The sequence below is a fragment of the Pseudomonas sp. MWU16-30322 genome (genome assembly GCF_020515535.1).
GTDB classification, from domain to species: Bacteria; Pseudomonadota; Gammaproteobacteria; order Pseudomonadales; family Pseudomonadaceae; genus Aquipseudomonas; species Aquipseudomonas fluorescens_H.
In genome coordinates, this window is the sequence record NZ_JAIWYL010000019.1 from 1 (window position 1) to 46,245 (window position 46,245).

The 46,245-nt window shown below is 60.7% G+C and carries 45 protein-coding genes; 25 read left to right on the forward strand and 20 right to left on the reverse strand.

The features are described from left to right. Positions 1-209: 209 nt before the first annotated feature. The 3 genes from ccoM to LCH64_RS27780 all read right to left on the reverse strand — a co-directional run bounded on the left by ccoM (position 210) and on the right by LCH64_RS27780 (position 1,086). Positions 210-323 carry a cytochrome c oxidase subunit CcoM gene (ccoM, locus tag LCH64_RS28315; protein ID WP_003222396.1) on the reverse strand — a complete coding sequence of 38 codons (114 nt, stop codon included), beginning with the start codon at positions 321-323 and terminating at the stop codon, positions 210-212. A gap of 150 nt (positions 324-473) precedes the next feature. Next, complete coding sequence (locus LCH64_RS27775; RefSeq protein ID WP_007969497.1) at positions 474-635, reverse strand: hypothetical protein; 162 nt, start codon at positions 633-635, stop codon at positions 474-476. 109 nt (positions 636-744) lie between these two features. Then, entirely contained in the window at positions 745-1,086 is a 342-nt protein-coding gene (locus LCH64_RS27780; RefSeq protein WP_003222394.1) for a hypothetical protein, read from the reverse strand. A 253-nt stretch (positions 1,087-1,339) separates the two neighbouring features. Here LCH64_RS27780 and rapA point away from each other — a divergent pair, with 253 nt between their 5' ends. After that, entirely contained in the window at positions 1,340-4,186 is a 2,847-nt protein-coding gene (gene rapA, locus LCH64_RS27785) for an RNA polymerase-associated protein RapA (protein WP_226501925.1), read from the forward strand. A gap of 172 nt (positions 4,187-4,358) precedes the next feature. Here rapA and LCH64_RS27790 read toward each other — a convergent pair whose 3' ends face one another. Next, positions 4,359-5,708, reverse strand: a complete 1,350-nt coding sequence (locus LCH64_RS27790; protein WP_103485742.1) for an MFS transporter — start codon at positions 5,706-5,708, stop codon at positions 4,359-4,361. 299 nt (positions 5,709-6,007) lie between these two features. Between LCH64_RS27790 and LCH64_RS27795 the strand changes: the two genes are divergently transcribed. Both LCH64_RS27795 and LCH64_RS27800 read left to right on the forward strand, forming a co-directional pair. Further along, a complete protein-coding gene (locus tag LCH64_RS27795; RefSeq protein WP_003222391.1) occupies positions 6,008-6,376 on the forward strand; it encodes a YkgJ family cysteine cluster protein in 369 nt (122 codons plus the stop codon). Positions 6,377-6,524: 148 nt separating this feature from the next. Further along, positions 6,525-8,807, forward strand: a complete 2,283-nt coding sequence (locus tag LCH64_RS27800) for a bifunctional diguanylate cyclase/phosphodiesterase (RefSeq protein WP_226501926.1) — start codon at positions 6,525-6,527, stop codon at positions 8,805-8,807. On the opposite strand, the gene LCH64_RS27805 is transcribed toward LCH64_RS27800, so the two are convergent. Further along, positions 8,698-9,594 carry an NAD(P)-dependent oxidoreductase gene (locus tag LCH64_RS27805; RefSeq protein WP_226501927.1) on the reverse strand — a complete coding sequence of 299 codons (897 nt, stop codon included), beginning with the start codon at positions 9,592-9,594 and terminating at the stop codon, positions 8,698-8,700. The two genes, LCH64_RS27800 and LCH64_RS27805, sit on opposite strands and share 110 nt — an antisense overlap. A gap of 197 nt (positions 9,595-9,791) precedes the next feature. On the opposite strand from LCH64_RS27805, the gene LCH64_RS27810 reads away from it, so the two are divergent. Next, positions 9,792-11,990 (forward strand): hypothetical protein, encoded by a 2,199-nt coding sequence (locus tag LCH64_RS27810; protein ID WP_103485739.1) that lies wholly within the window; start codon positions 9,792-9,794, stop codon positions 11,988-11,990. Positions 11,991-12,285: 295 nt separating this feature from the next. On the opposite strand, the gene LCH64_RS27815 is transcribed toward LCH64_RS27810, so the two are convergent. Next, complete coding sequence (locus LCH64_RS27815; RefSeq protein WP_201135615.1) at positions 12,286-12,591, reverse strand: DUF2288 domain-containing protein; 306 nt, start codon at positions 12,589-12,591, stop codon at positions 12,286-12,288. A gap of 352 nt (positions 12,592-12,943) precedes the next feature. Between LCH64_RS27815 and LCH64_RS27820 the strand changes: the two genes are divergently transcribed. The 5 genes from LCH64_RS27820 (at position 12,944) to LCH64_RS27840 (ending at position 17,944) form a co-directional block, all read left to right on the forward strand. Further along, complete coding sequence (locus LCH64_RS27820) at positions 12,944-14,071, forward strand: branched-chain amino acid ABC transporter substrate-binding protein (protein WP_226501928.1); 1,128 nt, start codon at positions 12,944-12,946, stop codon at positions 14,069-14,071. 230 nt (positions 14,072-14,301) lie between these two features. Continuing rightward, positions 14,302-15,225: a high-affinity branched-chain amino acid ABC transporter permease LivH gene (livH, locus tag LCH64_RS27825; protein ID WP_003222384.1), complete on the forward strand. Its 924-nt coding sequence runs from the start codon at positions 14,302-14,304 to the stop codon at positions 15,223-15,225. Continuing rightward, entirely contained in the window at positions 15,222-16,478 is a 1,257-nt protein-coding gene (locus LCH64_RS27830; RefSeq protein WP_003222382.1) for a high-affinity branched-chain amino acid ABC transporter permease LivM, read from the forward strand. The genes livH and LCH64_RS27830 overlap by 4 nt, the downstream gene beginning before the upstream one ends. Next, a complete protein-coding gene (gene livG, locus LCH64_RS27835; protein ID WP_003222381.1) occupies positions 16,475-17,242 on the forward strand; it encodes a high-affinity branched-chain amino acid ABC transporter ATP-binding protein LivG in 768 nt (255 codons plus the stop codon). Before LCH64_RS27830 ends, livG begins: the two co-directional genes overlap by 4 nt. Next, positions 17,243-17,944 (forward strand): ABC transporter ATP-binding protein, encoded by a 702-nt coding sequence (locus LCH64_RS27840; RefSeq protein ID WP_003222380.1) that lies wholly within the window; start codon positions 17,243-17,245, stop codon positions 17,942-17,944. It begins immediately after the preceding gene. Between the two features lie 183 nt (positions 17,945-18,127). Here the strand turns inward: LCH64_RS27840 and LCH64_RS27845 are convergent, their stop codons facing one another. Together LCH64_RS27845 and LCH64_RS27850 are read right to left on the reverse strand one after the other, a co-directional pair. Further along, a complete protein-coding gene (locus LCH64_RS27845; protein WP_226501929.1) occupies positions 18,128-19,366 on the reverse strand; it encodes a DUF2599 domain-containing protein in 1,239 nt (412 codons plus the stop codon). Positions 19,367-19,396: 30 nt separating this feature from the next. Continuing rightward, positions 19,397-20,770: a DUF2599 domain-containing protein gene (locus tag LCH64_RS27850; RefSeq protein WP_226501930.1), complete on the reverse strand. Its 1,374-nt coding sequence runs from the start codon at positions 20,768-20,770 to the stop codon at positions 19,397-19,399. A gap of 304 nt (positions 20,771-21,074) precedes the next feature. Here LCH64_RS27850 and LCH64_RS27855 point away from each other — a divergent pair, with 304 nt between their 5' ends. The 4 genes from LCH64_RS27855 to LCH64_RS27870 are packed head-to-tail and all read left to right on the forward strand — an operon-like array spanning position 21,075 to position 23,524. Continuing rightward, positions 21,075-21,383: a DUF2282 domain-containing protein gene (locus LCH64_RS27855; RefSeq protein ID WP_103485735.1), complete on the forward strand. Its 309-nt coding sequence runs from the start codon at positions 21,075-21,077 to the stop codon at positions 21,381-21,383. Between the two features lie 25 nt (positions 21,384-21,408). Then, positions 21,409-22,296: a DUF692 domain-containing protein gene (locus LCH64_RS27860; RefSeq protein WP_226501931.1), complete on the forward strand. Its 888-nt coding sequence runs from the start codon at positions 21,409-21,411 to the stop codon at positions 22,294-22,296. Beyond that, positions 22,293-23,051, forward strand: a complete 759-nt coding sequence (locus tag LCH64_RS27865) for a DNA-binding domain-containing protein (protein WP_226501932.1) — start codon at positions 22,293-22,295, stop codon at positions 23,049-23,051. Before LCH64_RS27860 ends, LCH64_RS27865 begins: the two co-directional genes overlap by 4 nt. Then, positions 23,048-23,524, forward strand: coding sequence for a DoxX family protein (locus LCH64_RS27870; RefSeq protein ID WP_226501933.1), 477 nt, complete (start codon positions 23,048-23,050; stop codon positions 23,522-23,524). Before LCH64_RS27865 ends, LCH64_RS27870 begins: the two co-directional genes overlap by 4 nt. Positions 23,525-23,634: 110 nt before the next feature. Here LCH64_RS27870 and LCH64_RS27875 read toward each other — a convergent pair whose 3' ends face one another. Further along, the gene (locus LCH64_RS27875) at positions 23,635-24,549 is read right to left on the reverse strand and encodes a LysR family transcriptional regulator (protein ID WP_103520434.1); all 915 of its coding nucleotides are present in this window, start codon (positions 24,547-24,549) and stop codon (positions 23,635-23,637) included. Between the two features lie 103 nt (positions 24,550-24,652). Between LCH64_RS27875 and LCH64_RS27880 the strand changes: the two genes are divergently transcribed. The 3 genes from LCH64_RS27880 (at position 24,653) to LCH64_RS27890 (ending at position 27,676) form a co-directional block, all read left to right on the forward strand. Next, positions 24,653-25,252, forward strand: a complete 600-nt coding sequence (locus LCH64_RS27880) for a short chain dehydrogenase (protein WP_003222362.1) — start codon at positions 24,653-24,655, stop codon at positions 25,250-25,252. A gap of 59 nt (positions 25,253-25,311) precedes the next feature. After that, the gene (locus LCH64_RS27885; protein ID WP_103485731.1) at positions 25,312-25,965 is read left to right on the forward strand and encodes a hypothetical protein; all 654 of its coding nucleotides are present in this window, start codon (positions 25,312-25,314) and stop codon (positions 25,963-25,965) included. A 97-nt stretch (positions 25,966-26,062) separates the two neighbouring features. Beyond that, positions 26,063-27,676 carry an NAD(P)/FAD-dependent oxidoreductase gene (locus LCH64_RS27890; RefSeq protein WP_135295099.1) on the forward strand — a complete coding sequence of 538 codons (1,614 nt, stop codon included), beginning with the start codon at positions 26,063-26,065 and terminating at the stop codon, positions 27,674-27,676. Positions 27,677-27,815: 139 nt separating this feature from the next. Here LCH64_RS27890 and LCH64_RS27895 read toward each other — a convergent pair whose 3' ends face one another. After that, positions 27,816-28,913 (reverse strand): PLP-dependent cysteine synthase family protein, encoded by a 1,098-nt coding sequence (locus LCH64_RS27895; protein ID WP_177434737.1) that lies wholly within the window; start codon positions 28,911-28,913, stop codon positions 27,816-27,818. Between the two features lie 169 nt (positions 28,914-29,082). Here LCH64_RS27895 and nhaA point away from each other — a divergent pair, with 169 nt between their 5' ends. The 3 genes from nhaA to LCH64_RS27910 all read left to right on the forward strand — a co-directional run bounded on the left by nhaA (position 29,083) and on the right by LCH64_RS27910 (position 32,013). Next, the gene (gene nhaA / locus LCH64_RS27900) at positions 29,083-30,270 is read left to right on the forward strand and encodes a Na+/H+ antiporter NhaA (protein WP_226501934.1); all 1,188 of its coding nucleotides are present in this window, start codon (positions 29,083-29,085) and stop codon (positions 30,268-30,270) included. 305 nt (positions 30,271-30,575) lie between these two features. Then, positions 30,576-31,760 (forward strand): colicin E3/pyocin S6 family cytotoxin, encoded by a 1,185-nt coding sequence (locus tag LCH64_RS27905; RefSeq protein ID WP_226501935.1) that lies wholly within the window; start codon positions 30,576-30,578, stop codon positions 31,758-31,760. A 13-nt stretch (positions 31,761-31,773) separates the two neighbouring features. Beyond that, positions 31,774-32,013 (forward strand): pyocin S6 family toxin immunity protein, encoded by a 240-nt coding sequence (locus tag LCH64_RS27910; protein ID WP_226501936.1) that lies wholly within the window; start codon positions 31,774-31,776, stop codon positions 32,011-32,013. 79 nt (positions 32,014-32,092) lie between these two features. Here LCH64_RS27910 and LCH64_RS27915 read toward each other — a convergent pair whose 3' ends face one another. Then, positions 32,093-32,557 carry a glycine zipper 2TM domain-containing protein gene (locus LCH64_RS27915; protein ID WP_003222347.1) on the reverse strand — a complete coding sequence of 155 codons (465 nt, stop codon included), beginning with the start codon at positions 32,555-32,557 and terminating at the stop codon, positions 32,093-32,095. A gap of 167 nt (positions 32,558-32,724) precedes the next feature. Here LCH64_RS27915 and LCH64_RS27920 point away from each other — a divergent pair, with 167 nt between their 5' ends. Further along, positions 32,725-32,961 (forward strand): hypothetical protein, encoded by a 237-nt coding sequence (locus LCH64_RS27920; RefSeq protein WP_103485726.1) that lies wholly within the window; start codon positions 32,725-32,727, stop codon positions 32,959-32,961. Positions 32,962-32,966: 5 nt separating this feature from the next. Here LCH64_RS27920 and pdxH read toward each other — a convergent pair whose 3' ends face one another. The 5 genes from pdxH to dinG form a co-directional block, all read right to left on the reverse strand. Continuing rightward, the gene (gene pdxH / locus LCH64_RS27925) at positions 32,967-33,614 is read right to left on the reverse strand and encodes a pyridoxamine 5'-phosphate oxidase (protein WP_003222345.1); all 648 of its coding nucleotides are present in this window, start codon (positions 33,612-33,614) and stop codon (positions 32,967-32,969) included. Between the two features lie 24 nt (positions 33,615-33,638). Next, positions 33,639-34,859 (reverse strand): OmpA family protein, encoded by a 1,221-nt coding sequence (locus LCH64_RS27930; protein ID WP_226501937.1) that lies wholly within the window; start codon positions 34,857-34,859, stop codon positions 33,639-33,641. A gap of 111 nt (positions 34,860-34,970) precedes the next feature. Next, complete coding sequence (locus tag LCH64_RS27935) at positions 34,971-36,116, reverse strand: EstA family serine hydrolase (protein ID WP_003222343.1); 1,146 nt, start codon at positions 36,114-36,116, stop codon at positions 34,971-34,973. Positions 36,117-36,327: 211 nt separating this feature from the next. After that, positions 36,328-38,679 carry a beta-galactosidase gene (locus tag LCH64_RS27940; RefSeq protein WP_226501938.1) on the reverse strand — a complete coding sequence of 784 codons (2,352 nt, stop codon included), beginning with the start codon at positions 38,677-38,679 and terminating at the stop codon, positions 36,328-36,330. Positions 38,680-38,772: 93 nt separating this feature from the next. Next, on the reverse strand, positions 38,773-40,917 hold the full coding sequence (gene dinG / locus LCH64_RS27945) for an ATP-dependent DNA helicase DinG (protein ID WP_003222341.1): 2,145 nt from the start codon (positions 40,915-40,917) through the stop codon (positions 38,773-38,775). A 98-nt stretch (positions 40,918-41,015) separates the two neighbouring features. Between dinG and LCH64_RS27950 the strand changes: the two genes are divergently transcribed. Next, a complete protein-coding gene (locus tag LCH64_RS27950) occupies positions 41,016-41,480 on the forward strand; it encodes a DUF2269 family protein (RefSeq protein ID WP_003222340.1) in 465 nt (154 codons plus the stop codon). 93 nt (positions 41,481-41,573) lie between these two features. Here LCH64_RS27950 and LCH64_RS27955 read toward each other — a convergent pair whose 3' ends face one another. The 4 genes from LCH64_RS27955 to LCH64_RS27970 form a co-directional block, all read right to left on the reverse strand. Continuing rightward, positions 41,574-42,332 carry a collagen-like protein gene (locus LCH64_RS27955; RefSeq protein WP_103522356.1) on the reverse strand — a complete coding sequence of 253 codons (759 nt, stop codon included), beginning with the start codon at positions 42,330-42,332 and terminating at the stop codon, positions 41,574-41,576. Continuing rightward, entirely contained in the window at positions 42,325-42,600 is a 276-nt protein-coding gene (locus tag LCH64_RS27960; protein ID WP_003222338.1) for a DUF1145 domain-containing protein, read from the reverse strand. Before LCH64_RS27960 ends, LCH64_RS27955 begins: the two co-directional genes overlap by 8 nt. A 162-nt stretch (positions 42,601-42,762) precedes the next feature. Then, a complete protein-coding gene (locus LCH64_RS27965; protein WP_201135629.1) occupies positions 42,763-43,488 on the reverse strand; it encodes an OmpA family protein in 726 nt (241 codons plus the stop codon). A gap of 90 nt (positions 43,489-43,578) precedes the next feature. Continuing rightward, positions 43,579-44,274 carry an OmpA family protein gene (locus LCH64_RS27970; protein WP_103522358.1) on the reverse strand — a complete coding sequence of 232 codons (696 nt, stop codon included), beginning with the start codon at positions 44,272-44,274 and terminating at the stop codon, positions 43,579-43,581. A 197-nt stretch (positions 44,275-44,471) separates the two neighbouring features. Here LCH64_RS27970 and LCH64_RS27975 point away from each other — a divergent pair, with 197 nt between their 5' ends. The 4 genes from LCH64_RS27975 to LCH64_RS27990 are packed head-to-tail and all read left to right on the forward strand — an operon-like array spanning position 44,472 to position 46,192. Next, positions 44,472-44,969 carry a DUF6231 family protein gene (locus LCH64_RS27975; protein ID WP_095138440.1) on the forward strand — a complete coding sequence of 166 codons (498 nt, stop codon included), beginning with the start codon at positions 44,472-44,474 and terminating at the stop codon, positions 44,967-44,969. Between the two features lie 4 nt (positions 44,970-44,973). Then, entirely contained in the window at positions 44,974-45,450 is a 477-nt protein-coding gene (locus tag LCH64_RS27980) for a YchJ family protein (RefSeq protein WP_003222334.1), read from the forward strand. Between the two features lie 47 nt (positions 45,451-45,497). Continuing rightward, positions 45,498-45,992, forward strand: coding sequence for an LEA type 2 family protein (locus tag LCH64_RS27985; protein ID WP_003222333.1), 495 nt, complete (start codon positions 45,498-45,500; stop codon positions 45,990-45,992). Beyond that, positions 45,989-46,192: an SEC-C metal-binding domain-containing protein gene (locus LCH64_RS27990; RefSeq protein ID WP_003198420.1), complete on the forward strand. Its 204-nt coding sequence runs from the start codon at positions 45,989-45,991 to the stop codon at positions 46,190-46,192. The genes LCH64_RS27985 and LCH64_RS27990 overlap by 4 nt, the downstream gene beginning before the upstream one ends. The last annotated feature ends 53 nt before the right edge of the window (positions 46,193-46,245 follow it).

Here is a 46,245-nt window from a genome sequence, read left to right on the forward strand (position 1 = left end):
CGTCAGGGTAAAGCCTTTTTGGTTACTTTTTCGGCGTCTGGAAAAAGTGACCCGCCGTAAGGGCGGAACCCTAATCAGCAACACCCGCAGCAACGGATATACACCCAAAACCCCAAGAACATGGTCGGCCCAAAGGCCGCCAAGAACACAAAAAAAAGGGCAACCGAAGTCGCCCAAAATGCCTTGCGTGCTCATCAAACCCAGAAAGACTACTTCTTGCGCTTATTCGCATCCTTCCAGATAAAAAATCCAAACCCTGCAAAAAACAGAACCATGAGACCTACGGTCAGAACCCCGGCAAACACCACGTTATCGAAAAACATGACTGTGGCCTCCTGGCCCCTGCTTTGCTGCGATGGAGCTAAGTTAACCAATCGCGCAGGCGCAGAAATTGACCAGGATCAAGTCCGGTCAACACAGAGGATAAAGGCGGGAAAATAACTGACCTGCATCAAAGGATGCAGGGGGGGAGATCAACGCTTTTTCGGCTTGTTTTTCGACTTTTTCTTTACTTTTCCCAACGGCATCGCCTGTTCGAAGGCCTTGCGCACTTCGTTCAGGCGTTTCTCGTTGAGGTCATGCACACGCTTGGCGCGCTCGGTGCTGAGGTCGATCAGTTTGTCGTCTTGGCTCATGGCGGGTGCATCACTTGAAAGAATCACAACTGCCGCATCAAAGGCAGGACTGCGCCAATAATGCCGCCTGGCGCCAGCGCTCTACAACAATTCGTGTAAACCTTCGTACTCAGATCTCGATATCGACCCACAAGCCCTGACGCGGCTGATCTTCCATCAGCGGCACCACCGGCACGGTGTTGTCAGCATTCAGCTCGGTGCCCGGCACGGCCAGATGCTCCTCCGGGTCTTCGTCGGCTTCGCGACGGCGACGATCACGCTCCTGCTGGCGACGCTGTTCTTCGCGCGCCAGCAGTCGATCCTCTTCCGGATCGCGCTTTTGCAGATCGATCGTGCTTTCGTTGGAGCTTTCCTGCACCGGCACCACCGGAGGAATGTCCGGCCGCTGGCGAATCGGATCCTGCTGGGAAGTGATCGGCACAGCGCTCAGGGGGAGCATCGGTGGCAGCATATATAGGGTCTCCTGTCAGCAAGCTATCGGCTGCGGCAAAGGCGCCTTGAGCCATCCGTCGCAAATCTGTGACGCACTTGGCACCTGCAGAAGCTGCCGCAGGCTGCGATCTTTTAATCGGACACCACAAATCTCAAGTGTTTCCAAAGATCAAAGGATCGCCGCCTGCGGCAGCGCCTACCCAGTAATCTTTGGCCCTGAAGCCTGCATTCCGTTAAGATAGCCCGCTTTTTCAAGGTGGGAGTCAGGCAGCATGGCGCAGCAGTATCAACCGGGGCAACGCTGGATCAGTGACAGCGAAGCAGAGCTTGGTTTAGGCACCGTTCTGGCACAGGACGGCCGCTTGTTGACCGTGCTTTACCCGGCCACTGGCGAAACCCGCCAGTACGCGCTACGGAATGCGCCCCTCACCCGCGTGCGATTCTCGCCGGGTGACACCATTACTCACTTCGAAGGCTGGAAGATGACCGTGCGCGAAGTCGACGACGTCGACGGGCTGATGGTCTATCACGGTCTCAACGGGCAGAACGAAGCCGTTACCCTGCCGGAAACCCAGCTGTCGAACTTCATTCAGTTCCGTCTGGCCAGCGACCGTCTGTTCGCCGGGCAGATCGACCCGCTGTCGTGGTTCTCCCTGCGCTACAACACCCTGGAACACACCAGCCGCCAGTTGCAGTCCTCGCTCTGGGGCCTGGGCGGCGTGCGTGCGCAACCAATCGCGCACCAGTTGCACATCGCCCGTGAAGTCGCCGACCGTATTGCGCCGCGGGTTCTGCTGGCGGACGAAGTGGGTCTGGGGAAAACCATCGAAGCCGGTCTGGTGATCCATCGCCAGTTGCTCTCGGGCCGCGCCAATCGCGTGCTGATCCTGGTTCCGGAAAACCTGCAGCACCAGTGGCTGGTGGAAATGCGCCGCCGTTTCAACCTGCAGGTCGCGCTGTTCGACGAAGAACGCTTCATCGAAAGCGATGCCACCAACCCGTTCGAAGACACCCAGCTGGCATTGGTTGCCCTGGAGTGGCTGGTCGAAGACGAGAAGGCGCAGGACGCCTTGTTCGCCGCCGGCTGGGACCTGATGGTGGTCGACGAAGCCCATCACCTGGTGTGGCACGAAGACAAGGCCAGCCCTGAGTATTCGCTGGTCGAACAACTGGCTGAAGTGATTCCCGGCGTGCTGCTGCTCACCGCAACCCCGGAACAGCTCGGTCAGGACAGCCACTTCGCCCGTCTGCGCCTGCTCGACCCGAACCGTTTCCATGACCTGGCCGCGTTCCGCGCCGAGAGCGAGAACTATCGCCCGGTGGCCGAAGCCGTTCAGGAACTGCTCGACAAAGGGCGCCTGTCGCCTGCAGCACACAAGACCATCCACGGTTTCCTCGGCAACGAAGGCGAAGCCCTGCTGACTGCGGTCAACGATGGCGACACCGAAGCCAGCGCGCGTCTGGTGCGTGAACTGCTCGACCGCCACGGCACCGGCCGCGTGCTGTTCCGTAACACCCGCGCCGCCGTGCAGGGTTTCCCGGAGCGCAAACTGCACCCGTACCCGCTGCCATGCCCGGACGAATACCTCGAACTGCCGCTGGGCGATCACGCCGAGCTGTACCCGGAAGTCAGCTTCCAGGCCCAGCCGGACGCCAGCGAAGAAGAGCGCTGGTGGAAATTCGACCCGCGCGTCGAGTGGCTGATCGATCAGCTGAAAATGCTCAAGCGCACCAAAGTGCTGGTGATCTGCGCCCACGCCGAAACCGCGATGGACCTGGAAGACGCCCTGCGCGTGCGTTCCGGCATCCCGGCCACGGTGTTCCATGAAGGCATGAACATCCTCGAGCGTGACCGCGCCGCCGCCTACTTCGCCGACGAAGAATTTGGCGCACAGGTGCTGATCTGCTCGGAAATCGGCAGTGAAGGTCGCAACTTCCAGTTCGCGCACCACCTGGTGCTGTTCGATCTGCCGTCGCACCCGGACCTGCTCGAGCAGCGTATCGGGCGTCTCGACCGGATCGGTCAGAAGCACATCATCGAGCTGCACGTGCCGTACCTGGAAACCAGCCCGCAAGAGCGCCTGTTCCAGTGGTACCACGAAGCGCTGAACGCGTTCCTCAACACCTGCCCGACCGGCAACGCCTTGCAGCATCAGTTCGGCCCGCGCCTGCTGCCGCTGCTTGAAGAAGCCGATGACGGCGAGTGGCAAGCGCTGATCGACGAAGCCCGCGCCGAGCGCGAGCGTCTGGAACAAGAGCTGCACACCGGTCGCGACCGTCTGCTGGAACTCAACTCCGGCGGTGCTGGCGAAGGTGACGCGCTGGTCGAGGCGATCCTTGAGCAGGACGACCAGTTCGCCCTGCCGATCTACATGGAAACCCTGTTCGACGCGTTCGGTATCGACAGCGAAGACCACTCGGAAAACGCCCTGATCCTCAAGCCGAGCGAGAAGATGCTCGACGCCAGCTTCCCGCTGGGCGACGACGAAGGCGTGACCATCACCTACGACCGCAATCAGGCGCTGTCGCGCGAAGACATGCAGTTCATCACCTGGGAACACCCGATGGTGCAGGGCGGCATGGATCTGGTGCTGTCCGGTTCGATGGGCAACACCGCCGTCGCGCTGATCAAGAACAAGGCGCTGAAACCGGGCACCGTGCTGCTGGAACTGCTCTACGTCAGCGAAGTGGTTGCACCGCGCTCGCTGCAACTGGGCCGCTACCTGCCGCCGGCTGCCCTGCGCTGCCTGCTCGACGCCAACGGCAACGATCTGTCGCCGCGGGTCTCGTTCGAAACCCTCAACGATCAACTGGAAAGCGTGCCACGTGCCAGCGCCAACAAGTTCATCCAGGCCCAACGCGATCAGCTGACGCCACGGATCAACGCCGGTGAAGACAAGATTGCCCCGCGTCACGCCGAGCGCGTGGCCGAGGCCCGTCGTCGTCTGGCGGCCGATACCGAAGAAGAACTGGCGCGCCTGACCGCGTTGCAAGCGGTCAACCCGACCGTGCGCGACAGCGAACTGGATGCGTTGCGCAAGCAGCGTGAACTGGGTCTGGCGATGCTGGATAAAGCGGCGCTGCGTCTGGAAGCGATCCGGGTGTTGGTAGCGGGTTAAACCGCCCTGCTTCAGTGCTGAAAACAAGAAGGCCCGCAGTGATGCGGGCCTTTTTGTTTGTCTGATATTCATGCTGCGCTGTTGATTGCCTCTTCGCGAGCAAGCCCGCTCCCACAGGGATCGACTTCACACCGCAGATCCAATGTGGGAGCGGGCTTGCTCGCGAAGGCGATCATGCAGTCGCCACCGCACCATCAGGTTCACTCACCGCCACCAACCCCTCCTTCATCCGCTGCGCATCCCGCACAAAACACCGCGCCGCCAGAAACAGAAACACCATGGTGAAAAACAGCGCCACCGGAATCAGATACATCGCGTCATGCAGCCCGACAGCCTTGAATGCCTCGGTCATCTGCTCAGCCCCCGCCGAAATCATTGCCGACTGGGCAAAATGATCCGACAAACCACCGACCACCACCGGCCCCAGGCCACCGCCCAGCAAATACAACCCGGCGAAGAACAACGCCATGGCCGTGGCCCGCAGGCGCGGCTCGACCACGTCCTGAATCGCCGTGTACACGCAGGTATAGAAGTTGTAGGCAAACAGCCAGCCGACGCTGAACAGCGCGACGAACACTCCGATCTCGACACGCCCGACATACAGTGCCCACACCGTGCACACCGTTGAGACGATCAGGCTGAAGCCGGCAAACAGTAGGCGTCCGTTGGCAACACGCTGATGAATCTTGTCGGCGATCCAGCCACCCAGAGTCAGGCCGATCAACCCGGTGATGCCGACAATCACCCCGGTCGCCACCGCCGCATCGTGCAGAGGCATCAGGAAATAGCGCTGCAGCATCGGCACCATGAACGAGTTGCAGGCATAGGTGGCGAAGTTGAAACACAACCCGGCCAGCACCAGCCAGAGGAACGTCGGCACCGCGAGCACCCGGCGAATCGGTTTGTCGACTCTCTCCTGCGAGACCTGCACGGTTTCTGCCGCACCGCGTTTGGGTTCCTTGATGAAGAACATGAACACCGCGAGGATCAGCCCCGGCACCGCCGCGATAAAGAACGGCGCGCGCCAGCTGTCGAACGCCTTGACCATCGCGCCGATGGTGAAGAACGCCAGCAGCAGGCCCAGCGGCAGGCCCAGCATGAAAATGCCCATGGCCCGCGCCCGACGGTGCGCCGGGAACAGGTCGCCGATCAACGAATTGGCGGCCGGCGCATAACTGGCCTCGCCGATACCGATGCCCATGCGCACCAGCAGAAAACTCCAGAAGCTGCCAACCAGACCATTGACTGCGGTCAGCGCGCTCCAGGTCGCCAGGCCCCAGCCCATCAGTTTGCTGCGCGAACCGGTATCGGCCATGCGCCCCAACGGCAGGCCGGCGATCGCATAAACCAGGGTGAACGCGGTGCCGACGATCCCCAGTTGAAAGTCGCTGAGGTGCCATTCCATGCGGATCGGCTCGATGATGATCGCCGGAATGGTGCGGTCGAAGAAATTGAACAGATTGGCAAGGAACAACAGGAACAGAATGCGCCAGGCATTCGCCGCTTGGGTCGAGTTCTGCATGGGTCCGTCTCTTTATTGTTATAGGGCTTCACTGCCGACGCATCCGAGCCCGGAACCTGCAATCTAGACAGGCGGGCCGGGGCTGTCTGTGATCATTCGTCAAGCTGATAACGAGGCATGGCACTGTAAAGAAACGTAAGCCCTTGATAAGTCAGCAATCCCCCATAAACCGGGGGTTTTGCGGCAAAATCCGGCTACAAAAAAATACTTTCGCGCCCCCTTCCCAAGTCCATGGCGAAGCCTAGAATAGCCGCCGGATCCGTCCGGATTCGCCGATCAACCCCTTTGATGCCCTCCCCATGTCCGAAGTCAGTCCGTGTCTGAATTGCGGTGCCTGCTGTTCCCATTTTCGCGTGTCTTTTTTCTGGGGTGAATGCGCCTCCTCCGGCGGCACAGTACCCGATGAACTGGTCACGCAGATCAGCCCCAGTCGGGTGGCGATGAACGGCACCGACTGCAAATCGCCGCGCTGTACGGCGCTGGTCGGTGAGGTGGGCAGTAACGTGCAGTGCTCGATTTATGAGCAACGCTCCAGTCCCTGCCGCGAATTCGATGCTTCCTGGGAAAACGGCGAACAGAATGTCGATTGCGACAAGGCGCGCGCCCGCTTCGGCTTGCCGCCTCTCGAACCGGAATGGAATCAGCTACCTTACGACCAGAGCGCCTGACCCTTAGCGCCAATCGTTATGAGGCTCATGCCGAAATCGTTGGCGCCAATGTGCCACTATCGCTTGCATAGCAAAAACCGCCTCTATACTCCAGTCATTCGCCTGCGTTGAAGACGCAGTAGGGACGACTTCAGAGACGGGGCATGCTATGGAGTGGCTTGGTTTGCAGTTTGTTACCGAGCTGCCGGAGAGCGGGCAGGTCATTCTCGATTGCACACACAACCCCTTGCTGGTGCTGGTGGCCTATCTGGTCGCCTGCGCCGCGAGTTTCGCCACCCTCGACATGGCCGAACGCGTCGGTCACGCCGAAGACCCGGGCTCGCAACGGGTGTGGCGCTGGATCGGCGCCTCGTGCCTGGCCGGCGGCATCTGGGCCATGCACTTCATCGCCATGCTGGCGTTCCAGGCGCCGATCGAAGTGCACTACGATCTGGCGATTACCCTGTTCTCCCTGCTGATCGCCCTGCTCGCCTCGTGGCTGGCGATGCACACCTTGAGTGAGCCGCAGCCCAGCCTGGTGCACTACCTGAAAACCGCCATCGTCATCGGTCTGGGCATCGCCGGCATGCATTACGTCGGCATGGCGGCGATGCATTCGGTGGCCACCGCCTACTACCAGCCCCTGTTGTTCTGCCTGTCGATCGTGATTGCCATCGGCGCCAGCTTCGCCGCACTGTGGGTCGCCGGTTATCTGCGTGAAGGCACTGGGCGTTTTCATCAATTACTCAAATACACCGCTGCGGTGATTCTCGGCGCAGGCATCATCAGCATGCACTTCACTGGCATGGCCGCGCTGCACCTGGTGTTGCCCGAAGGTACAGCACCGACGATGGCCGCCGACCCCAGCCATCTGCAACTGGGCCTGACGGTCGCGCTGATCATCCTGCTGATTCTCGGCAGCGCGATCAGTGCGGCCCTGGCCGACAAGAAACTGCAGAACAAGGAGCACGACCTGCGCCGGGTCAACGCCCTGCTCGGGCAGCTCGATCAGGCGCGAATGTCACTGCAGCAAGTGGCCAACTACGACGCCCTCACCAACCTGATCAATCGCCGTGGATTCAACCAGATCTTCGCCGAGAAACTCAGCCAGAAAACCAGCGAAGGCGGCATGCTCGCGGTGATGTTTCTCGACATCGACCACTTCAAGCGGATCAACGACAGCCTCGGCCATGACGCCGGTGACGCCTTGCTCAAAGTCATCGCCAATCACATCAAAGGTTCGGTGCGCAGTCATGAGGATGTGGTCGCGCGCTTCGGCGGCGACGAGTTCTGCATCCTGATCGGCCTGCACGACCGCGAAGAAGCGCGCGGCATGGCGCAGCGGATCATGCAGAAAATGAAGGAGCCGATCGAACTGGCGGGACGGCGCATGGTGATGACCACCAGCATCGGTATCAGCCTGTTCCCCGACGACGGCACCACCTGCGAAGAACTGCTCAAGCATGCGGATCTGGCGCTGTATCAATCCAAGGGTGCCGGGCGAAACGGCCTGCATTTTTTCAGTTCCAACATGAAGACCCGCGCCAGCCTTGAACTGCAACTGGAAGAAGAGCTGCGCCACGCCCTGCGCGAAGAAAACGGGCTGATGCTCTACTACCAGCCGATCTTCGAACTGAAAACCGGGCGGGTGACCAAGCTCGAAGCGCTGATTCGCTGGCAGCACCCGGTGCATGGCCTGCTGGCCCCGGATCGTTTCATCGCGATTGCCGAAACCAACGGTCTGATCGCCGAGCTGGATAACTGGGTGCTGCGCCGGGCCTGCACCGACCTTGGCGAACTGACGCGCCACGGCTGCGACGAACTGAAAATCGCCTGGAACTGCTCGCCACTCAACCTTGCCCGGGAAGAGCTCGCCGATGAAATCGAAAGTGCGCTGCGCACCGCAGGCGTCGCGCCGGAGCGGCTGGAACTGGAGGTCACCGAAAACGCCTTGATGGGCAACATCGCCAACACCCTGGTGCTGTTGCGGCAGATCCGCGCCCTCGGGGTGTCGCTGTCGATCGACGACTTCGGCACCGGCTATTCATCATTGGCCTACCTCAAGCGCCTGCCGCTGAACACGCTGAAGATCGACCGTTCCTTTATCCTCGACATCCCCAAGGCGACCGCCGACATGGAGATCGTCCAGGCGATCATCGTCATGGCTCACACCCTGCATTTGCAGGTGGTGACCGAAGGCGTGGAAAGCCTGGAGCAGTACGAGTTTCTTGAGCGCTCAGGCTGCGATTTCATTCAGGGCTACCTGCTCAGTCGCCCGGTGCCGCTGAACGAATTACGCCCGGTACTTGAGGAAATCAATCAGCGCAAACACTCGCACGCGGTCAATCCGCTGAGTCTGGCGCGCGGTACATTTGTACCAGTGTCGCTGGATCCTTCTGCAAAAAACCCTGCGCCCCATGCAGGCGCATCAGTTGTGCGGCCAATCCGCTGATCGGCGTGGCCGAGCCTTGTTCGCGGGAGAATTTCACCGCGGTGTCGAGATCCTTGAGCAACGTGCGCACGTGCCACTTCACCGGTTCGAAACGGCTCTCGGCCATTTGCGGGGCAAGGATTTGCAACGGTTTCGAATCGGCAAAACCACCGGCCAGCGCTTCGGCGATCAGGCTCGCATCGACCCCGGCCTGTTCGGCCAGCGCCACCACTTCGGCAATCACCAGCGCGTTGCAGGCGACGATCATCTGATTGCAGGCCTTGGTCACTTGCCCGGCGCCGATGCCGCCCATGTGCGTGACGCGCTGACCGAGGCTGAGCAGTACCGGGCGCACCCGCTCCAGATCCGCCGCCGCACCGCCGACCATGATCGCCAGACTACCGGCCTCGGCGCCGACCACGCCGCCGGACACCGGTGAGTCGAGCCAGGCCATCCCGGTTTGGTCTGCCAACTCGGCGGCCATTTCGCGGGTAGCGGTCGGTTCGAGGCTGGAAAAGTCCACCAGCAACTGGCCGTTTTTCGCGCCTTCAGCGACACCGGCGGGGCCAAACACCACCTCGCGCACCACCGCCGTATCAGCCAGACAGAGCATCACCACGTCGGCGTGTTCGCACAGTTCTGCGGGGCTCGCCACCTGCCGGGCGCCGGCCTCGACCAGTGGCGCGCACTTGGCCGGGTTGCGGTTCCACACGGTCAGCGGATAACCCGCGGCCAGCAGACGACGGCACATCGGCAAGCCCATCAGGCCGATTCCGGCAAAACCCAACGAAGGTAGCGTTGACATCATTTCGCCTCTTTTCGATTAAAGATCACTGAATAATGGCCGATTCATGAACGATCAGGAAAGGATTCCCCCGCGCGACGATCAGGCCAAGCCCCTGACGCCCGGGCCAAATACGCGCAGTCAAAGACGCGAGATCCTCTTTCCGTGAGGCTCGATGACAACGGTCGCCGAGCCAACCCTGTCCAGGTATATGGCGCACAATGACTTCTAAAAACAATCCGGCCACTGCGGTATCCGATCTGACCCTGAGCCCTGCGGCGAACAGCCCGGCTCCGATGAAGCCATTGCCTCCTTCGCGCCCGCTGGGCACTCACCAATACCTGTACTACACCGAAACCAACACCGACCGCATCCTCGACAACCTCGACGGTCTGCGTGACCTGGTGTTCCCGCGCCCGCCGCACCTGGAAGGCGACAACGAACAGCACAACGACCAGGAATTTCCCTCGGTGTGCCTGATCGGCCTCGGTCGCTGCGGCTCGAACATCGCCCTCGACGTCGCGGAGCTGGTGTACAACGCGCGCAAGTTCTACCTCAACGAATTCAACAACGAAGACCGTGCGGCGGATCGGCGTCTGGCCGACAAGGGCTACAGCCCGGCGCAGTGGATCAAGCACAACCTGCGGATCGGCCCGAACAAATCGAGCAAACCGGTGTTCCTCGTCGAACCGCTGGTGATGCTCGGTGACCTCGACAAGGACATCGCCGGGCGCATCCGTTTCTCGCGCAAGGGCGAGAAAAGCGGCTTCCTGCGCGACTACAGCAAAATGAAGATCATGGACTTGTCCGAAGTCCACGCCGGTGGCGCCGGTAACGCGCCGATCCTCGGCCAGTATCTGGCGAAGATCATCCTCAACAAGGACACCCAGCGTTTCTCCAGCCCTGACTGGAAAATGATCCACTCGTACCTGATCGACAGCTGCGGCATCAAGGCCAACCAGTCGCGCCTGTACTTCTCGATCTTCAGTGCTGGCGGCGGTACCGGTTCGGGCATGGCCTCAGAGTTCGGCCTGGCCCAGCAGCACTCGTACATGAACAAGACGTTCGACACCAAGCCGATGGACGAGCACGACGGCAAGAGCGGGCATTCGTTCGTGTTCGAGCCGATCTTCACCAGCGGCATCTGCGTGCTGCCGAACATTTCCGACCACCGCAGTGAAATGTCCGAGGCGCTGCACATCAACGCCGGCCGCCTGCTGTGCAAATACCTGTCGGAAGAATGGGATTTCTCCTATAACTTCGCCAATGAAGACAGCAGCGAAGCCAGCGTCATGGGCCGTATCCGCCCATGGAACGCGATGATGCTGATCTCCAACGACATCATGCGTTACGCCGAAGAGAGCGATGACGGCAACATCCAGAACATTGATGTCAATGCGATGGAGAAGCACGCCAACCAGTACATCTCGCAGCAGATCTTCAACATTCTGACGGCGCAGGCGGTGACCACCGACTACGACCAGAACTACTTCCGTCGCGCCGGCATCGACATCGGCGAAACCATTCGCCTGGACGCCAACGACCTGTTCATGAGTCTGGCCGGCCCGGTGGCGATTGCCTACGCCGAATCGGTGGTGCCGGAAACCCCGCCGCCGAGCAGCGACAAGTTCAAGGTGTTCGACAAAGAGCCGCAGCGTCTGAACATCGATGACCTGTTCTTCCGTTCGATCGACCTGCCGCACTTCAACAAAGTCACCCAGGCCATCGAAGGCATCAGCCTGCTGCCGATCGAATCCAAGCGCTATCGCGCCTCGCTGGAGCAGTACAAGAATTCCGGCTACGACGCCGCCGCGCTGCACGACCTGCACTTCTTCAAGAACTGCTCGTCGGTGGTCTCGATCGTCTCGCTGCCGAAGGACTACAAACTGTCGTACATGGACTTGAACCGGTTGAAGACCCACCTCAACAGCCTGTTCCCCAACACCACGCTCAAGCGCTATGCACTGGTGATCGGCGCCTCGGCCAACCTGTCGCTGACCACGCTGATCGCCAAGAGCCCGTGCCTGTCGGACGACTTCCTGACCCTGATCGTGGCGTTCATCAAGCGCTGCTTCGCCAAGACCCCGTACCGTTTCGACGAAACCCTGGACAACTCGATCCTCGACTTCATCATCAATGAAGACTTCGACGAAGACCGCATCGACGATCTGCTTAACGAGTTCGAAAACCCGGCGAAGATCCTCGACACCAACTGGTACGCGATCAAGCCGATGTACGAGAAGAAGTACCGCGAGCTGATCAACGACAAGGACAAGTTCGTCTCGATCAACGACATTCGCCTGTCGCGCGATTGCGTGAAGAAAGCGATCAAGTACCTGCGCGAGATCTACCGTCACCGGATCGGCAAGACCAAGGTTATTTCCCTGAATAACCATACGGGCAAGACTTACTCGGTCTGATCCAGATCCGAGTTGCCCCTATCGCGAGCAGGCTCACTCCTACAGTTGAAATGCGTTCCCCTGTAGGAGTGAGCCTGCTCGCGATGGGGCCCTCAAATTCCCTGAAAATCTCAGCCCTTCCAACATCCAGAAACAATTAAGCAGCCCTCAGGCTGCTCAATAAACTGTGCCCGTTACGTTTACGTCACCGTGAGGCCACCCACGCTTGTGGCATTTCTCTACGGCAACGTGCCATCACGCTACTCGGCTACACACTTTTCGCGGATGACGGCACGCACTACAAAGGTGCACCCCTTCAGACCTGCGCCCTTTCCTGGATCAGAATCCACGGACTCACCACCACCGCCCACAGCGCTGGATCACGCTCGAAAATATCCAGCGCCCGCGTTTCAGACAGCTTGGCGAGTTTGTCTTCGGCCAGCCAGGTGGCGACTTTCTCGCCATCGTCCGATGCCACGGCCTCGGCGGCGGCGATCAAATCCAGGGCCGGGTCGACCCACAATAGGGCACCCTTGGCGAAGAACGGCTCCAGCTCTTTCCAGGTAATAGATGCGGTTTCACCAAGCAGCTTGGCATAGAGGGTGCTAGGTTCTTGATTCATGGGACTGTCCGGAAAAGAAATCGACGCGAATGATAACGTCGGTGGTCCGGCAGAAAAACCCGGTTGCAAATGGCTTCACCGAACGAAAAGAGCAGGAACGCCAAGGAATGCTGCTGTTTGGGGCATAAGCCCCAGGAAAGCCCCGCCGCAATTCTGTCTTTTTCATTCAAAAATGCGACACCCACAAGTTTTGCCCCCCGGCGCCAGCTTCCCAGGCCAACAACCGGCGCTCTACACTGTACCGGTACAGTTGCCGGGGGCATTTCCGGAGGGTATCGCAAAGATATCTGACCCGGTTCTGCTGCTACGGCGCCAGAACTCAAAAAAATTACAACAGTAAGAGTGGAGCACTATGACTAAGGCTACTAAGCAGATTTCCAAACTGTTTGCCGCTATGGTTCTGGCCGGGGTTGCCAGCCATTCGTTCGCCGCTGACACCATCAAGATCGGTATCGCCGGCCCTAAGACCGGTCCTGTAGCCCAATACGGCGACATGCAGTTCAGTGGCGCGAAAATGGCCATCGAGCAGATCAACGCCAAGGGCGGCGTCGACGGCAAGAAACTCGAAGCCGTTGAATACGACGATGCCTGCGATCCGAAACAAGCCGTAGCGATCGCGAACAAAGTCGTCAACGACGGCGTCAAGTTCGTGGTCGGTCACCTGTGCTCCAGCTCCACTCAGCCTGCTTCGGACATCTACGAAGACGAAGGCATCGTGATGATCACCCCGGCTGCCACCAGCCCGGACATCACTGCCCGTGGTTACAAAATGATCTTCCGCACCATCGGTCTGGACAGCGCCCAGGGCCCTGCCGCCGGTAACTACATTGCCAAGTACGTCAAACCGAAAGTCGTCGCCGTACTGCACGACAAGCAGCAATACGGTGAAGGCATCGCCACCGCCGTTAAACAGACGCTGGAAAAAGACGGCGTGAAAGTCGCGGTATTCGAAGGCATCAACGCCGGCGACAAGGACTTCTCCTCGATCATCGCCAAACTCAAGCAAGCCAACGTCGACTTCGTCTACTACGGCGGCTACCACCCGGAACTGGGTCTGATCCTGCGTCAGTCCGAGGAAAAAGGCCTGAAAGCCAAGTTCATGGGTCCGGAAGGCGTGGGTAACGACTCCATTTCGCAGATCGCCAAAGAGTCCTCCGAAGGCCTGCTGGTGACCCTGCCGAAATCCTTCGACCAGGATCCGGCCAACGTTGCCCTGGCTGATGCCTTCAAGGCGAAGAAAGAAGATCCGAGCGGCCCGTTCGTGTTCCCTTCCTACTCGGCGGTTGAAGTGATTGCCGGCGGTATCACCGCAGCCAAATCCGAAGACCCGGCCAAAGTGGCCGCAGCCATTCACGCAGGCTCCTTCAAGACCCCTACCGGCGACCTGAGCTTCGACGCCAAGGGCGACCTGAAGGACTTCAAATTTGTGGTTTACGAGTGGCACTTCGGCAAACCGAAAACTGAAGTTTCGCCTCAGTAAGGCGCGCCCTGACTGACTGCCAATAAAGCCCACGGCGTGCCGTGGGCTTTGTTTTACGAATGTATGGGCCGCGCTGGCGTGATCCGCCAGTCTCCCCACCTGAAAATCTCAAAACCGTCATCAGCGGTTCGCTGGCAAAACCCGGATTCGAAGTGGATAAAGATCCACGGGGCCGGGCGGGAAAATGACTCCACCAGTGAAATGCGTATCAGGTTTTTAGGAGCGCTGTAATGCCTGACATCTATCACTTCTTCCAACAGCTGGTTAATGGCCTGACCATTGGCAGCACGTATGCCCTGATTGCCATCGGCTATACGATGGTTTACGGCATCATTGGAATGATCAACTTCGCCCACGGCGAGGTGTACATGATCGGCTCCTACGTGGCGTTCATCGCCATCGCCGGGCTGGCCATGATGGGAATCGACAACGTCCCGCTGTTGATGACCGCCGCGTTCATCGCGAGCATCGTCGTCACCAGTTCCTACGGTTACAGCATCGAACGGATCGCCTACCGCCCCCTGCGCGGCAGCAACCGTCTGATCCCGCTGATTTCCGCGATCGGTATGTCGATCTTCCTGCAGAACACGGTTCTGCTCGCGCAAGACTCCAAGGACAAATCCATCCCCAACCTGATTCCCGGCAACATCTCCATCGGGCCAGGTGGCGCACATGAAGTGCTGATTTCCTACATGCAAATCGTGGTGTTCGTGGTGACCCTGGTCGCCATGCTCGGCCTCACGCTGTTCATCTCCCGCTCTCGCCTGGGTCGCGCCTGCCGCGCCTGTGCCGAAGACATCAAGATGGCCAACCTGCTGGGCATCAACACCAACAACATCATCGCCCTGACCTTCGTCATCGGTGCTGCGCTGGCAGCCGTCGCTGCCGTGCTGCTGAGCATGCAGTACGGCGTGATCAACCCCAACGCCGGTTTCCTCGTCGGCCTCAAGGCCTTCACCGCTGCGGTACTGGGCGGGATCGGCAGCATCCCCGGCGCGATGCTCGGCGGGCTGGTGCTCGGGGTGGCGGAAGCCTTTGGCGCCGATATCTTCGGCGACCAGTACAAGGACGTCGTGGCTTTCGGCTTGTTGGTTCTGGTGCTGTTGTTCCGTCCGACCGGCATTCTGGGCCGTCCGGAGGTTGAGAAAGTATGACTAGGAATCTTAAACAGGCATTGTTCAGTGCCTTGCTGGTGTGGGCCGTGGCCTACCCGGTACTCGGTCTGAAATTGACCATCGTCGGCATCAACCTCGAAGTGCATGGCACCAGCCCGGCCATTCTGGCGACCATCGCCGTGTGCTCGGTGCTGATGTTCCTGCGCGTGCTGTTCAACCAGCAGATCAGCAAGGCGTGGAAATCCTCGCCGGGCCTGCCGTTGATCCCGGCCAAGGCCAGCAACTTCCTGACCCTGCCGACCACGCAACGCTACATCATCATTGCGCTGATCCTCGGTGCACTGGTGTGGCCGTTCTTCGGCTCCCGTGGCGCGGTGGACATTGCGACGCTGATCCTGATCTACGTGATGCTCGGCCTCGGTCTGAACATCGTCGTCGGTCTGGCCGGTCTGCTCGACCTCGGTTACGTCGGTTTCTACGCCGTCGGCGCCTACAGCTACGCGCTGCTGTCGCACTACTACGGCCTGAGCTTCTGGATCTGTCTGCCGATTGCCGGTCTGATGGCGGCGACGTTCGGCTTCCTGCTGGGCTTCCCGGTGCTGCGTCTGCGCGGTGACTATCTGGCGATCGTGACCCTCGGTTTCGGCGAAATCATCCGGCTGTTCCTGCGTAACCTGACCGATATCACTGGCGGTCCGAACGGCATCAGCAACATCGAGAAACCGACGTTCTTCGGTCTGACCTTCGAACGTAAAGCGGCGGAAGGCATGCAAACCTTCCACGAATATTTCGGCCTCGAATACAACTCGATCAACAAGGTGATCTTCCTCTACCTGGTGGCCCTGGTGCTGGCACTGGCGGCGCTGTTCATCATCAACCGTTTGCTGCGCATGCCGATCGGCCGTGCGTGGGAAGCGCTGCGTGAAGATGAAATCGCCTGCCGTGCCTTGGGCCTGAATCCGACGATCATCAAGCTGTCGGCGTTCACCCTGGGGGCAAGCTTTGCCGGTTTCGCCGGTAGCTTCTTCGCTGCCCGTCAGGGTCTGGTGACGCCGGAATCGTTCACCTTCATCGAGTCGGCGATCATCCTCGCCATCGTCGTGCTAGGCGGTATGGGCTCGCAACTGGGCGTGATTCTCGCGGCCGTGGTGATGATCCTGTTGCCGGAAATGATGCGTGAGTTCAGCGAATACCGGATGTTGATGTTCGGTGCGCTGATGGTGTTGATGATGATCTGGCGTCCACAAGGTCTGCTGCCGATGCAACGCCCACACATGGAGTTGCGAAAATGAGCCGCGAGATTCTTAAAGTCGAAAACCTGAGCATGCGCTTCGGCGGCTTGCTGGCGGTCAATGGCGTGGCCCTGACCGTCAAGGAAAAACAAGTGGTGGCGCTGATCGGGCCGAACGGCGCGGGCAAGACCACCGTGTTCAACTGCCTGACCGGTTTCTACCAGCCATCGGGCGGCAGCATCCTGCTGGACGGCGAGCCGATCCAGGGCCTGCCGGGGCACAAGATCGCCCTCAAGGGCGTGGTTCGCACCTTCCAGAACGTGCGTTTGTTCAAGGACATGACGGCGGTCGAGAACCTGTTGATCGCCCAGCACCGTCACCTGAACACCAACTTCCTGGCCGGCCTGTTCAAGACCCCGGCGTTCCGCAAGAGCGAGCGCGAGGCCATGGAATATGCCGAGTACTGGCTGGAAAAGGTCAACTTGAAAGAGTTCGCCAACCGTACCGCCGGCACCCTGGCCTATGGTCAGCAACGACGTCTGGAAATCGCCCGCTGCATGATGACCCGCCCACGGATCCTCATGCTCGACGAACCGGCCGCCGGCCTGAACCCGAAGGAAACCGAAGACCTCAAGGCGCTGATCAGCGTGCTGCGTGAAGAGCACAACGTGACCGTGCTGTTGATCGAACACGACATGAAACTGGTCATGAGCATTTCCGACCACATCGTCGTGATCAACCAGGGCACGCCTCTGGCCGACGGCACGCCGGATCAGATCCGCGACAATCCTGAAGTGATCAAAGCCTACCTGGGGGAAGCGTAAATGCTGCAGTTCGAAAACGTTTCCACCTTCTACGGCAAGATCCAGGCCCTGCACAGCGTCAACGTCGAAGTCCGTCAGGGCGAGATCGTGACCCTGATCGGCGCCAACGGTGCCGGCAAGTCCACGCTGCTGATGACGCTTTGCGGTTCGCCGCAGGCGCACAGTGGCAGCATCCGCTACATGGGTGAGGAACTGGTCGGCCAGGACTCGTCGCAGATCATGCGCAAGAGCATCGCCGTAGTGCCGGAAGGTCGTCGGGTGTTCGCCCGTCTGACCGTCGAAGAGAACCTGTCGATGGGCGGTTTCTTCACCGACAAGGGCGACTATCAGGAGCAGATGGACAAGGTCCTCGGCCTGTTCCCGCGCCTGAAAGAACGCTTCAACCAGCGCGGCGGCACCATGTCCGGTGGCGAACAGCAGATGCTTGCCATCGGCCGCGCGCTGATGAGCAAGCCGAAACTGCTGCTGCTCGACGAGCCGTCGCTGGGCCTGGCACCGATCATCATCCAGCAGATCTTCGACATCATCGAACAGCTGCGCAAAGACGGTGTAACGGTGTTCCTGGTCGAACAGAACGCCAACCAGGCGCTGAAAATCGCCGACCGTGCGTACGTTCTGGAGAACGGCCGCGTGGTGATGCAAGGCACCGGTGAAGCCCTGTTGACCGACCCGAAAGTGCGCGAGGCGTACCTCGGCGGTTGAGGCTTTTCACTGAACAGAAAAACGGCCTTCGGGCCGTTTTTTTGTGCCTGGCAGATAGATTGAATCCAACACAGATCCCCTGTGGGAGCGGGCTTGCTCGCGAAAGCGATTTTACATTCAACATTTGTGCTGACTGATCCATCGCATTCGCGAGCAAGCCCGCTCCCACACAATCAAAAGCCGTCAGTACGGATTGCAGTGTTGTGCCACCGCCGTCGCCTGATCGACATAAGGCCGTGCCGGCTCAAGGTTCCACTCAGGCTTGTTCCTCACAGGCTTGCCCTCGTAGGTAGCTGCCAGATGGCAAACCATCTGCCGCCGCAATGACCCGCCATTGACGCTGTATTCGCGCCACTGCGGATCGTCCTTGTGCTTGTTGTACAGCTCGGCAAACATCCGGTCGGTCTGGTCGTCCTTGATCGCCCGACCACACGCGGTCGGTACTACCGCGAGCGACCAGGTCTTCGGCCCCAGTTTCGGGTCGGGACGTTGTACCCAGGTGCTGGACTCGATGTACTTGTCGCAGAATTTTGGCGCGGTCGGCGTAGAGGTCTGGATGCACGAGAATGTGGCCTTGGCGACCGGGGTTTTCGGGAAGTCGATCTTGATGATGTTGCGATCCTTGCCGGTCTTGGCCTTGTAATCCTTTTGGTTGGCCAAGGCATCATTCAAGCCGCGCTGATCGCTGTAGAAAAACGCCAGAATCGGCAGTTCATCGGTTTTCGGGTTGCCCAGGCGCAGCTCGGTCTGGGTCTGAAACTCGCGGCTGTTGATGACCTTGCGCGCGCCCATGAAATTTCGAAAGGCGTCGACCCGCTCCTTGCTGCTCATCGGATTGCGCATGTTGAAGCCGCACTGCAACTGGTCCTGCTGGCGATTGTTGTTGTACTGGGTGAAGTGCGCCACCCAGGCACTCGGACTCGTGATAGGTGGCTTCATGGCCTGGCAGACTGCCTCGGTCGGGGCGGTATTCTTGTTGTCGCCACAGCCACGGTCGTTGCGAAAGTCGGTCCAGGCATCGTTGGGAAACGCGCAGTAGACGTGCACTGGCGTCTCGGGGTCTTTCACCAGATCCCGGGGCGTAATCAGGTAGCCGTTCTGCGTGCTCATGCCAGGGTCTTCATAACTGATGCCATCGGCGCGCATGAACGAGGCAGCAAACGTGCCCAGCTCCACGGCTTTCGGGCTGGGATTCCACACGTCCCACTTTTGCCCCTTGGCCGGATCGGCGCGGTGCGTGCCGCGCACCAGCAGCCCCGAACAGTCCGACGCGGGATCCTGCCCGCAACTGTCGACGGTGTTGTTGTAGAGCTTTTCAACCTTCCTCAGCGTCTCGTCACATGACTCGGCGCTGGCCCATGCCGCATGCACCAACAGCGGCAACACGAGCAACGGGGCGATCCTGTTCAGACGTTTCTTCATGGCTTGCATCTCCTTGATTAGCCAACACACTCAACGCGGGACCGGGTTGCAACCCGCGGCGCGAGTCTCGCTGTCCGACAACGCCGGCCTGAACGGTTCCAGATTCCATGGCGTCTTGTTGCGGTAATTGACCAGCACGCAGCGCAGTTGCTGACGCATGCTGCCAGCGGACTTTTCGTTGTCGCGCCAGTTGCTGTCCGGCCCCTTGAGGGCGAACAACTGATCGTACAGAGCGCCGACTTGCTCACCGGGCAAGGCGCGCCCCGCCGCAGTGGGCACGATACTCAGGCTCCATTCATCCTTGCGGGTGCCGGGGTCGTAACGTTTGATCCAGTCGGCGGAGGCGATGTATTGCGGCACCGGGGCGCCACCCACCACCATTTCGTCGATCGCCTGATCGGCGGCGACATAGCTGAAGCGCTGCTCTGCAGGCTTGGTGAAATCCAGGCGCAGAATCGGCACGCTGTAGCCCTGAGCCTGAAGTTTTTTCTGGAAATTGCGCGCGCTGTTCAGGCCGTTCTCCGGTTTCGGCGGCGCCTGATCACCGCGGGTGGCGAAGTTCTGCGTGCTGTTGACGTTGTAGATGAAGGCATCGATGTACTTCATGTTTTCGCTGCCATCGTTGGTCGCGGTAGCGTTCTTCAACATGAACTCGTTGACCTGGGCACTGAAGGCAAAAGGATCCTTGTTGGTGGTGTTCGGCCGCGACTCGTGCACGCGGATCATCGCGTGCCAGTCGCTGGGTTTTTCCGCGTTCCACGAACATTGGCCGTACTGGATCGGCCCCTTCATCAGCCCGGTGTATTTCTGCGTCCACTGCTCGGCGGTGGTTACACCGGCCTCCGCGCAAGTGCCATAAGCCAGTGCGGCATTGCGATTGTTCATCGTGCCTTGCGCCGCGCGCGGCGGTTCGCGGCTGTCGAAGAAACCGCAGCCATACCACTTGCGCTCCGGCCCGGTGCCGCCATCGAACGCATAGATGCAGGTAAAGCCCTGCTCTTTGACCGGCAGCTTCAATGCCGCGGCATCGGTGGGCGTGCGCAGGATGAAACCGGCTGGGTGAATCAGAATGCGCGTGCTCAGATCCTTGCGGATCCACGAGTAGGACGTCGCGCCGATCTTGATCGCATAGGGGCTGTAATCCCACGGATTGAACGGCCCGTCATTGACCATGCGCAAGGTCACGCCGCTGCAGTAATACAGCCCGCGCGCAGCACCGGTATCGGGTTCCTGGCAAGCGTCCTTGAGAGTGTTGTAGTTGCTGTTGATGCGCTTGAGCGTGTCCAGCGGATCAACCTGCGTCTGGGCGCAAACCGTGCCGAACAGCAAGGGCAGCGTGCAGGCAAGCGCAAAAGATGAAGTCCTGCGCCATAACACAGCGTGGGCTGAGCGATCCTTCGTCATGAGATACCGTCCTGGTAAATAGGCCTGTGACAGAGGCCGTTGAGATGACTATAGAACAGGCGGGAATGAACACAATCACTGTGGGAGCGGGCTTGCTCGCGAAGGCGTAGTGTCAGACGCCATTGATATTTGATGACACACCGCCTTCGCGAGCAAGCCCGCTCCCACAGTGGATTGCCGTGTTCGAAAATCTTTTCGAAAAAAACTTTGCACTGCGCTGTAACGCATCGCCATGAGCGTTCTCTAGTGGGGTAAGCAAGCGCACTTCGCTTGTAAAACCCAAGCTCAAATCTGGAGAAACATCATGACTGCTACCACTCGCTCCCTGTCCGCCGCTGCCCTGGTTCTGGCTCTTGGTTCCGCCCTGAGCATGACTGCCGTTTCCAGCGCCAATGCCGCCGATAACAGCAACATGGAAAAATGCTTCGGCGTGGCCATGAAAGGTCACAACGATTGCGCCGCGGGCGCAGGCACCACATGTGCCGGCACAGCGAAGATGGACTACCAGGCCAACTCGTGGAAGTTCGTGCCAAAAGGCACCTGCACCACCACCGAGAGCAAGACCTCGCCGACCGGTTTCGGTCAGATGGAAGCCTTCAAAGCCAAGTCCTGAACCATTGCCTGCCCGAGTGACGCTCATGTTGACCACCCGCGAAACTGTCCCACCGCGCACTCGGGCAGCCCTCTGCGGGCTCCCGCCCCGCGCGGGGCTGGGGCTCAAGACCGGGCACTTTGTTGAAGTGCTCGGCACCCAACCGGACATCGGTTTCTTTGAAGTCCACGCCGAAAACTACATGGTCGACGGCGGTCCGTTTCATCATTTTCTCGGGTTGATCCGCGAGCAGTATCCACTGTCGCTGCACGGTGTCGGGCTGTCCATCGGGGCCGAAGGGTCGCTGGATGCTCAACACCTGCAACGCCTGAAAACGCTGATCGAGCGCTATCAACCGCAATCCTTTTCCGAACACCTGGCCTGGTCGAGCCACGGCCCGGTGTTCCTCAATGACCTGCTGCCGCTGGCGTATGACACGCCGACCCTGAACCGCGTCTGCGCGCATATCGACCAGGTGCAGAACAGCCTCAAGCGCCCGATGCTGCTGGAAAATCCAGCGACCTATCTCGGGTTCGAACGCTCGACCATCGATGAGCCGGAGTTCATTACCGAGGTGATCCGCCGCAGCGGCTGTGGTCTGCTGCTCGACGTCAACAACGTCTACGTCTCGTGCATCAATCATCAACGCGATCCACTGACCTACCTCGACGCGCTGCCTTTGCACGCGGTCGGCGAGATTCATCTGGCCGGGTTCGCCGAAGATGCCGACAGCCTCGGCGACCGTTTGCTGATCGACGATCACGGCGCGCCGATTGATGACGCGGTCTGGGCGTTGTACCGACAGGCGCTCGAACGAATCGGCCCGGTGGCAACCTTGATCGAACGGGACAATCAGGTTCCGGCGTTCAATGTGCTGCTGGCCGAGGCGCAGCAGGCCGAAGCGTTATTGCTGCGCGCCGGGAGTCAGCCATGAGCACTCAAGCCGACTTCAGCGCCGCCCTGCTCGACACTCGCCGGCCCTGCCCCGCTGGCCTGTGCAGCGTTAACGGTGCTGATCCCGCCAGCCGATTCTCGGTGTATCGCAATAACGTGCAAGGTTCGTTGATCAACGCGCTGGCCGACAGTTATCCGGTGGTGCAGCAGTTGGTCGGCGAGGAATTTTTCCGTGGCATGGCCAGCATTTTCATCCAGCAGCAGCCCCCGCGCAGTCCGTTGATGAGCCGTTACGGCGATGGTCTGGCGGATTTCATTGGCGCCTTCGAACCGGCGGCCGGCGTCCCTTATCTGGCCGACGTCGCACGGCTCGAACGCCTGCGCACCCGCGCCTATCACGCCGCCGATGCGCTGGCGGTCAATGCACAACAGATCAGCGCTGCACTGGCCGATCCGCACACAGTGGCCGAACTGACCATCGCCCTGCATCCCTCGCTGCACCTGCTCGATTCGGCCTACGCGGTGGTTTCGATCTGGGCGGCGCATCAAGGAGACGCGACGCTGGCGGGCATCGACGTCCATCAAGGCCAACACGCACTGGTGCTGCGCAACGCACTCGAGGTCGAAGTCTTCGCCCTCGATCACGGCGCCAGCGTGTTTATCCGCCACCTGCTCAACCACCAACCGCTGCTGCAAGCTGCGCAAGACAGCCCGCCCTTCGATCTGCCGCAGACCCTCGCCCTGCTGATCGGCCACAACGCCATCACCGACCTGAACAACAAGGTATCGCCATGAACAACCTCATCACTCGTGCCATCGGACTCATGGAAAAAATCCCGCACAGCCTGATCGCCTTCATCGCGCGGTTTTCGATTGCCGCGGTGTTCTGGAAGTCCGGGCAGACCAAGGTCGAGGGGCTGGCCATCGATTTGATCGACGGCACCTTGCAACTCGGCTGGCCACATTTGACGGACTCGACGATTCCGTTGTTTCAGAGCGAATACCACGTGCCGCTGCTGTCACCGGAAATCGCCGCGCACATGTCGGCGTTCGCCGAGCACTTCTTTCCGGTGCTGATATTGATCGGCTTCGCCACGAGATTTTCAGCGCTGGCGCTGCTGGGCATGACGCTGGTGATCGAGGTGTTCGTCTATCCCGATGCCTACCCGACCCACGGCACCTGGGCGGCGGTGTTGCTGTACCTGATGACGACCGGGCCGGGGAAATTGTCGATCGATCACCTGATCGCACGACGTTTTGCCAGCTGACCACAAACTGTAGGAGTGAGCCTGCTCGCGATAGCGGTAATCCAGCCAACATTTCTGTTGAATTTGCTTACGCATTCGCGAGCAGGCTCGCTCCCACAGAGGAATTGGAGTTAGTGCTGAAGGCGATCCAGCGCCTCGCCGCTGCGCTTGAACCAGCCAATCAGATAATCCGCCAGCACTTGCGTGCGTTTGGGCAAACCGCCCTGATAGGGATGCACCAGATACATCGGCATCCGGCGCGTCTGAAAGTCGCGCAGCAGCCAGCGCAACCGACCGTCAGCCAATTCCGTTTGCAGCAGATACGATGGCAAACGGGCGATACCAGCGCCGGCCAGTGCGGCTTTCTTCAGCAGGTTGTAATGGTTGCTGGCGAACGGCCCCGACACCCGCACCCGCAGCAATTCGTGCTGTTGGTGATACAGCCATTCTTCGCGACCACTGTAGTGACTGTTGAGCAGGCAACGGTGCTCGACCAGCTCCTGCGGGCTCAGAGGTTCGCCGAACTGCTCAAGATACGCCGGGCTGGCACAGGTCATTTCCTGCCACGCCAGCAGTGGCCTGGCCACCAGCCGTTCGTCATTGGCCACTTCGCTGCGGATAGCCAGATCAAAGCCATCCCGGGACAGGTCGCGATAACTGTTGTTCAGCTCCAGCTCGATCTGCACCTCGGGGTATTTCTGCGAGAACTCCAGCAGCAGGCCATCGAAAAACGTTTCCCCCAGCGACACCGGTACCGTCATCCGCACCGGCCCGGCCATGTCGTCCTTCAAGCGCGCCAATGCCTGACGCGCGCGCTCCACCTGAACGACCAGCGCTTGCGCCTGCGGCAGCAAAGCGGCGCCGGCGGCAGTCAGGCTCAGACGGCGCGTCGTGCGTTGCAGCAGCACCACCGAAAACTGTGCTTCCAGCTGACTGATGCGTTTGGACAACTGGCCCTTGCTGCAACCCAGTTGCTGCGCCGCCAAGGTAAAACTGCCGGCCTCGATCAACACTGCAAACGCCGCCAGATCATCCATCTCGCTCATGGATTGTTTCCATTTGAAAACCAAAGGTTGCCTATTAGTGCGCTTATCCGCAGAAAAAACCACTCTAGACTGAAACCTCATTCAACCCATTGAGGAACAGCCCATGAAGATTCTGTTGATCGGTGCCGCCGGCACCATCGGTTCGGCCGTGGATAAAGAGCTGAGCCAGCGTCACGAAGTCATCCGTATCGGTCGCAACAGCGGCGATTTCCAGGTAGACATCAGCGACAGCGCGTCGATTCGCAAGCTGTTCGAGCAAACCGGCAAGTTCGACGCGCTGGTCTGCGCCGCCGGCAACGTGACCTTCGCCCCACTGGGCGAGATGAACGCCGACAGCTTCGCCCTGGGCCTGAAAGACAAGCTGATGGGCCAGGTCAACCTGCTGCTGATCGGCCGCGAATATGCCAACGACGGCGCCTCGTTCACCTTCACCACCGGCGTGCTCAGCCACGACCCGATCCGCTCCGGCGCCTCGGCAGCACTGGTCAACGGCGCCCTAGACAGTTTCGTCAAAGCCGCCGCCATCGAATTGCCGCGTGGCTTGCGCGTCAACTCGATCAGCCCGACCGTACTGCTGGAAGCCATGGGCAGCTACGCCCCGTACTTCCGTGGCTACAAGCCGGTTCCGGCAGCCGATGTGGCATTGGCCTACGCCAAAAGTGTCGAAGGCCTGCAAACCGGTCAGACCTTTCACGTGGGCTAAACCCTTGTGATCAACGGTCAGCCTGCGTAACGTGGCGGCACTTGTCTGGAGAGCCGAAGATGCGTGTTGCCCGTTCGTTGATCGTTGTTGCCCTGCTGCCGTTGTTCGCCGCCTGCCAATTGCTCGATGGCCCGCGTGAAAGTGCTTCCCACGTCGGGCAGTCCCGGATGCAGGGGCAACTGACGGCGGCCGACGGCAAACTGGTGTTCCAGCCCTGTGGCGAACAGCGTCAGTACGTGGTCAACGACATCGGCGGCACCAGCGTGCTGCAAGAGGCCGCGACCCTCGCCGATCAGCAGGGCAAGCTGTTTGCCGATGTGCGCGGGAAGATCGCCGGCGACCGCCTCGACCTTGGCCAGTTGTATCGCGTCGAGCGCTCCGGCACCGCGTGCGATGACCCGAATTTCAAACTGTTGATCCTGCGTGCCGCCGGCCACGGTCCCGAGTGGAACGTCAAAGTCAGCGGCAAGGGCATGGTCATCGATCGTGAAGGCCAGCCGGCACTGGCCGTGCCTTATGTTGAAGAGCAACTGGGCGACGGTCGCTTCAACCTCAGCAGCGAAGCCAACAACCAGCGCATCGAGTTGTGGGTCGCGCCGCAGCGCTGTGTCGACAGCAGCACCGGCAGCGTGCAGCACATGAGCGCCGAACTGCGCATCGACGGCAAGGTCGAGCGTGGTTGCGGGTATTTCGGCGGATCGCGTAACGACTGAGCGTTTTAGCCTCACCGGATCCGGCCTTTGCGGCTTATAATCGCGGCCTTCAAACGCCCTGGCGCAGTTGTGCGCCCCGCGAATCCGGATCCTCGCCATGTTACGAATCACCGAACTCAAGCTGCCAATCGACCATCCCGAAGAAGACCTGCGTGCCGCCATCGTGCAGCGCCTGGGCATCGCCAGCGATGACTTGCTCGATTTCACCTTGTTCAAGCGCAGCTACGACGCGCGCAAAAAGTCTTCCGAACTGTGTTTCATCTACACCATCGACCTCAACGTGCGCGACGAGGCCAAGGTGCTGGGCAAGTTCGCCGACGACCGTAACGTCAACGTGGCGCCGGATGTCAGCTACAAATTCGTCGGTCAGGCGCCGAGCGACCTGAGCCAGCGGCCGATCGTGGTCGGTTTCGGCCCGTGCGGGATCTTCGCCGGCCTGTTGCTGGCCCAGATGGGCTTCAAGCCGATCATCCTCGAACGTGGCACCGAAGTCCGTCAGCGCACCAAGGACACCTGGGGCCTGTGGCGTAAAAGCGTGCTCAACCCCGAGTCCAACGTGCAGTTCGGCGAAGGCGGCGCGGGTACGTTCTCTGACGGCAAGCTGTACAGCCAGATCAAGGATCCGAAGTTCCTTGGCCGTAAAGTCCTGCACGAGTTCGTCAAGGCCGGCGCGCCGGAAGAAATCCTCTACGTCAGCAAACCGCACATCGGTACGTTCCGTCTGACCGGCATGGTCGAGACCATGCGTGAAGAGATCCGCGCCCTGGGTGGCGAAGTGCGCTTCCAGGAGCGCGTCACCGATGTGCTGATCGAAGACGGCCAACTGGTCGGCGTCGAGTTGGCGAGCGGCGAAACCCTGCATTCGAAACACGTGGTTCTGGCCCTCGGTCACAGTGCCCGTGACACCTTCCGCATGCTCCACAGCCGTGGCGTGTTCATGGAAGCCAAGCCGTTCTCGGTGGGTTTCCGCATCGAACACCCGCAGTCGCTGATCGACCGTGCGCGGCTGGGCAAGTACGCCGGCCACCCGAAACTCGGTGCTGCCGACTACAAACTGGTGCACCACGCCAAGAACGGCCGTTCGGTCTACAGCTTCTGCATGTGCCCGGGCGGCACCGTAGTGGCGGCGACGTCCGAGCCGAATCGCGTGGTCACCAACGGCATGAGCCAGTACTCGCGTAACGAGCGCAACGCCAACTCCGGGATCGTCGTCGGCATCACCCCGGAAGTCGATTACCCGGGCGGCCCGTTGGCCGGTATCGAGTTGCAGGAACGTCTGGAATCCCACGCGTTCATCCTCGGCGGCAGCGACTACAAGGCCCCGGCGCAACTGGTCGGCGACTTCATCAATGGCACCCCGTCGACCGAACTGGGCGAAGTCGAGCCGTCGTACAAACCGGGCGTGGCCCTGGGCGACCTGGCCCTGGCGCTGCCGGACTTTGCCATCGAAGCGATTCGTGAAGCGTTGCCGGCGTTCGAGAAGCAGATTCGCGGTTACTCGCTGCACGATGCGGTGTTGACCGGCATCGAAACTCGCACCTCGTCGCCGCTGCGCATCACGCGTAACGAGTCGCTGCAGAGCATGAACGTCAAAGGTCTGTTCCCGGCGGGTGAAGGCGCGGGTTATGCGGGCGGGATTCTGTCGGCGGGTGTCGATGGGATTCGCATCGCGGAAGCGGTGGCGCGGGACATTCTCGGTCTGGAAGCCTGATACCTCTGTTTTGCAGTAACAGCAACCTCCTGTGGGAGCGGGCTTGCTCGCGAATGCAGTGTGTCAGTCGACGAAGATGTTGACTGACCCGACGCATTCGCGAGCAAGCCCGCTCCCACATTGGTTTCCGCGTTTGGCTTTAGATATTGGCGCGCAGCACTGAAGTCGGCAGCGCCTCACCTTTCTCGGCACTCGCCGCCACCGCCGCCATCAACCCCTCCAGCTCATAGCCCTGCGCCTTCAGCCAGGCCTGATCGTAATAGGTGTCGGCATACCGCTCGCCACCATCACACAGTATCGCCACGATCGACCCCGACTCCCCCGCCGCTTTCATCTGTTGCGCCGCCATCAGCGCGCCGATCAGGTTGGTGCCGCTCGACCCGCCGACATGCCGTCCCAGACGTTGCGCCAGATAATGCATGGCCGCCAGCGACAAGGCGTCCGGCACCTTGACCATCGCATCGATCACCTTGGGCAGGAACGACGCCTCGACCCGTGGCCGGCCAATGCCTTCAATTCGCGAACCGCAATCCAGGCGCAGACTGGCGTCGCCAGTCTGGTAGTAATCGAAAAACACCGAACGCTCGGCGTCGGCGCACAACACCCGGGTGCAATGCTGGCGGTAACGCACGTAGCGGCCAAGGGTCGCGGTGGTGCCGCCGGTGCCGGGGCTGGAAATCAGCCAGCTCGGTTCGGGGTGTTGCTCGAAACGCATCTGCTGGAAGATCGACTCGGCGATGTTGTTGTTCGCCCGCCAGTCGGTAGCCCGCTCGGCATAGGTGAACTGGTCGATGAAGTGGCCGCCATGCTCGCGGGCCAGACGTTCGGATTCGGCGTAAATCTGCGTCGGATCCTTTACCAGATGGCTCTGGCCACCGTAGAAAGCGATCTGCGCGATCTTCTCTTTCGAGGTGGTCGCCGGCATTACCGCAATGAACGGCAAACCGAGCATGCGCGCGAAATACGCCTCGGAAATCGCCGTCGAACCGCTGGACGCCTCGATCACCGGCGCGCCGGGCTTGAGCCAGCCGTTACACAACGCATACAGGAACAACGACCGCGCCAGGCGATGCTTGAGGCTGCCGGTGGGATGACTGGACTCGTCCTTGAAATACAACTCGATACCCGGGAAACCCGGTAGCGGCAAGGGGATCAGATGGGTGTCGGCGCTGCGCTGGAAGTCCGCTTCGATAATGCGGATGGCTTCGCGGGCCCACTGGCGGTTGTCGCTCATGATCATGCTCTCGTTGAATCGGGCAGGAATTGCCTCGTCACAGGCTCAGCCGCCAAGCATAGGAAAAAACCTACAGGCCTCACAGATACAGCTGAGCCTCAATATATCCGCCAACTGCTAGGCTCTGTGCAAGTGCGTGTCCGACCTTTTGCCATGTAGATGGAGAGTGACCTTGCCGCTGCGCAGAACCTTTACCCGTTTCTTTCAGCTGGAAGCGGCCAGCGGCTTGCTACTGATTGCCGCCGCCATCCTCGCCCTGATCATCAACAACTCACCGCTGTCATGGCTGTACACCGGTTTTCTCGACACCCCGGTGGTGACGCAGATCGGTGCGCTGAAAATCGCCAAGCCGCTGCTGCTGTGGATCAACGACGGCCTGATGGCACTGTTCTTCCTGCTGATCGGTCTGGAAGTGAAGCGCGAAGTGCTCGACGGGCAGCTGTCGAAACCGTCGCAGATCGTCCTGCCGGGGGCAGCGGCGGTCGGCGGCATGGTCGTACCGGCATTGATTTACTGGTTTCTTAATCGCGACAACCCGCCCGCCCTGAACGGCTGGGCGATTCCCACCGCCACCGACATCGCCTTCGCCCTCGGCGTACTGGCGCTGCTGGGCAAGCGTGTGCCGGTGTCGCTGAAACTGTTTCTGATGACGCTGGCGATCATCGACGACCTCGGCGCCATCGTGATCATCGCGGTCTTCTATTCCGGCGAACTCTCGAGCCTGTCGCTGGGTCTGGCGGCGGCATGCATCGCAGCGCTGGTGGCGATGAACCGGCTCGGCGTGGTCAAGCTCGGCCCGTACATGATCATCGGTCTGATCCTGTGGGTGTGCGTGCTCAAGAGCGGGGTTCACGCAACACTGGCCGGGGTCACGCTGGCATTCTGCATCCCGCTGCGCACGAAATATGCCGAACCCTCGCCACTGATGACCCTCGAACACGCGCTGCATCCGTGGGTGGCCTACGGCATTCTGCCGCTGTTCGCCTTCGCCAACGCCGGGCTGTCGCTGAGTGGGGTGACCGTCGAAAGCTTCACCCATCACGTCCCCATGGGTATCGCCATCGGCTTGCTGCTGGGCAAAACCGTCGGTGTGTTCGGCCTGACCTGGCTGGCGGTGAAAATCGGCATCGCCGCTCTGCCCCAAGGTGCCAATTGGGGTCAGGTGCTGGGCGTGGCGATCCTCTGCGGCATCGGTTTCACCATGAGCCTGTTTGTCGGCTCGCTGGCCTTTGAACCGGGCGTGAGCGACTACGCCGGCATGGACCGGATGGGCATTCTGACCGGTTCGATTCTGGCGGCGTTGATCGGGTATGCGGTGACGGCGGCGGCGAGTCGCCATAACGCACATTCACCTGCATAGGACCTGTGAATAGGCTCGTTGTGGCGAGGGAGCTTGATCCCGCTGGAGCGCGAAGCGATCCCAATATCCCGGGTCTGCTGCGCAGCCCAGCGGGAGCAAGCTCCCTCGCCACAAGTCCAGGCTCGTCTGAAAACCAGCGAACAATCCCGGAGATAAATCCCCTCACCACAGGCCTGGCTTGTCTGACAAATAGCGAACAATCCCCAGCCCATTAGAGATGCGTCCTACAGCCACCCTTTGTCTGCTTCGTTAACGTCGCACAGCCCTTTCGAAGGGTTGTCGATGGATGAACGAAAGGACGCTCAGTGGCTCGCAACAAGGACATTCCCCGGGTTCCCAACCCACCGGCGGGCGACGGTCATCACGTCACCTATCGCTATATGACGGCCACTGAACTGGCCGAGCGCGACGCTCGACAAAACGCATACGACGCCATGCTGGCGCGGCAGGAGGCCTTCGAGCGCAACCGCGAGTTGGCGGCCAAAAAGCCTGATCCCGTGCGTGCCGGGTGCGTGTTCGCCAAGTCCTGCAAATTGCCGGACGCGATCATCGATTACTCGAATCCTTCGGGGATGGTGCCGACTGACAGCCTGAAGGATTACGGCAAGTTGATCCTGCTGGGCGGCCGTGAAGCCGATGACAGCGGCGGCGTTCCACTCAAGAAAATCAGCGGCACTGCCATCCCGGCAGGCCTGGGCACCTTCGCCCTTGCGGGTGAGGCGTTCAAGGCATTGCCCGCCATCGCGTCCGCCGCCGTTGTGACCCCTTTGGTCGGGCTGGTGGCGTTGCTCATGCCATCGAACCTGGGCGACAGCGCCCTCTACACCGAAGACCAGTTGCTCGCCCTCAAACAGGCTCGAACCCGCGTGCGCCTGCATGTCGAACAACAGGCCGACGGCAGCCTCAAGGGTTATGGTTTCTACACTGGCAAGAATCGCGACTGGGAAATGGTCGATGTCGCGCAGTTCACCGCACGTGATAACCGCTTTGTCGCAGACCTCGGCGAAGGCATCGAACTGATCTGGACGCCCGCCGTGGACGGCTCCGACACCCTCGGCATCCCCGCGCTGGAGGCCGCTCCGCAGGCACCGCATATCTGGGTGTACCCACCGACGAAAGCGGCGGACGGGATTCTGGTGAATCCGGTTTATCCGCCGGAGTATCGGGATTTCATTTTGGTGTTCCCGGCGGATTCGGGGGTTAAGCCGGTTTACATTGTTCTAAGCACCGGCGACCACAACTACCATAAAGCCCCTGAAGGTCTAACAGCATTTCCTGAGGCTGTGAAAGACAAACCAAAAAGCAGCGTACAAGGTGGCGGCGCTCGTCGTAAGCGCTGGAAAGATCTCAAAGGACGCATTTTTGAATGGGATAGCCAACACGGAACGGTAGAAATGTACGACAAACAGGGGAAACACCTTGGAGAGTTCAATCCTCAAACTGGCGAACAGACCAAACCTGCCAAACCCGGGCGAACCACTCCCAAGTAATCAAGAGGCGCTTATGTACTTGTGCATCACAGGGTTCCTACCCGACAGTTTCGACGATAGCTCACTTAAGTATGAACTGGACGTTGATCCTGCTTTTAACGACCGAATCGTGAAGCTCCTAGGCCACAAGAGCCTCAACGCCATGGCAGAAGGAGAATGGCTGTTGACTGCGGAGCAGTCGCAACAGATCGCGATGCTGACTGATGAGTTCATTCCAACCAACCTGGAATTGTTTATTGGTATTGAGATGTAAGCATCGCACCGAGAAATCTAAAAACAAAAAACCCCGACCAGTCACCTGATCGGGGTTTTCTTTTACCGCTCGTTCTCGCTTAGTGCGAAACGCGGCTGGTGCCACCGACGGTGGAGATGCGCACGCGCTCACCGACACGGAACACTTCGTTTTCCTGAACCTGTTGCACGTAGGCACGCATGCTGCCGTCGTCTTCGCGCACGGTGATTTCAACGCCTTGGGTGCGGGTCATGCCTTCTTCAGCGGCCGAGCCCAGCAGACCACCGGCTACCGCGCCGATGACTGCAGCCACGGCGCTGCCGCGACCGCCGCCGATGGCGCTGCCGCCGACACCACCGACCACTGCACCGGCGACACCGCCGATCGGGGTCTTGGTGCCTTCGATTTTCACCGGACGCAGGGATTCGATGGTGCCCATGCGAATCGTCTGCACGCGACGCGCTTCGTCACGGGAGTAGGAGTCACCGGTCAGGCTCGACTGGCAGCCGGTCAGCAACATCGCCATCGTGGAAAAGGAAGCAACCAGCAGAACAGACTTACGCATAGCATCAACTCCAAAAGAACATGTATTCATTAAACCCCGCAGCTTGACGCCTGTCACGACGCGGCCGGGATAAACTTGATTTTATTCAGGCCCGGTACAGGCACCTGCCGCCCACCCAACAGTAGCGCCAAATCGCCCAACCCGCCCTGCCGACCCAAGGATTTTTCATGGATTACGTGATCATTTTCGTCACCACCGTCGCCGGTTTGTACTTCCACGGGTGGCTGTACGTGCGGATCAAACGCTGGATGGATCGTGATCTTGCACTATCCCTGGCGGGCAATGATGACGGCAAACGCGCCTTCATGCTCGAACAGTTGGCCCATGCCCGCTCGCAGAAAATCAAACGGCAGGATCTGCCGAAGTGGCTTGAGGCCGCTGCGGCAGGCTATCCCGCTCGGTAGACTGCTTAAGGCGCCAGACGTTCAAGAATCCAGTTGGCGCCCTGCTGACGATAGTTCAGGCGATCATGCAGACGACTTGGACGGCCCTGCCAGAACTCGATGCGCTCAGGCAGCAGGCGATAGCCGCCCCAGTGTTCCGGGCAGTCAGGCTGAGTATCGCTGAAGCGTTGCTCGGTGGCCTTGAGCAAATCCTCTAGCTCGCCACGGCCGTTGATCACCCGGCTCTGCGGCGAGGCCCAGGCGCCGAGCCGGCTGCCCAGCGGGCGCACCTGATAATACGCGTCGGACTCTTCAGGCGTGACCTTCACCACCCGCCCCTCAATACGCACCTGGCGCTCCAGGGTTGGCCAGAAAAACGTCATGGCCGCGAAAGGATTCGCCGCCAGATGCTGCCCCTTGGCACTGTCGTAGTTGGTGAAAAAGGTGAAGCCCTGCGCGTCCAGGCCCTTGAGCAGCAGAATGCGACAATGCGGACGCCCATCCGCATCGACCGTGGCCAGGGTCATCGCGTTGGCCTCCACCGGCGCCTGTTCGGTTTTCACCGCGTCGGCAAACCACTGGTGAAACAGCGCGAACGGCTCGCCCGGGGCTTGCGCCTCGGTCAGGCCATCCCGGGTGTAATCACGACGCATATCAGCCAGAGCCTGAGTCATGGCGCATTCCTTTTCGTTAGCGGATCACTGCTTGGCAGCATCGGTGGCAGCGACCTTCTTGTCGGTCGCTGCGGCTTTGGCCGGCTCGGTTTTCTTCACCGGAGTCTTGGCTGGAGCCTTCTTCGCAGGTGCTTTGGCTGCAGCTTTTTTCGCTGGAGCCTTTTTAGTCGCCGATGCCGCGGCTTTCTTCGCGGCAGGCGCTGGCGTTACCGGCTTGTCGACTGGCTTGACGTCCTGCGCGGCAACCAGAGTCACCGGTGCCGGAGCTGGCATGTTGTACTTGCTCAACAGCGCAACCATGGTGTTCTGCGGTGTAACCAGCAGCTCGATACGACGGTTCAAGGCACGGCCTTCAGCACTGTCGTTAGCCGCGCGCGGAGCGTCGGCCCCCATGCCACGCAGCATCAGGCGGTCACGTTGCAGGCCGCTGAGACGGAAGATCGCGGCCACCGATTGGGCGCGTTCCAGGCTGAGCTTGGTGTTATCCGCCGCGACGCCCGAGCTGTCGCTGTGACCGAGTACCAGAATCGCCGTTTTCGGATCGGCTTCGAGGATTTTGGCGACGTTGGTGAACGGGCTCAGGGTAACCGGGAGCAGCATGGCCGGACGTTTCGGGTTGAACGAGCCTTCAACCGGTGCGATCAGCACCAGCACGTTCTCACGACGTTCGAACTGCAGGTTGCTGCCTTTGATGGCGGCACGCAGACGCGGCTCATAATCGTCAAGCCAGGCTTGAGTGACTTTCGGATCCGGCATCGGTACGACTTTGGCGGCCACCTGATCTTTGGCAGTGCTCTGCTGCTTGCCGAACGGCCACCACCACTTGGTGCCTGTGTCAGCGTTGGCGTTGGCGACTACAGCCGACTTGGCGTCGGGTTTCGCCTCAGGCTTCACTTCAGCTTTGACATCGGATTTCACATCAGCCTTGGCGGCCGAGTTGTCCGAACCGCCGAACGGCCAGTACCAAGGGCTGCTGCTTTCAGCCTTGGCCACGGGTGCGGTGGCGGCAGGCTTCAACGGGGCTGAGGCTGGGGCTGGGGCTGCTGCTGGAGCCGGTGCCTTTGCAGATGCAGACGCTGTCGCTGGAGCTGGAGCTGGCGCCGATACTGGATCTTTGGCCGCCGCTTTATCGGAAGAGCCGAACGACCACCAACTGCCGCCGTCCGCATCATTTTTAGGGGTCTGCGCACATCCGGTAATCGCAACACACAGGGCGGCCAGGGCAAGAGTGTTTTTATATGACATTGAAAATCCCCAATATGAAGTAATTGAATCAGAGCTCTTTTGCCCGGATAAATAGACGTTTTGCATCGAAAAACCAAAACAGGCTCCATTCCTGGAGCCTGAAGTAAAGCATTACAGACAAGTGGCAAGTACCCGCGCCAGTTTCTGCGCACGAGGGTCCATCAAGACGTACGGACCCAGAGTATTTGTCACAAAACCAAAAGCAACATCGTGCTCCGGGTCTGCAAATCCGATGGAACCCCCGGCGCCCGGATGGCCAAACGCCCGAGGGCCCAGACCATAAGTCGCGTTCGCCACGTCGGGTTGATCAAGCATGCAGCCCAGACCGAAACGGGTTCGGGTCAGCAGGGTCTTGTCTTCGCCGAGGCTATGCTCGCGGGTCAGCTCATTGAGCATTTCGCCGTCAAGCAGGCTGCCGTCGAGCAATCCGGCGTAAAAACCCGCCAGGCTGCGCGCATTGCCGTGGCCATTGGCCGCCGGTTGTTGCATGCGTCGCCATTCCGGCTTGTTGGTACTGGTGAGCACCGAGGGCGGATTGGTGAATGCACGAGTGGTCATGGCCGTGGGTTCACGCATGGTCACTTGCAACAGGCGCTGGGCCGCGGCATCGCCGACGTTGCCCTTGCCCCGGGCGATGTGCGCCACGCGGTAAAACTCTTCGTCAGCCAGACCGACATGAAAATCCAGGCCCAATGGCTTGGCCACGCGGGCCACGATCGATTCCCCCGGCCCGCGACCGTCTGCGCGGCGCAACAACTCGCCGATCAGCCAGCCGTAAGTGATCGCGGCATAACCGTGCCCCTCACCCGGCGTCCACCACGGCGCTTCGGCCGCCAAGGCATCGACCATGGTTTGCCAGTCATAAAGGGCTTCGGGGGCGAGCAGTTCACGCAGGGCCGGCAGACCGGCCCGATGGCTGAGCAACTGGCGCAGGGTGACCGATTCCTTGCCGGCCGCCGCGAACTCCGGCCAGTAGCGGGCAACCGGAACATCCAACTGCAATTTGCCTTCGGCCACCAGTTGCAGCGCCGCAACGGCGGTGAAAGTCTTGGTGCAAGAGAACAGGTTGGCGATGGTGTCGCTGTGCCAGGCCTCGGTGCCGTCCTTGTCGGCGGTACCGGACCAGAGATCGAGGACAGTTTCTCCGCCGACCTTGATGCACAACGCTGCGCCGCGTTCCTGGGGATCGTCGAACAGTGCCGCGAATGCCTCGCGCACCGCTTCGAATTGAAGCTCGTAATGTCCCTGAATCTGCACCCGCAACTCCCCCGCAAAAACACGCTACAAATTGGTCGGCATTGTTCCAGTCCTTGAGGGATTTGGGAACAGCCGCAGGCTAGACGGTTGATGTTGTGGCATACGACTGATGCCATCGCCAAAAGACCCGCTCGCACAGCAGATTCATGAACACCACAAATCCAGTGTGGGAGCGAGCCCGCTCGCGAAGAACGATAGCTCGTTCCGAGGCTTAGTGCCCATTCCCTGAATGCCCGCCCGCATGCCCGGCGCCAGGCCCTTTGCCGGCCTCGCCCCGTCTGCCGCCTTCAGCTTCATGCGCCGGCGCAGCGGCTTTTTCAGCTTCTTTGCCCAACTGATCAAGCGCCTGCAGATTGCTCTTGCGCACCGCCTCGACAAAGCCCTGATACGGCAGATCGGTAATCCCCACCAGGCCGAAGTGCCCGTTCTCGCCGTCGAGCAGGCGTCCGGTCGCCGGTTGATCCAGGTACTGGAACCAGTGCACGCCGACGATCGACGGCTCGTTCAACGCCTGTTTGAGGAAGTTGGCATAGGCCGGGCCACGATCTTCTTCCCGTGCCAGTTGCGTTACGCCGCCCCAGAACGGCCCACGGTCAGCCGAACCGAAATTGAATTCAGTGATCAGCACCGGTTTGTCGAGGGCGCGCAAGGCGGCGAAGTCATACCCGTCCTGCGGCTTCAGCGTGTACATATTGAAGCTCAACACGTCGCAATACTGCGCGCAGGACGCTACCGCTTCCGGGGTGCTGGTGGCGAAACGGCCGCCGAGCAGCAGCTGATTCGGCGCGTGCCATTTCAACGAGTCAGAGATGGTCTTGAAGTAGGTATCGGCGAACACCTTCTGGAAGTATTTGAAGTCGTTTTCGATTTCCGGATGCTCCGGATTCGGCATCGGCGGCACGAAACCCGGGTCTTCCATCAACTCCCACGCCGGCAAATCAATGCCCCACGCTTTCGACAGACCTTCCTGGTTGCGGTACTTGTCGCGCAGTTGCTTGAGGAACGCGCGTTTGGCTGGCACGTCGGTGGTCATTTTCAACGTGCCATAGGCCAGGGCGTAGCGCGACTGCGGATCGTCGCCGGGACCGGCCCAGGCCAGTTCGTTGTCGGCGTAGTAACCGATCAACCACGGATCATCGCGGTGATCACGGGCAGCGATGGCCACGGCACGCTCGGTAGCCATGGCGAAACGCGGGTCAAACGGGTCAGGCATGCCGCCCCACCAGTCTGTGCCGGTGCTGATGCTGGTGTAGTCGCCGACGATCGACAGCGGCAAGGTGTACGGCACCCGCTCAGCGTCGCCCAGCGAATCGGCACTCCAGTTGCCAACCGTGTTGAAACCCCAGGCTTGCAGACGATCAAGGGTGTGCGCGGCCCACTTCTGCTCATCGACCGTGGCTTTGCATGGCGCGACGCTGGTCGGCTCGGCTGCCGGTTCGGCGGGTGCCTGCGCTGCGCAAGGTTCGCCGTACAGGCGTTGCAGGTTGGCGCCGTAGAAATCGTACCAGCGCCCGGCATTGTAGCCACGGCCCTGGTCGGCGCCGTTGCCGCCACGGTTGTCGCCTTCGCCGAAATGGCTGGCAAGTGGCTCGTCTGGTTTTGGCAGCGATTCGAACATCCACTCACGCCCGGCGACGTAGGTCTGGTTGACCTGCGGGCTGACGGTGTTGACCCCCAGCGAATAGAACGGATGCCCTTCCGGCGTCACCAGATACCAGCGCCCGTCACGCTTTTCAGTGCGGAAAAAGCCGCTGGCCTTGAACGCCGGGCCTTGGTTCCAGCCACCGAATTTGTCCAGCGAAGACTTTTCGCGCTCAGCCAGCCAGGTTTTCAGCTGTTGCTGTTCCTTGGCAGCGGCGGCTTTCAATTGTTCGTCGTTGCTGATTTTTTCCGGCCATTTGCTGCGGGTCGACTGCCCGTAAGCGTCCACCAGATTGCCGTACACGGCCTGGGTCACGGCATCGCCGTCCTGCACGCCGAAACGCTCGAGCAGCAGGCTCTGAGCGGCTTTCGGCTGATCCATCCACAGGCTCACCGACACCACCTGACTGCGGTCCAGCTCACCGCTGCTGCTGGCCAGCAGAATCCGCTGACCATCGACGGTCATCGGCATCGGCGGCCCGGCCTTCATGCCCTGACTCAGCGGCGAAGTCGCCACCAACGGCACCAGCAGGGTTTGCGCGGGTCCGGCCGGCAAGTCGACGCGGCTGGTCAGCGTCTGGCCGTTGTTGCTCTGGATTTGCACGTAAACCGTCACGGCCCAGTTCATTGCACTCTGCAGACGCAGGCTCATCATGCCCGACTGCGACCAATCCCAGGCACCGGTCTGCGGGGTCAGGCGCAGGGTCGGACGGGCTACCGGGTTGAACGTCACCCGGCGCAGCACTTCACCTTCCGGGGTTTGCTCGGCGTTGGCTTGTGGCAGGTCAGTGTTTTCGGTGACGACTTTCACCACGTCGGCAGGACGGACGAAGTTGAACAGGGTCTGCTGACCGGCAGGCGCCGCCAACAACGGGGCGGCGAAGATCAAGGCAAACACGGCAGGCAACGAGCGGCGAATCATAAGAACGGAGTTCTCCCTAACGACCAAAAGGCCAATGGAAAAGCGATGGCGGAGAGATAGACAACGCGGCGGGCAAAACTGCCCACCGTTGTCTCAGGATATTTCACGACGGAATGGCGGCAACGCATTGAGGATCGCCTTGCCGTAGCGCTGGGTGACCAGTCGCCGATCGAGCAAAGTGATGGTGCCGCGGTCTTCTTCGGTACGCAGCAGACGCCCGCAGGCCTGGACCAGTTTCAGCGAAGCGTCGGGCACCGAGATTTCCATGAACGGATTGCCGCCACGGGCCTCGATCCACTCCGACAGCGCCGCCTCGACCGGATCGTCAGGCACCGAAAACGGGATCTTGGCGATCACCACGTGCTCGCAGTAGGCCCCGGGCAAGTCCACCCCTTCGGCGAAACTGGCGAGGCCGAACAGCACGCTGGAATCACCGCCATCGACCCGCGCCTTGTGCTTGTTCAGGGTTTCCTGTTTCGACAGGTTGCCTTGAATGAACACTTGCTTGCGCCAGTCGCGGTCGAGGCCGTCGAACACGTCCTGCATCTGTTTGCGCGAAGAGAACAGCACCAGCGTGCCGCGCGAGCCTTCGACCAGATCCGGCAACTCGCGGATGATCGCGGCGGTGTGAGCCGCGGCGTCGCGTGGGTCGGCCTTCAGATCCGGCACCCGCAGCACGCCGGCGTCGGCATGATGGAACGGGCTCGGCACCACGGCAGTGACGGCTTTTTTCGGCAGACCGGCACGCATGCGGAAACGGTCGAAAGTGCCCAGCGCGGTCAGCGTTGCCGACGTCACCAGGCAGCCGTAGGCCACGTTCCACAGGCTGCGGCGCAGGGTCTCGGCGGCAAGAATCGGGCTGGCGTTGACCTCGATGTCGAACAGCGAACCGCTTTCGGCCAGCGTCAGCCAGCGCGCCATCGGCGGGCTGTCTTCCGGGTCTTCGGCGGTGAACGCGGTCCACAACTCCCAGTTGCCCGACGCCCGCGACAACAGGCTGCCGAACAGCGGATACCACTCCTCGGCCTGATTGCTGGCGATGCCGATGTTGACCTCGCCGTCCATGCCTTCCTTGAGCAGGTCGGTCAGACGGGTGAACAGATCATTGAGCCGCGAGTAGCCCTTCTTCAGCTCGATGCCCATCTCGCGCATGTGCTCGGGAATCACCCCGCCGACGAAACGATGGCGTGGCCGCTCGCGACCTTCGACGTCTTCGCCGGGCTTGAAATCGGCGATCTGCTCGCACGCGGTGAACATGAACTGCTGCTGGGTCTTGATCTCCCGCGCCAGCTCCGGCACCTGCTCGATCAGCTTGCCGAGATCCCCCGGCAACGGATGCTGGGCCAGCAGTTTGGTGAGGTTCTTCGCGGTGGTTTCCAGCCAGTCGGCGGTGGAACGCAGGCGCGTGTAGTGGGCGAAGTGGCCGATGGCCTTGTCCGGCAGGTGGTGGCCTTCGTCGAACACATAAATGGTGTCGCGCGGATCGGGCAGCACCGCACCGCCGCCGAGGGCCAGGTCAGCCAGCACCATATCGTGGTTGGTGACGATCACGTCGACTTTGCCCATGCCTTCGCGCGCCTTGTAGAACGCGCACTGGCCGAAGTTCGGGCAATGACGGTTGGTGCACTGACTGTGATCGGTGGTCAGGCGCGCCCAGTCGGCGTCTTCCAGCGCGTTGGGCCAGCTGTCGCGGTCGCCGTCCCACTTATTGCCGGCAAGCTTCTCGATCATGCTGGTGAACAGCTTCTGACTGGCCTCGTCGACCTCGATCTTGAAGCCTTCTTCTTCGAACAGCTGGGCGGTGGCGGTTTGCGCGTGGCCCTCCTGCAGCAGCATGTCGAGCTTGGACAGGCACATGTAGCGGCCACGGCCCTTGGCCAGCGCGAAACTGAAGTTCAGCCCGCTGTTGCGCATCAGGTCGGGCAAATCCTTGTAGACGATCTGCTCTTGCAGGGCCACGGTCGCGGTGGCGATCACCAGGCGCTTGCCGGCCAGCTTCGCCGTGGGGATTGCCGCCAGGCTGTAGGCCACGGTCTTGCCGGTACCGGTGCCGGCTTCCACCGCGACAATCGCCGGGTCGCCACTGCGCCGGCCTTCGTCGTCGGTGTCGATATCCCCGAGGACTTTGGCGATTTCAGCGATCATCAGGCGCTGGCCGTAACGCGGCTTGAGGCTCTTGGCTTCAAGAAAACGCGAATAGGCGCCCTGGATCGTGGTTTTGAGTTCAGTGCTGATCATTAGATGTCGGGCGCAAAAACGCTGGATAAATTTTCAGTGGTTCGGTTCGGCGGCTATCATACCTCGCTAATCAATCCCGCGCAGACCGGAGTACCCCAATGACACCTTTTAGCCTCGTTTATCCGCTGCATGTCTTGTCTGCCCTGGTCTGGGTCGGCGGCATGTTTTTCGCCTGGATGGTCCTGCGCCCGGCGGCGGTGAAGGCGCTCGACGGCCCCGCCCGCCTGACCCTGTGGGTGGAAGTGTTTCAAGGTTTTTTCCGCTGGGTCTGGGTCGCGGTGATCCTGCTGCCGATCAGCGGCGTCGGCATGTTGCATTTGCAGCACATCGGCTTCGAGACCGCGCCTAAATATGTGCAAGTGATGATCGGGCTGTATGTGGTGATGACGGCGCTGTTTATCCGGATTCAGGGCCTGATGCTGCCGGAGTTGCGCAAAGCGGTGGAGGCGAAAGACTGGCCCGCGGGTGCGGCGGTGCTGGGGCGGATTCGCCGGGTGGTGGGGATCAATCTGATTGTCGGGTTGGTGCTGGTGGCGATTGCGGCGGCGCGGCCGATGTTCTGACCCGCTGACGACAGGCACTTTTTGTGGGATGGGGCCGCTACGCGACCCAGCGGGAGCAAGCTCCCTCGCCACAATTGTGAATAGTGCTGTTATTTAGAGGCGTTGCACGGTCACGGCACCAGCCGCACCCACCGGCCCGGGCTGACCATCAGCCCCGGCCTTGCCGTTCTTGCCGCCATCAGCGCGGTACACCAGGCAACCCTTGGACTTGCCGCCCTGGCCGGCCTTGCCGCCGACACCCGCCGGACCACCGGCGCCGCCAGCGACGTCGACTTTGATCAGCTCGGCCGGAAACTCGCGGGGCACTTCCAGGCGCACCAGCGCACCCGGGGCACCGGGTTGGCCGTCGCTGCCATTGCTGCCATCAAAACCGTGTCCGGCTTCGCCCCAGGTGCAGCCCGGATCTTCACCGTTGCCGCCATCCAGACCGACAAAACCTGGTGCGCCGGTACCGCCACGGGCATCGACAAACAGCTTGGGTGCGGTCAACGCCTTGAACTGCAGATTCAGATTACGCCCGGCACGGGCGGCTTTTTCATAGGTTCCCGGTGCCCCGCGTGCAGTAATCAGGCTGCCTTCACTCAGTTCGGCGCGAATGACTTTCATGTCCAGCGCCTGTTCACTCGGGACGATCGCGATGCGTGCTTCATGGCCCAGGCGCAGTTCGCCGACGGTCAGTTCGGTCACATTGGCAGGAATCAGCAACGTGCCGTAATCGGCGACTTCGAGCTTTTCCAGTTGCAAGGTGCTGGCGGTGTTGGGCAGGCGCATCAGGGAATTGGTTTCGACACTGACCACCTGGGCGCAGGCCAAGGGACTGATGAATGCAGCGAGCAGGCAAAGTTTACGCATGGGAAGAAGCCTCCGGAGCGGCCGGGGCCGGGATGGTTTGCAGGTGGAAAACGCCAAACAGCAGGATCAGCAGACGGTCACGCCACGGGTTGGCACGCCCCTCGAGGCGAGAGAACAGCAACTCCAGCACATGCAGCGCCAGCAACAAGCCGCCGGCCAGATTGACCAGCAGATGCAGCGGATGCACAAACGGCATCAGCAGATTGAGCACTACCACGCACCAGAACAGCAGGGTCAGCAAACGCCCCAGCCCCCAGAAAACCTTCATACGCTCCCCCGTGTCGGAATTATTCTTTGGGCGCACAGTAACGGCTTACACGGGGGATAAGCCAGAGGGGCAAAAGAAAAAACTTTTGTCAGTCGTCGGATCGCTGCCGGTTCGACGATGATCGTCGCCCGGCAGCTCTAGTCTGCGGACTACAGACAAGTCTCAGCGATTGATATGCAACTCGACCCGACGGTTTTTCGCCCGTCCTTCTTCGGTCGCATTGTCAGCCACCGGCTCACTCTCGCCGCGTCCCTCACTGGTCAGTTTGTTCGGCGCCAGCCCCTGGCTCAGCAAGTAGGCGGCAACACTGCTCGCGCGGCGTTCGGAAAGCGCCTGGTTATAGGCGTCCGAACCTTTGCTGTCGGTATGCCCGATAACCTTGATGCTCACCACATCGGCGTTGCGCAATTTGTCCATCAGCGTATCGAGCTGGGCTTTGGCCGCCGGGGTCAGATCCGATTTGTCGAAATCGAACAACACATTGCCGGCATCGCTGAGGGTGATGACTTCGGTTTGCGGCGCTACAGGCTCCGCAGGTTTTTCGGTCACAGGATATTGCGGCAACGGGCAACCACGGTGATCGACCGGCGTATTGGGCGGTGTGTCCGGGCAACGATCACGACGGTCGAACACGCCATCGCCGTCTTCATCGCCATCCTGGGCGTAACAGATCAGTCCGCCAGTCAGAATCCCCAGCGCTGCGCCGCCACCGGCCCAGCCGCCACTTTCAATCGCGCCGAGCCCACCGCCGACCAAGCCGCCAATGAGGCTGCAGATCGGCCATGTACGTTGATTGAGCGGGGCATCGCCATCGCTATGAGTGGCGCAACCGGTGAGCAAGCTGCCCAGCAGCAGCACCGGCAAGACGGACCTTGAGAAAACAGTCATTGTGAAAGCTCCTGTGTCACCGGCCCATACCGGTTACACAGGAGTAAAGACCCGCATCCGCGACTGCACAAGCCGCGGATGCGAGAGGGGCTAGCGGACGATTTTGATTTCGGTACGACGGTTCTGTGCACGACCGTCAGCGGTTTTGTTATCCGCCACTGGCTGGCTTTCACCCATGCCCGACACCGAGACGAAGCTGGCACGCGGCACACCTTGCGAAATCAGGTATTCCACCACCGAGTGCGCACGACGATCCGACAGTTTCTTGTTGTAGGCATCGCTGCCGACGCTGTCGGTGTGGCCGGTCACGGTCAGTTGCGCCGTGGACGACTCTTGTTTCAGGCGCGTGGCGACTTTGTCCAGAACCTGTTTGTCGGCACCGGTCAGGGTGGCTTTGTCGAACTGGAAGTGCACATCACGAATAACGATGGTTTCTTCCTTGACCACAACCGCCTCTTCTACCACTGGCGCAGGGGCCGGTGGAGGGCAGCCGTCAGCATCGACCTGCACGCCTCGAGGGGTGTGCGGGCACTTGTCGCGACTGTCCGGCACACCATCGCCGTCTTCATCGCCATCACCGTGCACCCAGCAATAGGCGGCTGCCGTACCGCCGACCAACAGTGCGCCGTAGCCGGCCCACGCCGAACTTTCCGTCGCGCCGAGGCCCGCACCGACCACACCGCCGACCGCCGCACAGGTCGGCCAGTCGGTTTTCTGCAAACCTGCGCAACCAGTCAACACACTGGTTAGCAGAATCAAAGGTAACGCTGTCCGAACTATGCTCATCTGGTTTTCTCCTGAGGGATCGGCTTAGAACCGATTCACGGAGTAAAGACCGGAGTTTTAATCTCCGCCAGCAATAGGCCAGCGTCATTTGGGACCGTGTTCACAGGGATTTGGCACTTTTGCCATACGCGACAAAACGGGGTCTAGGCCGGATCCGTCTGGCGCGCTAGTCTTGGCGATCTGATTGAGGAGCTTCGATGAACGTCGCCATTTCTTCGCGCACGCCGCAACAGGCGCTGGCCGCTTTACTGGATCGCTATGCACCGGCGCGTTTGCTGCTGATCGGCGCCAGCGAATTTCCGGCGCTCGCCGCGTTCAAGCAGGCACATCCGGACACCTGCGTGGCCCACGCCGCACCCGGTGCGCTGCCCGCCGAACTCGCGGCACGGCGCTTCGATCTGGCGCTGGTGGTCGATTGCCTGGAACATCTGCCCAAGCGTGACGGCCTGAATCTGCTGGGCGGGATCCGCAACCTCAATGCCAGCCGCATCGCTGTGCTGGCAGACCTGCCGGCCAGCGGCTGGCAGGAGACCGATTTCTATTCACTGGCGCTGCAAGCCAGCGAACGTTTTCAGCGTGACGAGCAGGTACTGACCCTGTTCACCTACGATCTGCTTGACTACAAACAAGTCCCCGACTGGCTCAACTCGCGGTTCTGGGCCAATCCGGAAAACTTCGGGAAATACTGGTGGTAATGCAATGAGTACAGCCATTTGCCCGTGCGGCAGCGGCAACCTGCTGGAGGCCTGCTGCGGTCACTATCACGAAGGCCATCCCGCGCCGTGCGCCGAAGCCCTGATGCGTTCGCGCTACAGCGCCTACGTGCTGGGGCTGATCGATTATCTGGTGGCAACCACCCTGCCCGCCCAGCAGGCGGGTCTGGATCGCCAGTCGATCAGTGCCTGGAGCGCGCAAAGCACCTGGCTCGGTCTTGAGGTCGAAAGCTCGGAAGTGTTCGGCGGCCAGCCCGAGCACGCCTTCGTCACCTTCACCGCGCGCTGGCACGACAGTCAGGGCGAACACAGCCACCGCGAGCGCTCATCTTTCGTGCAAAACAGCGGGCGCTGGTACTTCATCGACCCGACCGTGCAGTTGAAGCTGGGGCGCAATGACAGTTGCCCGTGCGCAAGCGGGCAGAAGTTCAAGAAGTGCTGTGCAGGGTATTTCGGCGCATAGGCCTGCAATTTTTTAGCGTCTAGACTGGCTGCAAAGGGAGTTCAACCATGCTCGGTCGTTGGCGCACATTCCAGTTCTTCACGTTGATGCTGTTGCTGAACCTCGGCGGTTGCGCCTCGTGGTTCAGCGACGACAGCGTCGACCCTGCCGTGCACCTGGTGAAAGTCGAGGTGGTGCGGGCCAAGTTGCTCGAACAGAAATTCATCCTGCACTTTCGTATCGACAACCCCAACGACAGCGACCTGACCGTGCGCGGTATGGAATATCGCATTCATCTGGCGGATCTGCTGCTGGCCGAAGGCGAGCATGAACACTGGATCACCGTGCCCCCCAAAAGCAGCGCGTTCTACCGGATACCGATCCGCACCAACCTGTGGCCACGAGTGAAGGACGTGGTGAAAATGCTCAAGAGTCCGCACCAGCAGGTGCCTTATCAACTGCAGGGCGAGATGGAAACCGGTTTATTCATCGCTCACTACGTGCACCTGGAGCGCAATGGCGTGATAATCCCGGCCGATTTAATTCCGGAGCACAACCGATGACCCAGCAACCTCACGTCCATGGCCCTGACTGCAACCACGATCATGACCATCATCACGATCACGACCATGGCCATGTCCACGGCCCGAACTGTGGTCACGCCCATCAGGAACCGGTGCGCAACGCCCTGAAAGATGTCGGCCGCAACGACCCTTGCCCATGCGGCAACGGCAAGAAATTCAAGAAGTGCCACGGCGCTTGATGTTTCAGGTTAAGTCCTTCTTCGCCTGACAAGCTGCCTTCGCGAGCAAGCCC

Excerpts from the sequence above, each read along its gene's own strand:
- ccoM (WP_003222396.1), bottom strand. The coding sequence starts at position 323 with ATGTTTTTCGATAACGTGGTGTTTGCCGGGGTTCTGACCGTAGGTCTC.
- LCH64_RS27775 (WP_007969497.1), bottom strand. The coding sequence starts at position 635 with ATGAGCCAAGACGACAAACTGATCGACCTCAGCACCGAGCGCGCCAAG.
- LCH64_RS27780 (WP_003222394.1), bottom strand. The coding sequence starts at position 1,086 with ATGCTGCCACCGATGCTCCCCCTGAGCGCTGTGCCGATCACTTCCCAG.
- rapA (WP_226501925.1), top strand. The coding sequence starts at position 1,340 with ATGGCGCAGCAGTATCAACCGGGGCAACGCTGGATCAGTGACAGCGAA.
- LCH64_RS27790 (WP_103485742.1), bottom strand. The coding sequence starts at position 5,708 with ATGCAGAACTCGACCCAAGCGGCGAATGCCTGGCGCATTCTGTTCCTG.
- LCH64_RS27795 (WP_003222391.1), top strand. The coding sequence starts at position 6,008 with ATGTCCGAAGTCAGTCCGTGTCTGAATTGCGGTGCCTGCTGTTCCCAT.
- LCH64_RS27800 (WP_226501926.1), top strand. The coding sequence starts at position 6,525 with ATGGAGTGGCTTGGTTTGCAGTTTGTTACCGAGCTGCCGGAGAGCGGG.
- LCH64_RS27805 (WP_226501927.1), bottom strand. The coding sequence starts at position 9,594 with ATGATGTCAACGCTACCTTCGTTGGGTTTTGCCGGAATCGGCCTGATG.
- LCH64_RS27810 (WP_103485739.1), top strand. The coding sequence starts at position 9,792 with ATGACTTCTAAAAACAATCCGGCCACTGCGGTATCCGATCTGACCCTG.
- LCH64_RS27815 (WP_201135615.1), bottom strand. The coding sequence starts at position 12,591 with ATGAATCAAGAACCTAGCACCCTCTATGCCAAGCTGCTTGGTGAAACC.
- LCH64_RS27820 (WP_226501928.1), top strand. The coding sequence starts at position 12,944 with ATGACTAAGGCTACTAAGCAGATTTCCAAACTGTTTGCCGCTATGGTT.
- livH (WP_003222384.1), top strand. The coding sequence starts at position 14,302 with ATGCCTGACATCTATCACTTCTTCCAACAGCTGGTTAATGGCCTGACC.
- LCH64_RS27830 (WP_003222382.1), top strand. The coding sequence starts at position 15,222 with ATGACTAGGAATCTTAAACAGGCATTGTTCAGTGCCTTGCTGGTGTGG.
- livG (WP_003222381.1), top strand. The coding sequence starts at position 16,475 with ATGAGCCGCGAGATTCTTAAAGTCGAAAACCTGAGCATGCGCTTCGGC.
- LCH64_RS27840 (WP_003222380.1), top strand. The coding sequence starts at position 17,243 with ATGCTGCAGTTCGAAAACGTTTCCACCTTCTACGGCAAGATCCAGGCC.
- LCH64_RS27845 (WP_226501929.1), bottom strand. The coding sequence starts at position 19,366 with ATGAAGAAACGTCTGAACAGGATCGCCCCGTTGCTCGTGTTGCCGCTG.
- LCH64_RS27850 (WP_226501930.1), bottom strand. The coding sequence starts at position 20,770 with ATGACGAAGGATCGCTCAGCCCACGCTGTGTTATGGCGCAGGACTTCA.
- LCH64_RS27855 (WP_103485735.1), top strand. The coding sequence starts at position 21,075 with ATGACTGCTACCACTCGCTCCCTGTCCGCCGCTGCCCTGGTTCTGGCT.
- LCH64_RS27860 (WP_226501931.1), top strand. The coding sequence starts at position 21,409 with ATGTTGACCACCCGCGAAACTGTCCCACCGCGCACTCGGGCAGCCCTC.
- LCH64_RS27865 (WP_226501932.1), top strand. The coding sequence starts at position 22,293 with ATGAGCACTCAAGCCGACTTCAGCGCCGCCCTGCTCGACACTCGCCGG.
- LCH64_RS27870 (WP_226501933.1), top strand. The coding sequence starts at position 23,048 with ATGAACAACCTCATCACTCGTGCCATCGGACTCATGGAAAAAATCCCG.
- LCH64_RS27875 (WP_103520434.1), bottom strand. The coding sequence starts at position 24,549 with ATGAGCGAGATGGATGATCTGGCGGCGTTTGCAGTGTTGATCGAGGCC.
- LCH64_RS27880 (WP_003222362.1), top strand. The coding sequence starts at position 24,653 with ATGAAGATTCTGTTGATCGGTGCCGCCGGCACCATCGGTTCGGCCGTG.
- LCH64_RS27885 (WP_103485731.1), top strand. The coding sequence starts at position 25,312 with ATGCGTGTTGCCCGTTCGTTGATCGTTGTTGCCCTGCTGCCGTTGTTC.
- LCH64_RS27890 (WP_135295099.1), top strand. The coding sequence starts at position 26,063 with ATGTTACGAATCACCGAACTCAAGCTGCCAATCGACCATCCCGAAGAA.
- LCH64_RS27910 (WP_226501936.1), top strand. The coding sequence starts at position 31,774 with ATGTACTTGTGCATCACAGGGTTCCTACCCGACAGTTTCGACGATAGC.
- LCH64_RS27915 (WP_003222347.1), bottom strand. The coding sequence starts at position 32,557 with ATGCGTAAGTCTGTTCTGCTGGTTGCTTCCTTTTCCACGATGGCGATG.
- LCH64_RS27920 (WP_103485726.1), top strand. The coding sequence starts at position 32,725 with ATGGATTACGTGATCATTTTCGTCACCACCGTCGCCGGTTTGTACTTC.
- pdxH (WP_003222345.1), bottom strand. The coding sequence starts at position 33,614 with ATGACTCAGGCTCTGGCTGATATGCGTCGTGATTACACCCGGGATGGC.
- LCH64_RS27930 (WP_226501937.1), bottom strand. The coding sequence starts at position 34,859 with ATGTCATATAAAAACACTCTTGCCCTGGCCGCCCTGTGTGTTGCGATT.
- LCH64_RS27940 (WP_226501938.1), bottom strand. The coding sequence starts at position 38,679 with ATGATTCGCCGCTCGTTGCCTGCCGTGTTTGCCTTGATCTTCGCCGCC.
- dinG (WP_003222341.1), bottom strand. The coding sequence starts at position 40,917 with ATGATCAGCACTGAACTCAAAACCACGATCCAGGGCGCCTATTCGCGT.
- LCH64_RS27950 (WP_003222340.1), top strand. The coding sequence starts at position 41,016 with ATGACACCTTTTAGCCTCGTTTATCCGCTGCATGTCTTGTCTGCCCTG.
- LCH64_RS27955 (WP_103522356.1), bottom strand. The coding sequence starts at position 42,332 with ATGCGTAAACTTTGCCTGCTCGCTGCATTCATCAGTCCCTTGGCCTGC.
- LCH64_RS27960 (WP_003222338.1), bottom strand. The coding sequence starts at position 42,600 with ATGAAGGTTTTCTGGGGGCTGGGGCGTTTGCTGACCCTGCTGTTCTGG.
- LCH64_RS27965 (WP_201135629.1), bottom strand. The coding sequence starts at position 43,488 with ATGACTGTTTTCTCAAGGTCCGTCTTGCCGGTGCTGCTGCTGGGCAGC.
- LCH64_RS27970 (WP_103522358.1), bottom strand. The coding sequence starts at position 44,274 with ATGAGCATAGTTCGGACAGCGTTACCTTTGATTCTGCTAACCAGTGTG.
- LCH64_RS27975 (WP_095138440.1), top strand. The coding sequence starts at position 44,472 with ATGAACGTCGCCATTTCTTCGCGCACGCCGCAACAGGCGCTGGCCGCT.
- LCH64_RS27980 (WP_003222334.1), top strand. The coding sequence starts at position 44,974 with ATGAGTACAGCCATTTGCCCGTGCGGCAGCGGCAACCTGCTGGAGGCC.
- LCH64_RS27985 (WP_003222333.1), top strand. The coding sequence starts at position 45,498 with ATGCTCGGTCGTTGGCGCACATTCCAGTTCTTCACGTTGATGCTGTTG.
- LCH64_RS27990 (WP_003198420.1), top strand. The coding sequence starts at position 45,989 with ATGACCCAGCAACCTCACGTCCATGGCCCTGACTGCAACCACGATCAT.